We start from the raw sequence: 54,902 nt of genomic DNA on the forward strand, positions 1-54,902 counted from the left end.
CTTACGTCCTAGATTACGTACTTTCATCATGTCTTGTTCAGTTTTGTCGATTAGCTCTTGAACTGAGTTGATACCCGCACGTTTCAAGCAGTTATATGAACGTACTGAAAGATCGAGGTTTTGTGCTTCATCAGTTAAATCAACGAAAATGTTTAAGTGTTCAGTAAGGATTTTCGCACCAAGTGAAACTGCTTCAAGTGGTGTAATTGAACCATCTGTCCACACATCAAGTGTTAATTTATCGAAGTCTGCATTTTGACCTACACGCGTATTTTCTACTGTATAGTTCACACGCTCAACTGGTGTGTAAATAGAATCTACTGGGATTACCCCAATTGGTAAGTCGCTTCTGTTGTTCACGTCAGCTAATGCGTAACCACGTCCGCGTCCTGCTACCATACGTATTTTGAGTGATCCGCCTTTCGCTATAGTAGCGATTTTAAGATCTCTGTTCAAGATTACACCTTCACCATTCACATCAATTTCAAGTGTCTTTTCTTCTTCAGAGTAAATCTTTAAAGCAAGACTCTTAATGTTTGTGATGATTGTCGTTACATCTTCTACTACGTTTTCGATAGTTGAGAATTCATGAAGTACGTTTTCTAATTCTACTGTTTTTACAGCCGCACCAGGTAATGATGATAAAAGAATGCGACGTAAGGAGTTCCCAAGTGTTGTTCCATATCCTCTTTCAAGAGGTTCTACAACAAACTTACCAAACTTAGAATCTTCCGATAGCTCTACTGTTTCAATTCTAGGTTTTTCGATTTCTATCATTGTTAACTTTTTCCTCCCTTTTAACGCCGTTATTTTCTAGTTATGCTGTGATACTAATAAAGTATATTATACGCGACGACGTTTCGGTGGACGACAACCGTTGTGTGGTACTGGAGTTACGTCTTTGATAGCAGTAATCTCAAGTCCAGCAGATTGTAGTGCACGGATCGCAGCTTCACGTCCAGCACCTGGGCCTTTAACTGTTACTTCAACAGTTTTAAGTCCATGTTCCATAGCTGCTTTAGAAGCAGTTTCTGAAGCCATTTGAGCAGCGAATGGAGTTGATTTCTTAGAACCTCTAAATCCTAACGCTCCTGCAGATGACCATGAAAGAGCATTACCGAAGTCATCAGTAATCGTTACAATTGTGTTGTTGAATGTAGAACGGATATGTGCAATACCTGATTCAACATTCTTTTTTACTCTACGCTTAGCACGAGATTGTTGTTTACGAGCCATTATGATCCTCCTTTACTTATTGCTTACTTTTTCTTGTTCGCTATTGTTTTCTTAGGACCTTTACGCGTTCTTGCGTTGTTTTTCGTGTTTTGTCCACGAACTGGTAGTCCACGACGGTGACGCATACCTCTGTATGATGCGATTTCCATTAAACGTTTAATGTTTAAGTTCGTCTCACGACGTAAGTCACCTTCGATTTTGTAAGTGTCTACTACTTCACGAATTTTGTTTAATTCGTCATCTGTTAAATCTTTTACACGAGTGTCTTCGCTTACTCCAGCTTTTTCTAAGATAGTTTTAGCCGTTGTATTTCCGATCCCGTAGATATATGTTAATGAGATTACTACGCGTTTGTCGCGTGGTACGTCTACACCTGCAATACGTGCCATTCATTACACCTCCGAATTATTATTACCCTTGACGTTGTTTGTGTTTAGGGTTTTCACAGATTACCATTACTCTACCTTTACGACGAATAACTTTACATTTTTCGCACATTGGTTTTACTGATGGTCTAACTTTCATTGTGTTACCTCCTCAATAGTTGGAGTCCTATTACTTGAAACGATAAGTGATTCTTCCACGAGTTAAGTCATATGGTGACATTTCAACTGTTACTTTATCGCCAGGAAGGATTCGTATATAGTTCATACGGATTTTACCAGAAACATGAGCTAAAATCTCATGTCCGTTTTCTAGTTCTACTTTGAATTGTGCGTTAGGTAATGTTTCATTTACAATACCTTCTAATTCAATTACGTTTTGTTTACTCACTTCATATTCCTCCTTTACAGTTTAACTTGTGTTTCTTCAGGTGAGAGTTTTCACTCATCATTCGAAAGGACCCATTCCTACGACATTCACCTAAAGAACTGTAAGGTGAATATTATAGTTTCTCTAGTACTTTGTTGATATCATCGAACACTTCGTCAATATCTTGTGAACCGTTCACTCTAGATAAGACACCTTGTGATTCGTAGAAATCAAGAAGTGGCTGTGTTTGCTTAATGTTCACTTCAAGTCTATTTTGAACTGTCTCTGGGTTATCATCTTCACGTTGATAGAGTTTTCCACCATCTAAGTCACATATACCTTCTTGCTTAGGTGGGTTAAACACTAAATGGTACGCTGTACCACAAACTTCACAAATACGACGACCTGTTAAACGGTTCATTAATTCCTCTTCAGGAACATCTACGTAGATTGTGCTTTCGATCTTAGATCCAAGCTCATCCATGATTTCGTTAAGCGCTTCTGCCTGTTGAACAGTTCTTGGGAAGCCATCTAAAAGGAAGCCATCTTTAGCGTCACTTTCAGATAATCTCTCTTTAACAATTCCAACAGTTACCTCATCTGGAACGAGTTCTCCTCTATCCATATAAGACTTCGCTTCATTTCCAAGTGGAGTTTCGTTTTTAATTGCTAAACGGAACATGTCTCCAGTAGAAATATGAGGTATTGGGTATTTTTTGATAATTTCTGCAGCTTGTGTACCTTTACCAGCTCCAGGTAATCCCATGATTACGATATTCATTAAATATCCTCCTACTTATCTTCTACCATGTTTATGTCTTCTAAAACCACGATACTCTTGTTGGCTTGCTTGAGCTTCTAGTTGCTTCATAGTCTCAAGTGCAACCCCGATCACGATGAGTAAACTTGTACCACCGACTTGAATCGATTGTGGCAAGTCCATAAATCTAGTGACTAGAAGTGGTAGGATTGCAATAAACGCTAAGAATAGTGATCCTACAAATAATAATCTGTACAACACAGATGTAATGTAGTTTTGAGTGTTCTTTCCTGGTCTAATACCTGGAATGTAACTTCCTTGATCTTTCAAGTTATCTGCCATTTTTTCCGGGTTAACTTGTACGAATGAATAGAAGTACGCGAACAGAATAATCAATACAAGATAAACAATCATCCCAATGTTTGAAACTGGATTCGCCATTTCAGCGAGTTTCGTTGCCCAAGCTTGATCTTGGAAAAACAGTGAAAGTGATTGTGGCAACATTAAGAATGCCATTGCAAAGATTACTGGAATAACCCCAGCAGGGTTAACTTTAAGTGGTAGGAACGTCGCTTGTGGTGCAAGCATCTGCTGTCTACCAGTACCTCTTGCGTATTGAATCGGAATTTTACGAATTGCTTGCAATACGTAAACCGAGAATGCCGTAAGAAGTAATAATACGATAACTAAGATTGCAGCTTTCAATACTGCCATCGTTGTATCTGTTGCCATACCAAATTGTTGTTGATAGTACTGAATCAATGCGCTTGGCAGTGATGCTAAGATACCTGCGAAGATAATGATTGAAATACCATTACCTACACCTTTTTCTGTGATTTCTTCACCAACCCACAGTAGGAACGCGGTACCTGTTGTAAGTACTAACGCAATTAACAGATATGACGTTACAGAGTTATCTGTAATTAGACTGCCACCAAACATTTTGTTAAATGCGAATGACATTCCAATAGATTGAATGAACGCAAGGATAATTGTAAAGTAACGCGTAAACTGAGCCAGTTTACGACGACCTACTTCACCTTGACGCGCCCATTCAGCGAATTTTGGCACTACATCCATCTGAAGTAGTTGAACTACAATCGATGCTGTGATGTAAGGCATAATACCCATGGCAAATATAGAGAAGTTCTTCAGCGCTCCTCCACCAAAGGTATTCATTAAATCTAATACTCCACCTTGCTCTTGCGCATTAAATACGCCTGGATCTACCCCAGGAACCGGTATATAAGTCCCCAATTTAAATACGATAAGCATTGCTAATGTGAATAAAATCTTAGCTCGAATCTCTTTAATCTTGAAGAAATTTGATACGCTACTGATCAATTAGATCACCTCTACAGTGCCGCCTTGTGCTTCAATCGCTTCTTTCGCAGAGTTAGAGAATTTGTTAGCTTTAACAGTTAACTTAACCTCTAATTCACCGTTACCAAGAATTTTAACCCCAGCAGAACGTCCTTTAACTAGACCTGATTCAATTAATAATTCAGGTGTAACTTCAGTTCCAGCTTCAAAACGGTTTAAATCGCTTAGATTAACGACTGAGTACTCTTTACGGTTGATATTTGTGAAACCACGCTTAGGAATAGAACGGAATAATGGTAATTGACCACCTTCGAATACTAAACCTACGCCACCACCAGAACGAGCGTTTTGTCCTTTGTGACCGCGTCCAGAAGTTTTACCGTAACCAGAAGATGAACCGCGTCCTACACGCTTACGTGATTTACGAGCACCTTCAACTGGTTTAAGTTCGTGTAATTTCATTGTCGCACCTCCTATTTTATAATATCTATTAGATTTCTTCTACTTTTACTAAGTGACTTACTTTATTAACTTGTCCTCTAAGTTGAGGAGTGTCTTCAAGTTCAACGAAAGAGTTGATCTTTCTAAGACCTAAAGAACGCACAGTTTGTCTTTGCGTTTCAGGTTTAGCGATAACACTTTTTACGAGGGTTACTCTAACTTTTGCCATGTTTGTCTCTCCCCCTTAATTTAAGATCTCTTCTACAGTTTTTCCACGAAGTTTTGCAACAGATTCTACATCTTTAAGTTCAGTAAGACCTTCCATTGTTGCACGAACTACGTTAATTGGAGTGTTCGCTCCTAATGATTTACTTAAGATATCTGTAACACCTGCTAGTTCTAGTACGGCACGTACCGGTCCACCTGCGATTACCCCTGTACCAGGAGCAGCTGGTTTCATAAATACGTTACCTGAGCTGAATCTACCGTTAATTTCGTGTGGAATAGTTCCATCAACAATTGGTACTTCAACAAGGTTTTTCTTAGCAGCCTCGATTGCTTTTTTGATTGCTTCAGGTACTTCTTGTGCTTTACCTTGACCAAATCCAACGCGGCCTTTTTTATCTCCAACTACTACTAAAGCTGAGAAGCGGAAACGTCTACCACCTTTAACAACTTTAGCAATACGGTTGATCGTTACTACGCGTTCTTCAAACTCTTTAACTTCTTTTTCTCTACGATTATCTCTACGAGCCATTAGATTGTTAACCTCCTTCGATTAGAATTTTAATCCATTTTCACGTGCTGCTTCTGCTAAAGCTTCAACACGTCCATGGTATAAGTAACCTCCGCGGTCGAATACTACTGATTCTACGCCAGCTTCTTTCGCGCGAGTTGCGATTAATTTACCAACTTCAGCTGCTGCTTCAACGTTTGATCCAACTTTTAGGTCTAGATCTTTATCTTGTGTAGAAGCGCTCGCTAATGTTTTGTTATTTACGTCGTCAATCACTTGTGCATAGATGTTTTTGTTTGAACGATAAACGTTTAAACGTGGTCTTTCAGCAGTTCCTGAAATTGTATTACGCACACGGAAATGTCTTTTACGACGCACTTGATTTTTATCAATCTTTGCGATCATTTAAGCTCCTCCTCACTTATTTATTATTTACCAGTTTTACCTTCTTTACGACGAACATATTCGTCTTTATAGCGAATACCTTTACCTTTATATGGTTCAGGTGGACGTACAGCACGAATGTTTGAAGCAAGAGCTCCTACTTCTTCTTTGTTGATTCCTTCAACTTTAACATTTGTGTTTCCATCAACAGTGATTGTTAAGTCTTTGCTAGATTCGAATTCAACTGGGTGAGAAAGTCCTACACTTAATACTAATTTGTTACCTTGCATTTGTGCACGGTACCCTACCCCAACAAGTTCAAGTTCTTTAACGAAACCTTCGCTGACACCTTGAATCATGTTGTTGATTAGTGAGCGTGTCGTTCCGTGAATTGAACGGTGCTCTTTAGAGTCTGTTGGACGTTCTACAGTTAGTGTATTGTCTTCTAATTTATAATTTAAATCTGAATTGAATGTGTTTGTTAATTCACCCTTAGGGCCTTTTACAGTGAAAGTACTTCCGTTGATGTCTACTGTAACACCAGCTGGGATGTCGATCACACGTTTACCAATACGGCTCATTCATGGCACCTCCTATATTAATTATTACCAAACGTAAGCGAGAACTTCTCCACCAACGTTTTTATTACGAGCTTCTTTATCAGTAAGTACACCTTCAGATGTAGAGATTAAAGCAACCCCTAATCCGTTAAGTACTTTTGGTAATTCGTCTCTTTTCGCGTAAACACGTAATCCAGGTTTAGAGATTCTCTTAAGACCTGTGATAACACGTTCGTTGTTGCTTCCGTATTTAAGGAAAACTCGGATAATACCTTGTTTATCATCCTCTACGTATTCAACATTTTTTACAAAACCTTCATTTTTAAGAATTTCAGCGATCTCTTTTTTAATGTTAGAAGCTGGAATTTCTAATGATTCATGTCTAACAATGTTCGCATTTCTGATGCGTGTTAGCATATCTGCAATTGGATCTGAAACTGTCATTTAAAATTGCCTCCTTTCGAAATATATAACCTACCAGCTAGCTTTTTTAACGCCAGGAATTTGACCTTTATATGCTAGTTCACGGAAACAGATACGGCAAAGTTTGAATTTGCGAAGTACTGAGTGTGGACGACCGCATCTTTCGCAGCGTGTATATTCTCTAACTTTAAACTTTTGTGGTTTTTGCTGTTTAGCAATCATTGATTTTTTAGCCACCCGATTTGCCTCCTTTTATTTTTGGAACGGCATACCGAATTGTGTTAACAGCTCACGAGCTTCTTCATCTGTGTTAGCTGTAGTTACAATAACGATATCCATACCTCTTACTTTAGATACTTTATCATAATCGATTTCTGGGAAAATTAATTGCTCTTTAATCCCAAGAGTGTAGTTACCGCGACCATCGAATGCTTTCTTAGAAACACCTCTGAAGTCTCTTACACGTGGTAATGAAACTGCAATAAGTTTGTCTAGGAAGTCGTACATTCTTTCTCCACGTAATGTAACTTTTGCTCCGATTGGCATACCTTCACGTAAACGGAAAGTTGCAATTGATTTTTTAGCTTTTGTAATTTGTGGTTTTTGACCTGTAATTTGAGTAAGTTCTTCAACAGCATTGTCTAAAACTTTAGCGTTTTGTACAGCGTCACCTACACCCATATTTACTACGATTTTATCGATTTTAGGTGCTTGCATTACTGAACTATAGTTAAACTTTTTAACTAGCTCATCTTTAATTGTTTCGTTGTATTTATCTCTTAAACGAATCACTTATGTTGTCCTCCTTCCGATATAACTATTTAATCTCTTTACCTGATTTAACAGCGATTTTGATTTTCTTACCGTCTTTGATTTCATAACGGATTCTAGTGCGTTCACCTGATTCAGGATCAACGTGCATTACGTTTGAAACGTGAATTGCTGCTTCAGTCTCTAAGATTCCACCATCTGGATTATCTTGAGTAGGTTTTTGGTGCTTCTTAACAATGTTCACACCTTCAACAACAACACGGTCTTTAGAAGGAATAGCTTTTAATACTGTGCCTGTTTTTCCTTTATCTTTTCCGCTGATAACAATAACTTTATCACCTGATTTAACGTGCATCGTTTGGCGCACCTCCTTGTATATTTTAATGAATTATAGTACTTCTGGTGCTAATGAGATGATTCTCATGAAGTTGCCTTCACGTAATTCACGAGCTACTGGTCCGAAAATACGAGTTCCTCTAGGACCTTTGTCATCACGAATGATCACACATGCGTTCTCATCGAATTTAATATATGAACCGTCTTCACGACGCACACCTGTTTTAGTTCTTACGATGACAGCCTTAACGACGTCACCTTTCTTGACAACACCACCAGGTGTTGCTTGTTTTACAGTTGCAACAACAACGTCACCGATATTAGCTGTTTTACGACCTGTACCACCAAGTACTTTGATCGTCAATACTTCACGAGCTCCTGAGTTGTCGGCAACTTTCATACGAGATTCTTGTTGAATCATGCGAGGTTACCTCCCTTTTACTTGGTTTAGATAATTACTGATTCTTCTACGATTTCCACTAGACGGAAACGTTTCGTCGCCGATAACGGACGTGTTTCTTGGATTTTAACAATATCGCCCATTTTAGCTGAGTTATTTGCATCGTGTGCTTTGTATTTCTTAGAATACTTCACACGTTTACCAATAATTGGATGTTTTTTGTATGTTTCTACAAGTACTGTAATTGTCTTATCCATTTTGTCAGACACTACACGGCCTTGGTAAACTTTACGTTCGTTTTTACCTTCCACTATTATAGAACCTCCCCTAAATTATTGATTCGCTTTAGCTTCTTCAATTTCTCTTTCGCGGATTGTAGTTTTCATTCTCGCGATTGTTTTTCTTACCTCTTTGATACGAGCAGTGTTCTCTAGCTGACCTGTAGCTAGTTGAAAGCGTAAGTTGAAGAGTTCTTCTTTGAGTTCTTTAATATTCGATTCGATTTCTGATGTAGTTAAATCACGGATTTCCTTAGCCTTCATTCGTATCACCACCTAATTCTTCACGTTTAACGATCTTTGTTTTTACTGGTAATTTGTGGCTTGCAAGTCTTAATGCTTCTCTTGCTACTTCTTCAGAAACACCTGCAACCTCAAACATTACGCGGCCTGGTTTAACTGATGCGATCCATTGTTCAACTGCACCTTTACCAGAACCCATACGTACTTCTAATGGTTTCTTTGTGAGTGGCGTGTGTGGGAAGATGTTGATCCATACTTTACCGCCACGTTTCATATAACGTGTCATCGCGATACGTGCTGCTTCGATTTGTCTTGAAGTAACCCAAGATGTTGTCGTAGCTTGTAAGCCGTAATCGCCAAAACTTACTTGATTCCCGCCTTTAGACTTACCTTTAACGCTAGGTCTATGTTGACGACGGTACTTAACTCTTTTTGGTAATAACATTTACAAGTGCTCCTCTCTTAGTTATTTTTTTTAGTTGGAAGAACTTCTCCACGGTAAACCCATACTTTAACGCCTAACTTACCATAAGTAGTGTCAGCTTCTTCATGTGCGTAATCAATGTCTGCACGAAGTGTATGAAGTGGTACTGTTCCTTCGTTATAGCCTTCAGCACGAGCGATGTCTGCACCGCCAAGACGTCCTGATACTTGTGTTTTAATACCTTTTGCTCCAGATCTCATAGCTCTCTGGATAGCTTGTTTTTGTGCTCTACGGAAAGATACACGGTTTTCTAATTGACGTGCAATGCTTTCTGCAACGAGTTTAGCGTCGATGTCCACTCTCTTAACTTCGATAACGTTAATGTGGATACGCTTGTTAGTTAATTTAACTAATGCGTTACGTAATTTTTCAATCTCGCTACCACCTTTACCGATAACCATACCCGGTTTACCAGTATGTAGAGCGATATTAATACGGTTTGCAGCACGCTCGATCTCAACTTTAGATACAGCTGCATCTTTTAGGTTCGTTTCAATATATTTACGGATTTCTAAGTCTTCGTGTAATAAAGTTGCAAAGTCTTTATCCGCATACCATTTTGCTTCCCAGTCTTTAATAACGCCTACGCGTAGACCAGTTGGATTAATCTTTTGACCCAAAATAATTCCCTCCTTGTATTATTCAGCGTTTTCTTCTGTAGCTTCTTCTGCTACTTGTTCTTTTTCACTTACTACTACTGTGATGTGGCTCGTACGTTTAAGAATTTGTGTCGCACGACCTTGTGCTCTCGGACGGAAACGTTTAAGTGTTGGTCCTTCGTTAGCATAGATTTCTGATACATATAAGTTGTCAGTATCCATATCATAGTTGTGTTCAGCATTTGCAACAGCTGATAAAACTAATTTTTCAACAACTGATGCTGCTCTTTTGTTAGTAAGTTTAAGAAGTGCTACTGCTTCGCCAACGTCTTTACCTCTTACAAGGTCAAGTACTAAACGTACTTTACGTGGTGCAATACGTACTGTTCTTGCAACTGCTTTCGCTTGCATCTCGGTTCCTCCTTTGTAGGGTGTTTATCTATTATCTTCTAGTTTTCTTGTCATCTGCACCGTGACCTTTGTACGTTCTAGTAGGAGTAAACTCACCAAGTTTGTGTCCAACCATGTCTTCCGTTACGTATACAGGTACGTGCTTGCGTCCGTCATAAACTGCGATTGTGTGTCCGATGAAGTTCGGGAAAATCGTAGAACGACGTGACCATGTTTTAATCACACTCTTTTTGTCTGATTCATTGAGTGCTTCAACTTTTTTCATTAAGTGACCATCAACAAAAGGTCCTTTTTTAACACTACGTGCCATTATGGCGCCTCCCTTCAATTAGCATGTGCGGCAGAAGCCGCACATTCAATTGATCTATTATTTCTTACGTCTTCTGATAATTAACTTGCTAGATTTTTTCTTCTTGTTACGAGTTTTCTTACCAAGAGCTGGTTTACCCCAAGGTGATACTGGAGCTGGACGTCCGATTGGAGTTCTACCTTCACCACCACCGTGTGGGTGATCGTTAGGGTTCATTGCAGAACCACGAACCGTTGGTCTCTTACCTGCCCATCTAGAACGACCTGCTTTACCTACGTTAACAAGCTCATGTTGCTCGTTACCTACAGAACCAACTGTAGCGCGGCAAGTGAGTAAAATCATTCTCATCTCGCCTGAAGCAAGACGTACGATTGCGTATTTTCCTTCTTTACCAAGTAACTGTGCTGAAGCTCCCGCTGAACGCGCGATTTGTCCACCTTTACCGGGTTTTAATTCGATATTGTGAATCGTTGTACCCATTGGTAAATCAGCTAAAGTAAGTGTGTTACCTACTTTGATGTCTGCGTCTTTACCGCTCATGATTTCTTGCCCAACCACTAATCCTTTTGGTGCGATGATATATCTCTTCTCACCATCCGCATATGCTACTAACGCGATGTTAGCAGAACGGTTTGGATCGTATTCGATTGTTTTAACGCGTGCAGGAATTCCATCCTTGTTACGTTTAAAATCGATCACTCTGTATTGACGCTTATGTCCGCCACCTTTGTGACGTACAGTAATTTTACCTTGATGGTTACGTCCCGCTCTTTTCGGTAGCGGCTGTAATAATGAACGCTCTGGAGTAGTTGAAGTAATCTCAGAGTAGTCCAGGCTTGTCATATTACGACGAGCGTTTGTAGTTGGCTTATAATGTTTAATTGCCATCCTCGTTTTACCTCCCTAATGGTATCCTTCTATATAAGTTAGAAGATTTCGATTGAACCTTCGCTTAATTTTACAATTGCTTTTCTTCTTCTGTTTGTATAGCCTTCGTAACGACCCATGCGTTTTTTCTTAGGCTTAACATTCATAATGTTTACTTTTTCAACTTTCACGTCGAAAATTTCTTCAATTGCGCGTTTAACTTGTGTTTTGTTGGCTCTAACATCTACATCAAATGTGTATTTGTTTTCTGACATTAAGTCAGCAGAACGTTCAGTGATTACTGGACGTTTGATAATGTCGCGTGCTTCCATTACCCAAGTACCTCCTCTGCTTTTTTAATTGCTCCCTCCGTGAAAATAACACGGTCTGCAGAAAGGATATCTAGTACGTTAAGGCCAGTTGCAGTGATTACTCTAACTCCTTGAAGGTTGTTAGCTGATTTTTCAACTGCTTCATTTCTATCCTCAAGTACGATTAGTGCTTTTTTATCAGCACCTAACTTTCCTAAGATTGAGACAAGCTCTTTAGTTTTTGGAGCTTCTAATTTGAAGTCATCAACTACAGTTAACACTTCTTCGTTCACTCGTGCAGATAATGCTGAGCGGATCGCTAAGCGTCTCATTTTTCTCGGCATTTTGAATGAATGACTTCTTGGAGTTGGTCCGAATACCACTCCACCGCCAACCATGTGTGGCGCACGGATTGTACCTTGACGTGCGTTACCTGTTCCTTTTTGTCTGAATGGTTTTCTACCACCACCGCGTACTTCTGAACGGTTTTTAACTTTATGGTTACCTTGTCTTAAAGATGCACGTTGAAGAGTTACTGCTTCAAATAATGCATGTTGGTTAGGTTCAATTCCGAAAACTGAATCGTTAAGTTCGATTGAGCTCACTTTTGAACCTTCAATAGATAATACATCTACGTTTGCCATTGTGTTATATCCTCCCTTCCTTATTAGTTAACACCTTTAATTGCTGATTGAATTTTTACGAAACCTTTTTTAGGTCCTGGAACGTTACCTTTAACAAGGATTACGTTGCGTTCTTCGTCAACTCTTACGATTTCTAGGTTTTGAAGAGTTACTTTCTCTCCACCCATACGTCCTGGTAATGCTTTACCTTTTAGTACGTGTCCTGGGTCAACCATACCCATTGAACCTGGTCTTCTGTGGTAACGTGAACCGTGGCTCATAGGTCCGCGGCTTTGACCGTGACGCTTAATGTTACCTTGGAAACCTTTACCTTTAGATGTTCCTGTTACGTCAACGATGTCGCCTGCTACGAATGTATTTACAGAGACTTCTTGACCTACGTCGAATTCATCTACATTTAAATTGCGGAATTCGCGTATGAAGCGCTTAGGAGCAGCACCAGATGCTTTAGCATGTCCAGTTTCTGCTTTATTCGCAAATTTGTTAGTTCTTCTAGATGGTTTGTACTCTTGTTTAGAGTCGAATCCGATTTGGATTGCGTTGTAGCCATCAACTTCTTCTGTTTTCTTTTGAACGACAACGTTTCCTGCCGCTTCAATTACTGTTACAGGGATTAATTCTCCGTTTTCACCGAAAACTTGAGTCATCCCAACTTTTCTACCTAAGATTCCTTTGGTCATCGAAAGTCGCACCTCCTGAAAATTTTATAGTTTAATTTCGATGTCCACACCAGATGGTAAGTTTAAGCCCATTAGAGCATCAACTGTTTTTGGTGTAGGGTTTAAAATGTCGATAAGACGCTTATGCGTACGTTGTTCAAATTGCTCACGTGAATCTTTGTACTTGTGTACCGCACGTAAGATTGTGTAAACAGTTCTTTCAGTTGGAAGTGGGATTGGTCCCGAAACTTCTGCACCAGAACGTTTAGCTGTTTCAACGATTTTTTCCGCTGATTGATCAAGCACTCTGTGCTCGTACGCTTTTAAACGAATACGAATTTTTTGTTTTGCCATTATTTTACCTCCTCGGTCGCCATCATTAATTGATAGACTTTCTCCACGAAAATTTTCTGTCACACATGCCATGGCAATGCGGCCGGGTGTGTCAGTAACCTCTCGTTTCAGCGATAATCATGTGCGAAGCCAGGTCTATCAAGGCTTAGCATCGCATTATGTGAACCAAAAATGGCCACAGTTAAGTCCAACGTTATAAATAATACATGAAAAGAGCGAGAAAATCAAGAGTTAACTTGAATTTTTTCGCTCTTTTTATCATTTAATTTATTTCCGTCGAAAATTGTCTTTTCATTATAATATAAAAATAAAGTAAAGTACAAATAAAATTGCTAGTGACCACATCACAGGATTCACTTGCTTTCTTTTGCCTGCCATCATAAGTGTAATTGGATAGAAGATAAACCCAATCGCAATCCCTGTAGCAATACTGTACGTGAGTGGCATAAGTAATACTGTCAAGAATGCTGGTACCGCAATTTCAAATCTTGACCATTCGATACGTGATAAGTTCGATGCCATTAGCGCACCTACAATAATTAATGCTGGTGCTGTCACTTCAGATGTAAACATCACGATGAGTGGCGAGAAGAAAATTGCAAATAAGAACAGGAACGCTGTCACGACACTTGCGAAACCACTACGTGCTCCAGCTGCAACACCTGCTGTAGATTCTACATATGATGTTGTTGTTGATGTACCAAGAATTGCACCTGAAATTGTTGCAAGCGAATCCGAAACAAGCGCACGTCCTGCTCTTGGCAATTTATTATCTTTAATCAAGTTTGCTTGCGAAGCAACTCCTACTAATGTACCCGCTGTATCAAAGAAGTCTACAAAAAGAAATGTTAATACTACAACTAAGAATTGTAAGTTAAAAATCTCTGCTGGGTTTTTGAATCCTTCAAAAGCTGCTCCGAAAGTTGGTGCGATACTTGGCACTTTACTCACAATCGCTTCAGGCATTGGTAGTAGTCCAAATAAAAGTCCAGATATTGCTGTTACGATCATTCCAATAAAGATCGCTGCTGGTACGCGTTTCGCCATTAAAACAACAGTTAAGACAATACCAAATACAGCAAGTAATACTTTCGCATCATGGAAGTTACCCACATGTACTAACGTATTCGGATCCGCAACTATAATACCTGCACCTTGTAACCCAACGAATGCAATGAAGAATCCAATACCGGCACTAACCGCCATCTTCATTTCCATTGGTATAGAGTTAATCACGTACTCTCTTAAACCAGATGCAGTTAAAATTACGAATAAAACACCCGAGATTAAAACACCCGTTAATGCTGTTTGCCAAGGAATACCCATCCCTAAAACTACAGCAAATGCGAAGAACGCATTTAGACCCATACCTGGTGCTAGGGCAATCGGATACCTTGCATAGACACCCATAACTAGAGTTCCGACAAATGCAGCTAAACATGTAGCTACGAACACTGCGTTAATATCCATACGCATGCTGTCAGGCACACCATCAACACCAGCAAGTGATAACATCGCTGGGTTAACTGCTAAAATATACGCCATTGATAGGAACGTTGTGATACCACCGACAATTTCTTTGCGATAATTGGTACCGAGTTGTTCAAACTCAAAATACTTTTTCATTCTCTTCTCCTTATCTCTTCTATATTATATGAAGGACAAATTTTCTTACTTGTATTACGCTAAGTACGGATATATTCTAGACCTTTTTTCATCACAACGCAATACTTTTTCGCTCATTTCCGAATGTTTTATCAATATTTATATATATCATTCGTGTTCGGTAGAATTTTCAAAATATGTACATCTATAAAATGGTTAATAGTTGTTCTTCTAGGGTAACTTAAAGATTGGAGGGATGATTATGGATAAAAAGATTAAACTAACTTCATTGTTACTCGCATTAACACTTACACTAGCTGCATGTGGGTCAAGTGACTCAAATTCAGATAATACTAGTGAGGATAATTCCTCAAATCAGCAGACGGAGGAAACTTCGAATGATTCATCTACTGAAGATGATGACAATAACGACGATGCAGATGACAACACAGAGAATGATGAAGGTGATGACAACTCAGACGACAACGCATCATCTGAAACTGATTCATCAGAAATTAATTTAGATTCATATGATTCAACAATTGAAGATGCAATTAAAAAAGCTCAGTCAAACTTCGATGGACAACTGACTGACATCGGTTTAGAAAGAGAAAACAATAAATGGGTTTATAAAATAGAACTCGAAAGCGACTCTGAAGAGTACGATGTTTCATACGATGTCAATACTCTAGATATCATTGAAGAAGAGAAAGACTCTGAAAATGATGACGAAGATAACGAATATTTCAAATATGAAGAACTCATCACTTTCGATGAAGCCATAATAAAAGCTAAAAGTGAAGTTGATGGTAAAGCAACAGAAATTAGCACTGACTTTGACGATGGCGTGCTATATTATGAAGTTTCTATTCAAAATCAAAACGGCGAAGACGTTGATGTAATCATCGACGCGAAGTCTGGCGAAACAGTAGAAATAGATGAATAAACTTTATGGAGGCAACTAAACGGTTGTCTCTATTTTGCTTTATAACAACAGTAACTTTTTATGATATGATAATACCAAGTCTATAGGAGTGATACATATGAACTTAGAACAAAAACTCGAAGAGTTAAAATATGATTACATCCGTCTGCAGGGTGATCTTGAAAAAATAGAATCTACAGGTAATAGTCCTGAAAAGATGATCGCAAAGTTACATCAATTAGAAGATGAAATGCGCGATCTTAAAAAGGAAATTCGTGCGCGTCAATCGTTGGAGGATTTAGATGAAAAATAGTTTAATGAAGCATATTGTTTTTATCATGCTTGTACAGTTTTTAATTTATTTTGGTTTCAGTATGATTATTCCAGTGATGCCGCAGCTCATTGTGGACTACAATGTCAGCACGATGCATCTTGGGTTTGTACTTGCGATTTATTCTATTGCGAGCTTTATTTCAGCACCATTCTTTGGAATGTTGAGTGATAAGACAGGAAGACGTCCGCTCTTAATTGTTGGACTGCTTGTTTTCGCACTGAGCTTCTTTATATTTGCTGTATTGTCTCATAGCTTAACAGTTTTATATATTACTCGTTTTGTTGGTGGTATGGCATCAGGTGCATTATATACTGCGACCACGTCTATGGTTGCAGATCTCACTTCTGTACAAGAACGTACGAAGTACATGGGGCTCGTTGGTATGAGTGTGGGATTCGGTTTCGTATTCGGCCCTGGTATTGGAGGAATGCTTGGTTCAGTAGCGATGAGCATGCCGTTCTTTATGACGTCTGCAGTAATCTTAGTCGCTTTAATTGTCGCATTCCTGTTCATTCAAGAAACGTACAAACCATCAACAGTACCTCAAGGTAAGATTACCATGGCTAAAGAATATTTCATACAACCTGTAGGTATTTTACTTGTCGCGACATTCTTCGTTATGTTTATGATGAGCGGAATGGAGAGTACATTCCAATTACTAGGACAAAAGCTAATTAATATCACTCCAGGACAAATGGGTGTATTATTCTTTATTGGTGGTATTTTTAACGTGATTGTTCAAGGTGGTATAATTAGAAAGTTAAAAGATGGACAAGAGTATCCAGCCATGATTATTGGTCAAGTACTCGCACTCATCGCGTTCATTATGTTACCTTTTATGACAGGTCTCGTTTATGCCGGTGTGTGTATCGTGTTACTTATGAGTGGTAACGCACTTGTGAAGACACTGATGACGAGTCAGATCACTAAAGAGGCATTGAGCCATGAAGTTGGGAAGTTAACAGCAACGACTTATTCATTAGACAGTCTTGGACGAATCGCAGGACCGATATTCTTTAACTTATTGTTTGTGATGTATTATGGATTACCATTCTACTTCGGTGCACTCATGGTACTCTTATCTACATTCTTTATCTACCAATATTTCAGAAAAAGGGGTAATTATGCGTGAGTGTTTTAACAACATTACTACTTCTCATGTATTTAACCGTTTCTATGTTTACGATTTTATTCTTAAGATCGAAGCTATTTGATGGACTTCGCATTCTTTCTGGAATTGTATTCTTAGTTATGATTATTGCATTTATTTTACCAGTGATGGGGATCGATAAATACCTGATACTCGCTCTCGGTATCGCCATCATTTCATCAGTAGAAATTACTTCGTATAAGCAGTATAAAGGAGACGACAAGCGACTCTTTCTCATTCATGCATTCACAATTGCAATGAGCCTTGTCTTGATTATTTTATTATTCACAATTTAGGAGGGAAGTAACGTGACACGAGTTATACTCATCTTGCTATTATTCATTCAGCTATTGTTTTTTGTTAACTTTACACTGAATGATGGCATACTATTTTTCAATGTATACATTTGGGTCTCTGTCGCGTTAATTTCTATCGTAGCTGGGGCAAGAGATTTTATGAAAGATCAAATTTCTAACGATTCCACTCAGCTTCATGGTTATTTCTCTCTCACACTCGTGACGTTATCATTATCAAGCCTTGTGTTTGTACTGTATATCGTTGTAACTGAACCCTATTATCTATAGAAAAAGACTTCCTCGTTTGAGGAAGTCTTTATTTTTTTCTTAATCTATTTAATGCGATCTTCGTCTTTTGTGCTGCTGGAATTGCGATATTTAGTAAGTGATACACCGGTCTATTTAAGATAAAATCAAACTCTCCGATTTTATTCGACACCTTCGTCCCCCATTGACTTTTGAATTGCCATAGGCCAAAGTATTCTGAGTCTTTAGCTGGTGAAACAGACACGCCACCAAAGTCATAAGATTCTGCACCGTGTGCGCGTGCGTACTGCATCATATGAAACTGCATGTGGTGATTTGGAAGGAAGTCTCTAAAATCGTTCGATGATGCGCCGTATAAGTAATAGGCTTTTTTACCACTCTGTGCGTATAGCGCACCTGAGAGCACTGCACCTTCTGGATATTTTTCTTCAATATATTTTGTTTCTTCCACTTGTTGGTTAAGTTTCTCTAAACGATTGTTTAAGTTCTCGAGCAAATTCTCACGTTTCGTTTCGTCTTTATTTTTCTCTGCTTTTTTAATGTCTTTTTGTACTTTTTTAATATCATTTTCTAGATTCTCGCGCACTTCTTTACCATGAAGTTCTACCAAGAAAAGTTCCATATGGCCGTTTGGATTTAACGCATCATACATTGATTCAAAGTACGTGATATCACGTGTTAAGAATCCATCACGTTCGCCCGTGATCTTCATGAGTTCGTGAAATGTTTTTAAACCTTCACGGTCACTTTTCTTAACCACTGTTCCAGTTTTCAGTGCACGACGCACTCTTGTACGATTATTTCTTTCAAAACTATTCAAGAGCTCTTTGTCAGAAAGAGAAACATCTGTCACCATCGTTTGTCGTGGCTGAATCGCATCTTTGCTCATTCCATCTACAAATCCGTGGTGGATAAACCCAAGTCCTTTAAGAAGTTTGAACGCTTCTCTATCTGTCTCTTCAATATCTGGGTCAATCTTGATGACGTACGCATGCTCTTTTTTGGCTTCTTCAATAGCCGAAGCAAGGAGTGCTTTCACTGCAAGCGTATCGTTATAATCGACTACAAATCCGCGTGAGATATAGCACAGTGTATATTTCACTTTCGGCAACTTCTTAAATTGTAGAGTCGCAACGCCCTTTACTTCATCACCGTTACCTACTGCGATACGTTTAGAATACCACCCTGTCAATTCTTTTGAAGTTGCCCAATCAGACAGTTGTAATAGGTCTCCATTTGGGTGGTTCTCAATAAACGTGTTATGTTCTTGTTCAGTTAAGATCATGTGTTGCATTTAATTCCGCCCTCTTATACTTCATTTTGATATATAATAACATCTGAAAGGTGAGATTTATGAAAAATCTATTCGTTATTTTCTTTATCATTTTTAACGCTTGGAATGCGTTTGATATATATACAAATTATGCACATGACGAGATTATCTCGCTCCTAAGCATCCGCATTATGGTATTTGTTATATCATTTGTACTCTCAGTCATTTACATTATCGTAAGAAGTCCAAAGAGTACCGTGATTTTATCTATTATAAATATTATTGTAGCACTCATTCATGGTTACATGATTTTAGTCACTTATCTTTAGATTGTTTCTTTGTTGTTTTTCGTCGAAACGTAATAGCTTAATATTAGTCCAGATAGGAATAATAAGACTGATAAAATCCATTGTACTGTATTTGTCGGCATACCATGGTAGATCGGGAAGCTTGAACCGAGTAGTAATCCGATGATGAACGCGTATGTTAGATACGTAAAGTGTGTTAATAGATAGTGAATGAATTTACTTGCGAAAATAACACCAAATACAATACCAAATCCAGTCGCAAATAAGACAGGTAACACTTCAAAATTGAAGCTTGTGAATTCAGAAATTGAATAAATAACGACTGGATATGCTCCGAGAATGAGTAAGATGACTGATCCGGATAGTCCTGGAAGTACAAGTGCTGTTGCACCTAAGAATCCAGATATGAATAAAAACAGGAGTACGCCAGGCGATGTATCGACCTCTGTTACATCTTGTACACCCGTGTTAACAGTGGACAGGAAGTACATACCGACTATCGTTATAACAATTAAAATATAATGCACTGCTTTGAATTCGTATTTGTAGTTACCGAGTTTAAACATCATTGGCACCACACCAAATACGAGTCCTAAGAAGAACCAGTGAACGATAATCGTGTGATTCACAAGGAAATAATTTATAACGGATGACATCGAAAGAATCGCAATTGCCATACCTATGATCAGCGGGAAAACAAATCCTGCTGCTTTTTTAAAATCTTTTGAAAATAGTTTTTGAATTGAGATGAGTAGTTCATCATAAATACCGAGTAATAAAGCGAGGGTTCCACTACTGATTCCAGGAATCAGTTCTACAATTCCCATCAGAAAACCTCTTAAAATATTAAACCATCTAATCATTGATTTACCTCACATTAAAATTTAACAGCATTAATTTTATCATAATTGCTTGAATTATACTCGAATAAGTACGATGATATAATAGAAATTAATGTTAATTTCTTGTAAACTATTATTAAAACATTTGGGGGCCCACTCTATGAGCATCTCTCCACTCGAACTATTTTTTACTTTTATTGGTGGACTAGGGATATTTTTATACGGTATTAAGCAAATGGGTGACGGACTGCAAGCAGCAGCTGGTGACCGTTTGCGCGAAATCTTAAATCGCATGACTCAAACGCCAATCCGCGGTATCTTCGCGGGTATGATTGTGACTATTTTAATTCAGAGCAGTTCTGGTACAACAGTGATTACGATTGGCCTTGTGTCTGCTGGGTTTATCACTCTTAGACAAGCAATCGGAGTGATTATGGGTGCCAATATCGGTACGACAGTAACTGCATTTATTATCGGTTTAAACATCGGTGACTATGGATTACCAGTACTTGCGCTTGGTTCATTCATGCTCTTCTTCTTTAATAAACCAGTCATCAACAACTTAGGACGTGTGTTCTTTGGATTTGGTGCACTATTCTTTGGACTCGATTTAATGGGTAACGGGGTAAAACCGCTTGCCGATTTACCGTGGTTCACTGATTTAATGCTACAGATGAGTGACAGTAGCTTCTTAGGACTTGCGGTTGGGTTAATCTTAACTCTTATTGTGCAAAGTTCAAGTGCGACCATTGCGATTCTACAGAACTTCTACTTGAACGATCTTGTAGACTTAAACGCAGCACTTCCTGTATTACTTGGTGATAATATTGGTACAACTATTACTGCTATTCTTGCAGCACTTGTAGGATCACTCGCAGCAAAACGTGCAGCAGCCGTTCACGTTATCTTTAACGTTATTGGTGCAATTATCTTTATGGTACTCATGCCGTTATTTATTTGGTATGTTGGTACACTTGAATCGGTATTACACTTAAACAAACCGATGACAATCGCATTTGCACACGCATCATACAACATTATCAATACGTTAATACAATTACCGTTCATCGGTGTCTTAGCATGGATTGTAACAAAAATTGTTCCTGGACGTGATCTTTCAGAGGATTACAAGCCAAACTTACTTGATCCGAACTTGATGAAACAATCGCCACAACTTGCGATACAAAGTGCACAGACAGAGATTCAAAACTTAAGCAGTCTCGTTTCAGATACATTCTCTGACTTAAAAGAGTATGTTGAAACTGGCAATTCTAAAACGTATCGACGCGTTATAGAAAAAGTTCAACTGACGGAAAACATTCAAGAAAGCATTCGTAAATATCTCATGCGTATGAATGACTTTGAAAATAGACGTCAAGCAGATTCAGAAAACTTAGCAGCACTATTAGAAATTACACGACTTTTAACAAAAGCATCTCACCTCACAGGTGATTTCGCTGAAAAATATCACAAGAAAAATGAATCAGATCTCCTCTTATCTGAAGATGCGAAACTCGGTATTGAAACTTTAATGCATCACATCGAGCGTATTCTAAGACTGACGTCTGAATCTATCGACATCTACAACCCAAGTGGTCTAGAGGAAGTGATACAGCTTGGAAACCAGTCAAATAGAATTGAAAACAAATTGCGCCAAGACCATGTAGAACGTCTAAACACAGGAGCATGCTCTCCAGACTCTGGTGCAATGTACGCAGAGCTTATCAGTGACTTAGAACGCATTGGTTATAATGCAAGAAACATATCAGAAACAATTCTCTATACTACTAGAGAAACGTTACCTGACGAATTCATCGTATATGATTAAACTTTTAAAAGCGTGACTTATAGTCACGCTCTTTTTTATATAAAAAAGCCATCCATTTGGACGGCTTTTTAAGCTTACAATGTTACGGGAGCGCTTTCTTTTTGTACACGATTCACTCTTTCAGATTCTGTTTTTATCTTTCTAATATCTTGTCTAATAATCATTGAAATTACGAGAGCGACCACAAAGAATCCAACAAATATGTATAGCGTTAAGTTATAGCTATTTGTTGCTTCACGGACTTTAGAAACGATGAAAGGTCCAACGAGTCCTGCCATTGCCCATGCAGTCAGAATGTATCCGTGGATTGCTCCGAGTTGCTTAGTGCCAAATAAGTCAGCAATGTATGCTGGGATTGCTGAGAATCCTCCACCATAGCAACTAATCATAATGAATAACATTAACATGAATAATAATGCGTTTGATGTAAATGGTAATAAGGCAAAGATTACAATTTGTATAATAAAGAATGTTGTGTAAAGGTTCGGCCTTCCAATGTAATCAGAAATTGTCGCCCAGATAAGACGTCCAGCACCGTTAAATACACCCATAATTCCTACCATAACCGCTGCAGTCGCAGTCGATAGTCCAGCGACTTCTTGTCCCATTGGACTTGCAACTGCAAGTATTGCAATTCCACATGTGACGTTAATAAATAACATTAACCATAGGAAATAGAATCTACGTGTTTTAATCGCTTCGTTTGCAACGAGTTGAACGTAGTCTTTTTTGACAGTATTGGCTTCACTTAAATCAAGCCCCTTAGGATGATAGCCCTCGACTGGCTTTTCAAGATAAAGACTCGCACAAATCATGATGACAAAATATACAGCTGCCATGATGTAAAATGTGTTTGAAATTCCTACTGAATTAATCAGACTACTCATCACTGGACTTGCAATCATTGCGGCAAAACCGAATCCCATAATAGCAAGGCCAGTCGCCATACCGCGTCGATCTGGGAACCACTTAACGAGTGTTGAGACCGGTGTGATATACCCGATACCTAGACCAATCCCTCCGAGTACGCCGTATCCGAGATAAAGAAGATATAAATTTTCAATGGAAACTGCGTAACCTGAAAGCGCAAGTCCTGAAGCAAAAAAGATTGTGGAGATGAGTCCAGATTTTCTTGGACCATGTTTTTCAACAAAGTGTCCCATAAATGCTGCTGACACTCCTAAAAAGAAAATAGCGATGCTAAATATGAGCGACACTTCACTGAGTGTCCACCCAATTTGTTCTTGAAGCGGACTGGTGAATACACTCCATGCATACACTGAGCCTATTGAGATATGTAACCCAACGCCTGCAAGTGCAATTAACCAGCGATTCTTTGTCTTAATCATATAACTCCTCCTTCAGCCAAAAACACTGTAAAATGACAGTATAGAGAATTCTCTATACTTGTTTAGTGTGATTATATTATTAATATAGAGAATATTCAATAAATATTTTAGGAGTTTTACTAGTGGACATTATCATTCACAAAAATATCACTCGTTATAATGACGCAGAGTTCGTTGATGAGACGGACATTATCGCTGTGGAATTCCCGCTCACAATATATATTAATGACGTAGAATTTGCGACTTTAGTATGTACACCTGATCATCTTGAAGATCTTGTTATTGGATTTTTAGCATCTGAGGGTGTGATTCGTTCATTTGATGATATCATTTCAATGAATATAGATGAAGGCAGTGGATTTTGTCACATCGAATCTAAGCGTGATATCGATCCAAATTATTTTAACTTCACTAAACGCGTGCTCGGATCATGTTGTGGGAAAAGTAGACAGTTTTATTTCCAAAACGACATGCAGATGTCTAAAATATCCGCTGCTAAAGTGTCACTCACTCCTGAACAAGTCATCACGCTTCAAACTGAACTTCAAGAATCGTCAGACACGTTCAAAGAGACTGGAGCGATACATAACGCGTGCATTTCCACTCCAGACGGTATTATCATCCACCGGGGGGATATTGGGCGTCACAACGCTCTAGACAAGTTGTACGGCTATTGTCTACGTAACCGAATTACTGTACACGATAAAATTATCGTGTTTAGTGGGCGTATTTCCTCGGAAATATTAACGAAGGCTTCGAAGATAGGTGTGGGGATCGTTCTTTCTAAAGCAGCCCCAACAGACCTTGCCATTGACCTAGCGAATGATTTAAACATCACAGCCGTTGGGTTTATTAGAAAAGGGACATTCAATGTATACAGTCATCCATGGCGCATCAAAAAAGAGGCGGAGTAAGTTAAGTTACTCTGCCTCTTCTTTATACATATACTCTTCTTTTTTTGCTGGCTCTAGGGATAATCTTTCATAAAATGCATCCATGTTTCGTGCAATTGAACCTGCCCAGTGGATATCTGTTGCGTATAAATGCGTCCCTGGATTATCAGGATTCCATCTCATCTTGTATACCGTGTTTTGATTATTATCTAAATAATTTTCGCGTATAAACTTAGCGCCACCCTTGATTGCACGCTCAGGGGAATTCCAATTTCCACGCTTAGCGAAACTAGAACCTTCTTCTATAGCTGCATGGTCGAACGCTCCGATACCAAAAAAGTTATAGTATTTTTCACCCTCAACTGTGATTCCTTTTGCGAGCTCTGAATGCCCGTTCCCTGTTTCAATCAAGGCGTGTGCAATTAAATAAACAGCACTCACATCATATTCTTTTTCCGCTTCAACAAAATATTTTCCAGTACTTTCTAGAACTCCTTTGTCTCTTAGAAGTTCATTCGCTTCATCAGCAGTAATGTTTGAATTAATATCGATTCTAATAAATTCAAACATATTTCTTTTGTCTACACGCATCGCGTCTGTGATATCTTCTTGACTTGCTGGAATTAGGTATCCATGTTCATCAAACACAAGATCTTCAGTTCCATTATTCAGTTGTCGGTCAACGGCTTCCTGAAACGTATACATTGGCTCTGCCTCCTTTGTAACGAGCGTCTGCATAGAAATGACGAATGCGAGTATGAATAGTGCGATTACGACTAGTAATAAAATGACTTGTGCGTGTGATAGATTTAATTTTTTCATACTATCCTTCCAAATAAAACAAGACTGACGGCGTCAGTCTTTTTAATTTAATCATCTTTATATAGTGCTTCTTCTAGAGCTAATAACTTATTCTGGGTAGTTTCGTCAAGGTCTGTAATGGCAATCTTTTTGTCGAGTAAGTCTTTAGTTGTCTCAATTGGCAAATCAATAGCTTGACTGATTTGATATGTAGTGAGATGGCCGTCTAGAATCTTTAAATCAGTTTTCATACTATCTCATCCTAAATATACTAATTTAATCAAATTATACAGTGCTTTCGAGAAAAATCAACACTTTTCTAGTTTGTTTTAATTGAATAAAGCCATTTTAAGTAGTAAGCTATGGAAAACTTGACTGGAGGAAATACCTTGCCCATTAAAATCATTGCTGGTCTGCCTATAAAAGAACAACTTGAAAAAGAAAAAATATATGCGATAGATTTGTCTCGTGCGATGAGTCAGGATATTCGTCCGATCCGTGTTTTAATCGTTAATTTAATGCCTAAAAAAGAAGAGACAGAGATGCAGCTACTTAGATTGCTTGGGAACTCTCCGCTTCAAGTCGATATCGATTTTATGCACATGTCTACTCACAAAAGTAAGAATACAGATCAGAGTTACCTTAAAAAGTATTACAATACATTTGATGAAATAAGAGATAAATTTTATGACGGAATGATTGTGACAGGTGCACCAGTTGAGCATCTAGAATATAATGATGTGACATATCATGATGAGCTAAGCGATCTGATTACCTGGGCAGATACTCATGTCTTCTCGAGGCTTTTTATCTGCTACGGTGCCCAGTTTGCACTCTACCATAAGTATAATATTAAAAAAGAAGCACTGCCTGAAAAATTGTTTGGTGTTTATTCTTATTTAAACGAACAAAACACGCATCCATTTATGAGAGGCTTCGATGATAGTTACAATGTCTGCCAATCGAGACACACGACGATTAATATCGAGACTCTTAATGAAAATAATGAACTCAATGTGTTGTCGAGACACCCGCTATACGGTGCTGATGTCGTTGCGTCAAAAGATAATCGCGACCTATATATCTTTGGCCATATGGAATATGATCGTGAAACATTAAATAACGAGTATCAACGTGACGTGAAACGTGGCCAGAGGAATGTTTCTATTCCAGAAAATTATTTTATTGATAATGATCCAAATACGAGACCACAATTCATTTGGAAGAGTAGCGGACACCTTCTCTTTAATAATTGGTTAAACCATACGTATCAAGAGACACCCTATGTATTATCCGAACTTAAGAAAATGTAAAAAAGAAGAACACATACAAGGTTATAAACTCTGTATGTGTTCTTTTTGAATTTTGCGTGAGATTTTCATTAATTCCTTAAAGAATCTCTCTGCATGAATATCGAATTCGTGATCTGTTAATCGACTCACATTATTTTTGACGACTTCTTGTTCTCTTTGTTTGTCAAAAATCTTGATGTTTTTTTTACTCTTATAAGCTGCAATTTCTTTGCAGATATTCATTCGGGCCTCGAATAACTCTACAAGGGATTCGTCAATTTTGTTGATTTCTGTTCTCAATTCCTCATGTTTTGCCATCGGAATCACCACCCTATTTTTGAATAATCGTTTTACCTTCAATTTCAAGTAACATGTTGATTGTCACCATCAGATCTTTAAACTCTGCTGGCGTTAAGCATTGTTGTCCGTCACTCCATGCTTTTTCAGGATTTTGGTGCACTTCAATTTGCATACCATTTGCTCCTGACATCACTGCAGCTTTAGCCATAGAAGGAATGAGGTAACGTACACCTGCTGCGTGTGATGGGTCTACAACGATTGGTAAGTGGGATTCCTTTTGAATCACAGGTACTGCTTGAATATCTAATGTGTTACGCGTTGCTGTTTCAAATGTACGGATACCACGCTCACAGAAGATAACGTTGTTGTTTCCACCTGCCATGATGTATTCCGCACTCATTAACCATTCTTCGTATGTTGCTGACATTCCACGTTTTAATAGAACAGGTTTATTCGTTTGTCCAAGTGCTTTAAGTAAGTCAAAGTTTTGCATATTACGTGCACCAACTTGAATAACGTCTACCATATCTACGAATGTATCAATATGTTCTGTACCCATTAACTCTGACACAATGGGTAATCCCGTCTCTTCTTTTGCTACGTTTAAAATACGCAATCCTTCAATTCCAAGACCTTGGAAGCTGTATGGTGAAGTTCTTGGTTTAAACGCACCACCCCGTAGTGTGTTTGCACCAGCTTCTTTAAGTAACTTAGCTAACTCAACTGTGTCATCTTCGTTTTCAACTGAACACGGACCTGCACACATCATGAAGTTCGAACCACCAATTTTTACACCATCGATATCGATGATGCTATCTTTTTCATGAAATTGTCTGTTTGCTTTCTTGTACGGTGCTGAAATTCTGTACACCCCATCTACTATCTGATATTTTTTCAATGTATTGACATCAATTTGAGATAAATCACCGATTAGACCAATTACTGTACGTGCATCTCCTACAGAAGTGTGTACGCGTAGTCCAAGAGACTTAATTGCTCCTGTCAGTTCCTCAATTTGTGCCTCTGTTGCTTTGTTTGAAATATGAATAATCATTATATTTCCTCCTAAATTATATATATTAAATAAAAAAACTACCACCTATTACAATTAATAATAAGTGGTAGTTTTATATACATTAAATCATATACGTTCACCTAGCCACTTATTTTGCAATAATGGCTAGCATTACAAAAATCTTCAGCCATCATTGATACAAACCTGTTTCGTTTGTACTCAATGATGAATACAAACGGTATCAGTAATAGCCAAAGTAAAATCGTTTTACGTTATTTAGTTGCTTAATATTTAAGTTCAACATAAAAATCGCCTTTTCTGTAATGTGTTGAATCGAATTATAGACTCTTAATTTCAAATTGTCAAACAAATTCGTTAACTATTTTAAAAATATTAAATATTTAGAAATTTGATTTAATTATAAGCAATCTATAAAATAGGTGTATCACTCACTCGGAGGTACGTTATGAATGTAGTTATTGTAGGACTTGGGAATATCGGTGGATCCTTTGCTAAGTCCATTAGACATTCGTTTAAAGATTACAAAATATATGCAATAGATATTAATACAGATACCTTAAAAGAAGCAGAAAATCATGGGTTAATCGATAAAGGTTATACAAACTTTAAGAAAATTATCCCTGAAGCGGATCTCGTTATTTTCTCAGTATATCCCATGACTTTAAAAAACATGATAGAAAACTATGCACCATATTTCAAGCCAAACGCAATTCTTACGGACGTGACTGGTGTGAAAGAAAGCATCATTGCAGAAATAGAACCACTACTTCGTAACGATATTGATTTTGTATTTGGACATCCAATGGCTGGACGAGAAAGTCGCGGGTTAGAATTCTCAAGCCGTGAGATTTTTCAAAATGCAAACTATCTCATTACACCAACCAAGAAGAATAAAGATGAAAACATCGCATTTTTAGAGAACTTTGTGAAGAAACTCGGATTCGGTAACGTTTCTAAAATAACGCCTGAATTTCACGATGAAGTGATTGGATTCACGTCGCAACTCGCACACGTTATCGCAGTATCGCTCATCAATAGTGACGATATCGAACGTAACTCGAAGCGTTATACCGGCGATAGTTATCGTGATCTTACACGCATTACGAACATCAATGAAAAATTATGGCCAGAACTATTCCTTATGAACAAGAACCATCTTTTGCATCATATTTCATTATTTAAAGAACAAGTCGAGCATATGGAAGAAGCTATTAAATCAAACGATATCGCTAATATGGAAAAGATGATGGCAGAATCGAAGAGACGCTACCACGACCTCCATGATTTAGAATATCATCCGGAAGATTAGATTAGACGATTTTTGTGTTGATTCGAACGATAATCTTAGAATTTCGAAATTAAAGGTCGAATGAGTTCTACATTCGAACGATAATCTCGAAATTTCTGAATTAATGGTCGAATGAGACCTACATTCGAACGATAATCTCGGAATTGCTGAATTAATGGTCGAATAAGACCTACATTCGAACGATAATCTTAGGATTGCTGAATTAATGGTCGAATGAGACCTACTTTCGAACGATAATCTCAGAATTGCTGAATTAATGGTCGAATAAGATTAAAAGAGCATGTCTCCTGGTTTTTCAGGTGACATGCTCTTTTTTAGTTTCCAAATAGTCTAGCAAAAAATCCTTTTTTCTTAGGCTGTTCTACTTTTGGTTGTTCAGTAGTTGCTTCTTGCGATTCTTCTTTTTCTTCTGGAACTTCAATTGCTTCCATCGGATCTTCATATTTGCTCATATCAATATTCGAAGATGTTTCTGTAGGTTCTTCTTTTACAGGTTCTTCCGCTTCAATTGTTTCTGTTTTGTCAGATTCAACGGTAGTCTCAAGCTCTTTTTCACTCTGAGCAGTTTCTGCTTTCGTGTCTTTATCTGCAGTATCTGTTATAGTTTCAGAAATTTCTTGTGTCACAGATTCTTCTACAGTCTGGTTTTCTGTTTGTTCTTTAATTTCTTCCATTTGTGTAGAAATTAATTTTTGCTCGTTACCAACTTCTAAGATACGTGCATCATATTCTTCTAGTCGCGATACGAGATGTGTAACATTTTCTCTTAGAATGATGTTTTCTTGACGCATCTCGTCTAGCTTCACTAATACTTTCTCTAACGCTTTTAGAATATCTTCGTTTGTGCTCGAATGATCAACATGGTCGACTTCATTCTCAGAGATGATATTCTCTACATTTTTCATGATTTCATCGGCAGCAAGTTCGAGTGTAAATCCTGGTGTTTTAGAAGTGCGAATCATTTCGTTTAATACGTTCACATCATTCTGTGAAAACAGTCTTCTTTGGTGCTCATCTTTAGCAACTTCGTATCCACGTTCTTCTAGCATACGTACATATTTACGCACGTTCTGATCTGAAAGTTCTACCATATCAGTCACTTGTGCGGTAGTGTAATAAATTTGATTTTTTTGACTCATGTCGGTACTCCTTTTCATAATAACACTATGTAATAACGCTAGGCGTTACATCAACTTTTCTTATTATATCACGTTTTAAACGACTTTACACATAAAAAAATAACACTACATGATGCAAAATTACATCACATAGTGTTACTCATTATTAATGTTTTAATTTAAGTGTTTTACGTACGTCTTTATTGATTTCTTGATAGAGTTTCTTGTTATCAGCTAATTGATATCCGTATGAAGGAATCATTTCTTTTAAGCGTTCTTCCCAAGAAGAGTACTGTTCTGGGAATGAACGTTTTAGAACATTAATCATTGCACTTGTTGCTGTTGAAGCACCAGGTGAAGCACCGAGTAATGCTGCTACAGAACCGTCTTCTGAAACGATAACTTCTGTACCAAACATCAGCGTTCCTTTACCTTTGTCCGTGTCTTTAATCACTTGAACACGTTGACCGGCAACTGAAATTCTCCAGTCTTTGCTGTCTGCGTTAGGAACAAATTCACGTAGAGCGTCCATTCTTTGCTCTTCGTTTAATAGAAGTTCACCAATAAGATATTTCGTTAAGCTCATCTCTTTTGCACCTGCAGCCATCATCGTTAAGATGTTGTTTGGCTTAAGTGATCCGAATAAGTCGAAGTATGAACCTTCTTTTAAGAACTTAGGTGTAAATCCTGCGAATGGTCCAAATAGTAATGATTTTTTACCGTCGATATAACGCGTGTCTAAGTGCGGTACTGACATTGGTGGTGCACCCACTTTTGCTTTACCGTAGACTTTTCCGTCATGTTTGTTCGCAATCTCTTCATCATCACATACGAGGAATAATCCACTCACTGGGAAACCACCGATGTTTTTAGACTCAGGAATTTTTGTTTTTTGTAGTAATGGGAGACTAGCCCCACCTGCTCCGATAAACAAGAAGTCAGCAATGTGGAATTCTACTGAATCCGTAGATAAGTCTAAAATCTTAACTTCCCATTTACCATTTTCCATGCGCTTAATTGATTTCACTTCGTGACCGTATGCAAGATGTGCACCATGTTCTTCTAGATTATCGAACAGTTGAGTCGTTAACGAACCAAAGTTAACATCTGTCCCTTTATCTGAATATGTTGCTGCAAGTTTCTCGTCAGTAGTGCGGCCTTCCATCATGAGTGGGATCCATTTTTTTAATACTTCTGGATCGTCCGTGAACTCCATTCCTTCAAAGAGAGGGTTCTGGCTCATTAATTCTTGTCTTCTTCTTAAGAAATCAACGTTCTCTTCGCCTTCAACATAGCTTAAGTGAGGTACTGATTTAATAAACTCTTCAGGGTCTGATAGTTTATTTTCGTTCACTAAGTGTGACCAATATTGAAGTGATACTTGGAACTGCTCGTTTACATTGATTGCTTTACTCATATCAATGTTCTTATTTTCATCTTCTGAAGTGTAGTTTAATTCACATAATGCTGCGTGACCTGTACCCGCGTTATTCCATGGGTTTGTACTTTCTAATGCTGGCGCATCAAGTTTCTCAAACATTTTGATATTCCAGTTTGGTTCGAGTTCACTAATTAGTGAACCTAGAGTCGCGCTCATGATACCGCCACCGATTAAGACGACTTCTTTTCTGTCATTTGTACTCATTAAAATCGAAACTCCTTAGTATATTTTCATAACTTCAATTATACGCTTCATACGTAAACTATAAAAGCGTTAGCACCATTAAATTCGCCTTACTTGTATCATTACTTTAATTTATCTTTAACGTACCTAACAAACTCATCCGCATCACCGTCTTCAATGTTTACCATTGCGATTTTGCCCATTCCGTCTGGGAAGTCGATGAAAAGGCCTTTTTCATTTACATAAACATCAACAATGTCTGTGTACGCAAATACGCGTCTATAGTCTTCGCCCATCATATCTACATTCATAATGATGCGTTCATTTGTTGTAATATATGCACCTTTAAATTCTGTTTGGTCGCCTACTTTATAGATGAGTGTTCCAAGTATCGAAGGTCCGAAAGACTCCGTAGGATATAACTCATCTGAACTGATTTTATTTAAATTCATAATATCTCCTCTACCTTATTATCTGTTATTAGAAATAATTTCCCAGTTATTTGCTTCTGCAATTTTTGTAAGTGAATGATCTGGATAAACCGCTACGGGTTGTCCAACTAGATTTAGCATACTCAGGTCTGAAAGACTGTCGCTGTATGCTTGACTCTCATTCCAATCTATTTTCTGGTCTTTAAAATGATTTCTGATAAGCTCAATCTTCTTCGTTCCAAACACACGTTTAAACGGTTGTTTTGTATCCACTTTATTGTTTTTATAATTTACAGTAGATCCAATGATATGATCGAACTTATTTGGAAAAAGTGCCTCTAAAAGAGGAGTAAACGCGCCTGAAATTAGTATCGTGTAGTAATTATTCTTTCTTAACTCGTCAATACGTTCTAAGAGCTCATCACGTAACTCTTCCCTCATGTCATCAGCAACCATCTTGAAGAACACTACAAGATCCTCTTTAGACATTCCTTTGAATGCATGTACATATGATTCTAAAGCTTTATACTGCATTTTTAATTTGGGAACGAGTTTTAGCTTATAACCAAAATAACTTGGCGCAAACCGCACGACAAAGTGCTTATAATATTTTTTATATTTTTGATTATCTCTCATGTGCAATCTGAGTGTCTCAAATGTTTCGTGAGGGTAAATTGTACCATCGAAATCAAATAAAGCTATCCTCATATATCTTTTCCCCTTATCATTCTATCCGTCTATCATTTTATCATAAATTAAAAAAAGGTATATACTATAAGGTAGTACTAATTTAGGAGGAATATTTATGGAACTTACAGTATATCTTGCAGGTGAAATTCATACGCCTTGGCGTGAGGAGATAAAAACACTAGTCTCTGAAAAAGAACTCCCTATCTCATTTGTCTCTCCGCAGACGAACCACGATCTTTCTGATGATATCGGCGCACAAATTCTAGGTAAGCAACCAAACAAATATTTCCATGACGATGCCGCTTCAAGCATTAATAACTTACGCACAGAAGTTATGATGAAAAAATCTGATATTGTCATTGCGTTATTTGGAGAAGAATACAAACAATGGAATACAGCAATGGATGCATCACGTGCTGTTGCTGAAGGTAAACCGCTCATTATTATTCGTCCAGAAAAACTCATTCACCCACTAAAAGAGCTTTCAAATAAAGCAAATGTGGTATGTGAATCTGTTGAACAAGCGGTAAGCGTGCTAGAATACATTTATCAGTAACTTTTACTCCCTATTAGTTAGGGAGTCTTTTTATTACGGAGGCATGCGATATGACAACAGAACATAACAATAAACCTTTTATACTAGGCATACTATTTACATTTATTATTGCAGCAGTCAGCTATTTTTTAGCATTGCTTCCAGTAATTAATAGCGTGGGTGCTCTCGCCGTCGCAATCATTATTTCTATCATTTACAGAAATACAATTGGATATCCAATCCAAATTAAAAGTGGCATTCAATTCTCTGCAAAAAAATTACTACGAGTGGCTATCATTTTATATGGATTAAAACTCAATCTCTACATCATTTTTAGTGAAGGCCTGACTCTACTTCTTTTCGGTACATGTGTGATCATATTTAGTATCGGGTTTATGATGCTCTTGAATAAATATTTAAAAGGAAACAAAAACATCGCATTCCTACTTGGTGTCGGAACTGGTATTTGTGGCGCATCCGCAATCGCTGCGGTGAGTTCAATCTTAGATTCAGATGATGAAGACACGGCAATCAGTGTTGGGATCATTGCACTAGTTGGTACAGCGTTTGCCCTTTTGTATTCATTTTTATATCCCGTTATAAATATGGGCGATACCGTATTCGGAATTTGGTCTGGTATTAGTCTTCATGAAATTGCACAAGTTGTACTTGCAGCAGGAGTTGGTGGCGATGAAGCAATGGCATTTGCACTGCTTTCTAAGCTTGGGCGTGTATTCTTGCTTATCCCAGTATCATTCATCATTTTCTACTTTGTTCAAAAAAACTCACAAAAATCTGATGGTAAGCAAAAGATTGATATTCCGTATTTCTTATTTGGATTCTTAGCACTCGCTGTATTAAATACATTCGTTACAATTCCTACAAATGTTTTAGCAGTCATCGACCAGATCGCACGTTTCTTAATGATAATGGCAATGGTTGGTCTTGGGTTAAATGTGTCATTACAAGCGTTATTATCAAAAGCAACTAAACCCCTAATCGCAATCGTTGTAACGTCGTTATTATTATCTGTAATCACATTTCTTATTACCACTGCTATTTATTAAATAGAGTTTGAGCGTTTCATTTTATATATTAATGGGAATTGATATATAATGAGTCATGAATTTATTTCGAAAGGGAGATAATTAATGTTTAGATATTTAACTAACTTATATGTTGCAAAAAACGTATTCGAAAACGGTATGAGCAAAATTGAAGCAAATGGTGAAATGGGCGAAGACTTCGAAAAGCACTTCAATGTTAACCCTAGTCAAATGAAATTTGCAGGGTACTTTGAAGCAGTCGGATCAGTACTTCTTGGGCTATCATTCTTAAGCAAAACATTTGGGCGTCTTGGTTCATTCATGGTGGGATCAGTTACAGGTGTTGCTACAATCAAGCACTTCTTAGCAGGTGACGGATATAAAGGAGCGAAAAGTGCAATGACACTTGCTGGCCTTTCACTTGCTAGCTTCCTAAGCACTTTTTGTAAAAAATAATGAGTAATTGAGCGCGCATTTTATGCGTGCTTTTTTATTTTTATAGAAAACAGAGATCATTTAGCTTAATATAAAATATACTTAAATTTATAAAGGATGATCGTATGTTTAAAGTTTTAGAAAACGCAGAAGTATTTTCTCCTTCTTACAGAGGAAGACACTCCATACTTTTACTTAATGATAAAATCATCAAAATCGGTAAAGTAGATGTGGAAAGTTTAAAAGCGACGGGCTTACCTGTTGAAGTCTACGACGCCAAGCAAAACATCGTTACACCTGGTATTGTTGAACCACACATTCATCTTCTAGGCGGAGGTGGAGAAAGCGGATTTCACACACGTACTCCAGAATCAAAAATTACAGAAATCGTGTCTGGTGGGATTACAACAGTTGTTGGGTTAATCGGTACAGACGGCATTACACGACCGTTATCCGCGTTACTTGCAAAAGCACGTGCACTTGAAACTGAAGGAATCACGGCTTATATGTACACAGGAAACTATCATTTACCTGTGACAACGTTAACGGGTTCTATTAAAACAGATATTACTTATATTGATAAAATTATTGGTACCGCAGAAATTGCAATCAATGACTTTAGATCTTCTATTCCGACGGAAGAAGAACTCGCGAGAATTATTGCAGACACGACTGTTGCAGGCATGCTTGCTCAAAAAGCAGGTGTCACTCACTTCCATGTTGGCGGAGGAAAACATGGACTAAAAATATTGCATGAGATAATCGAAAAATATGATGTAAAAGCACAAGATATATACGTGACACATATCGATCGAACGACGACTCTACTCGAGGATGCAATGGAACTTGCGAAGACTGGTGCCTATGTCGATATAACAGCAAGTAATAAAACAAAAGACAGCGTTAAACTCTATAAAGCATTAGGTGGAAACATGAGACAACTTACACTCTCAACAGATGCTTATGGGAGCTTACCTGAATTTGATAAAAATGGAAATCTTGTTGGATACGGTGTTGCAAAACCAACAACAACATTAGAACAAATTCAAGAATTGCTACAGGAAGGCGGAGATATACAAGAAATTATCTCACTCGTGACAAGTAACGTTGCACGCGTACTTAAAATGAACCATAAAGGAAGACTCAGAGAAGAAGCTGACGCAGACATCATGATTTTAAACAGAGACACATTTGAACTCGAAGGACTCCTTGCAAGAGGTAACTGGATGATCAAAGACAAGCAAATGATTGTAGAAAATACATTTTAAATATACTCATACAAAGACAAAAAAGACAGCTGATTGATCAGCTGTCTTTTCTTGGTATAAACGCGAGTCCGATACATCCATATCCTCCATGCACGCCTAAAACAGGTCCTAGGTAGAACATTTGGTAATTTAAGCTCGGATATTTTTCTTTGAATTTTTCAATTAAATCTGCTGCTGATGGTTCATCATCACCATGAATCACAACCACATCTAACTTTTCTTTAAATTTAGTCGCCATTTCAACTAGTACATCTTGTAGTTTCTTAACGACACGCTTATCTGTACGTACTTTATCGAACAGTTTAACTCCTAATTCATCATCAAACATCATGATTGGACGAATTTTTAATAACGTACCAATCGCTGCTGATGTCGCACCGAGTCTCCCACCTTTTACGAGATTTTTTAAGTCTTTTACTGTGAGATACGTGTCTTGATTGTTCGCAACCCATTCTAAATTATCTACAACTTCTTTGTGTGACACACCCGCTTCAAGCATGTTCATTGCTTGTTCCACCATGCTGCCAATAACATAAGACGTACTCGACGAATTTACGAGATACGTGTTAATTTTATCTTCAAATTCATCAAAGATCATGCTGCATGTCTGGAATGCACCACTCAGTTTTTTACTTAATAAAATTCCAATAACATCTGTGTACCCTTTTTCAATAATCTCTTCTAAAAGTTCATAAAATTGATTGGGTGTTGGTTGTGATGTTGACGGAGGTACTTTTTCAGTTTTTAAACGTGAGTAATATTGTTTTACCTTATTAGTATCTTTTGTATCAACGAATTCATCACCATTTTCAAATATTACACTCAGATTCACCACATAAACATCCGGGTGATCTCTATATTCTTCTCTTAGATCAGCTGTGCTGTCTATAATATACGCCGTCTTCATAATTCTCCTCCAATACTAATGGTCAGACCACTTGTGATTATAGTACAAATGTACAAGACTGTATAGTAAAGTCATTATTATTCTTCTTTAGGCATCCAAAAAGAAGTATCTTCTTTGCGGATTTCTCTTTTATAATCAATAATCTCTCTTAAGAAGTCATACGGAATTTTATCGTTCCATCTTACTTTAATAAACATCTTCGTTGTCTTAAAACCAAGTGCGTGTTTAAATGTCTCTCTGTTTTCTTCGTCAGCAATTTTGTTATAAAACGCATTTAATTTGGCTTCTACTGTCATGATTTCACCTTGCTAGTCGCTATATTTCGTTTATCACGCATGATATACTTAACATTAATTATAAGGAATTTAACACTATTTTAATAGTGAAAAGGTAATTGAGGGGTGTCAATTTTGGAAATATTTTTCAAGAAAACAGAAGACGCATATATCCAATCGTTAAAGAGCACAATGAATGGTTCTAGAAAAACGATTTACCCATTACTGTCAACTACTGAAGGTATTAATTCGTGGTTCCCACAGCTTTCCTTTAGAGATAATGAGTTAGTATTTGATCTAGGAAATAACGAAGAAGAAATTATGAAAGTTTTAGAAACAGAACAAGATAAACACATCTCTTTTACATGGGATATCGGTAAAGTATCGATTACTTTGAATGATTCAAAAGGGAAGACAGATATCATGATCGTATCTGAACTACCATTTGAATTTTCACATATCATACGTGATTTTACAGGATGGCAGTACCAAATTCAGAATTTAAATCATGTCTATGAAACCGGAGAAATATTACCTTTGGATACATTTGATTTTGAAAAAGTGGAATCTGAAATTGATTCTCTACTAAAAGAAATATAGGAGAAGCACATGCTTCTCCTATATTTTTTTAACAAATTCAGATTTGAGCTTCATTTGACCAAATCCTGGAATTTTACAATCAATGTCATGTCCATCCACTGGTTCAACAAGTTTAATATTTTTAATGTTCGTACCCTGTTTTATTGACGATGATGATCCTTTAACTTTTAAGTCTTTAATTACCGTGATTGTATCTCCATCGTTTAGAACCGTACCATGTGCATCTCTAACGAGCATCGATTCTTCTTGTTCTAATTGTGATTCCTTCGTCCATTCGTGTCCACACATTGGACATACGTATGATTGTCCATCTTCGTATGTGTATTCTTGCCCACATTCAGGACATGCAGGTAGTAAATTACTCATTTCCTATTCCTCCATATAATAATGCTCATAGTATATCATAAATGCATATATATTTATAATAACAAAAAGTTTTTGTATGTTTATTAAATTGTGAAAAATTGAGATTAAATCAAAAATATACTGTTAAACTAATGTTCTAAAGCGGTTTTTGAAATTCACAATCGATTATATATGATATAATAGTATAAGCAAAAAATTGGAGGAGATCTTTTGGAAAAATTTAAGCAAGAGTGGTTACAAAACCCTTTTGTTAATATTATTGCAGGGATTCTCGTTGGACTTGCTCTGATACCTGAAGCAATCTCATTCTCGATTATCGCAGGTGTCGATCCAATGGTAGGTCTCTATGCATCTGTGATTATCGCTATAACGATATCCATTACAGGTGGACGCAGCGCGATGATATCGGCTGCAACGGCTGCTGTTGCACTTGTAGTCGTCAATCTCGTACAAGACCATGGTGTTGAATATCTATTACTTGCAACGATACTGATGGGGATCATACAAGTAATTCTAGGTATTCTAAAAATTGGTCGCATATTACGGTTCATACCAAACTCGGTGATGATTGGGTTCATCAACTCACTTGCAATTATGCTATTCATTACTCAAATGCAACATATCTTAGGCATTACAATCCATACTTATATTTATGCATTGGTTACATTAGGTCTAGTCTTTATTATTCCAAAGTTTTTTACAAAAATTCCAGCTCCACTTATTGTATTAATTGGGCTAACGACCATCTATCTCATCTTTGGCGGAGATGTCCGTACCGTTGGGGATCTAGGGAATATTGAAAAAAGCTTCCCAAAGATTCTTTTCCCAGATGTTCCTTTAACATTTGAAACGTTTAAAATTATATTCCCTTACTCTGTTTCTATGGCAATTGTTGGACTAACAGAAAGTCTGATTGTTGCACGCATTGTAGATAACTACACAGAAACGACAAGTAATAAAAATAGAGAGAGTCTAGGTCAAGGAATCGCCAATATATTTGCAGGACTCTTTGGTGGAATGGGCGGCTGTGCGATGGCAGGACAAACAATCATCAATATCACATCTGGTGCACGTACGAGACTATCTACTTTCACAGCTGGCGCATTCTTAATGTTCTTAATCGTAGTACTCGGTGATATAGTTGTTCGTATTCCAATGCCAATTCTAGCAGCGATTATGACGTTTATCGCAATAAATACATTCGATTGGCGCAGTTTCAATTATGTGAGACGTGCACCTAAGACTGATGTCATCGTTATGCTTGTAACTATGGCAGGTGTACTTACAACAAATAACCTTGCCGTTGGTACGATTCTTGGTGTAATTCTAGCTGCACTACTGTTTGCACGTAAAGTTTCTGAAATAGATGTTGATAGATATAGTAAAGATAACAAAATTATCTTTGAAATAACTGGGCAGTTATTCTTCGCTTCCATTGAATCATTTATAGATAAACTCACGGCATATGAAGAAGAGAATACGCATGTTGTACTAGACTTTAAACATTCGACTGTGTGGGATAGTTCCGCTGTTGAAGGTATACAGACAGCTATTTTAAATCTTGAAAAACGAGGATACACAGTAGATGTTACTAATCTAAACACAGATAGCCAGATCCTACTTAGTCGCATGACAAAAATATCCACTGAATAGAGAGTGATTATATTGTATAAATCTATTATTATTGCTGTCGATGATTCTAAAAACGCACGACGCGCAGTCAAAGAAGTTATAAATTTCAATACTACAAATATCCATGTTACATTGGTACATGTAAAAGATGCGAAAGCGACACGAGATTCCTTACTCCATACAAGAGACGAAATTAGTGAAAAACAAGAAGCAATGAACTGGCTACAACTCTCTTTAGACTTTTTGGAAGATAACGATATACGTTACGAAGTTAAACTCATACACGGCTTGGTTAAAGAGGCGTTGCTAGATGAAATTAATAACGGTAATTATGACGTTGTTTTAATTGGTAGAACAGGTAAAAATATTATTAAAGACTTCATTGTCGGTAGTGTAAGTAAAAGTATTATAAAAGCCGCAAATATTCCTGTACTCGTGGTGAATTAAATATAAAAGGTGAGAAAATGAAAAATTTAGTCGGATTATTTATTTTATCTTTTGCACTTATCTTAAGTGCGTGTGGAAACTCAGAACCTAAGCACACAACATCAGCTGAGGAAGTTAAGGATCGTGTCTATCATTACAGTATTAATGATGTTGAAGAAGGTATTAATGCGAGCATTGATTCAAAGGTAATGAGCGTAACCAATAGTAACGGTAAAGTCATTGAGTCATTAAACTTACCAGAAGATGAGTACTTTGTATCTATTGCACCATTTAAAACAATGACACATCCTTGTGAAATCCATAGTTTATCAGGATGCCAAGGAGAACTTATTGAAGAAGAGCTTCATGTAACAGTAGTAGATCAGAAAGGCAACACAATCATTGACGAAAACATGACTACAATGAAGAATGGATTCATTGACCTTTGGTTGCCTAGAAATCAGGAGTTCTTTGTCAAAATGACTGATGGTGACTTAGAAACGGAGGAAGTATTGTCAACATACGAAGACTCTAGAACATGTATTACGACAATGCAATTTAAATAATGACAAATCAATTCAAAGTAACAGGAGACTTGAATTGCAACAATGCACCGAAACGAGCGTTCATCAGAGATTTTCTAATTGCTACCGGCACATTAGAAAAGTCTGAATTAGAGAAACTTGTAGTTGAAAGTTTCACGTGGAACATTCCAAATCATCCTACTCTAGAAGGGCTCGCGAAGTTTCATAAAGAGCTTTCTAATCATAGTAGGGAGATTGAAGTAATGAACATTCACTCCATCCTTACCCATGGTAAAGATGGTGCAGCGCACGGTACGGTAACTTATAAGGATGGTTCTGTGATCCACTTTGCTGATTTCTATGAATTTGAAAGCCATAAAAAAGATGCTAAGATCAAAACATGTACATCATATGTAATTATGTAAAATATAAAACGGTCAGATTAAATCTGACCGTTTTGTTATTATTTTATGATCACTCCAAAATGAGACGTGCTAGACGGACGGATACATCTCATAAAACCATAAGCTTCGAACATGGGACTTCTAAAGTGTGCTTTTAAAACTACCCGCTTTTTTGCAACTCTCTTTGCCTCTTCAATTAATTCATTTGTTAATCCAGTATGATCTGCCATACGCTCTATACTTTGTAAACCAGTTGAAGCATCTATCGTTTCTTCAAACATTGGGTCAAAATATACAACATCTACTGAGTCGTTATATTGTTGTTTTAGGTAATCTAATGAATGCATGTTATATGTCATAATTCTCTTTGCAGCGTCTCTCAACTCTTCTATCTCATAGCGATATTTCTTCATACCTTCTACCATCGTTATATACAGTTCTGATACGGATTCTATAGACGTAACGCTACCCGTTTTTCCTACTGCGAAACTTGCAATTAAACTATCAGATAACATACCCATTGTGCAATCTATAAATGTGCTGCCTTCTGTTAAATTTGTCGCTTCTAGGAAAGCATCATCCTGTCTCTTTAGAATTCTTTTCATTCTAACCTGTGCAAAGTTCGGGTGATACTTTACAACGGATTCTTGTGTATGAAGTTCTATTTTTTCACTTCCAACCATGAGTACATTACTATGATACTTCTCTCTTAGATTATTTATACTTTCTTTATTTCTATCGATATAACGTAAATTATAAAGATCAGATATCCCTTTAGCTATCTGAATAACGCTAGCGTTATTTCTACCAGCAGTAGTGACTATCATGATGATCACTCCATTAACTTTCTCTTCTTTTTAAGTAATTCACTGAATTCTTGTTCTAGTGATTCACTAGGTTCTATCGATAGTTTTCCTAAAACTTCTGCAATCTTATTCTCTATCAGCATGAGATCCTCTTTACTTGCATCACGTAACTTATTTATTTGATGTGCTCTGTATTCTTCTAACGTCCCATCAAACACTGTTACTTCTTTGTTCTTAATTTCGACAATCATATCTGCAACATCTTTAACAAATTTTGTATCGTGTGAAACAAAAATAACAGTTCCTGAGTACTCTTTAAATAGATCTGTCAATGCTTCCATGGTATAGATATCTAGATAGTTCGTCGGTTCATCTAGTATAAGTGTATTGATATTAGATAAAAATACTTTAACGAGCGCTACTTTAACACGCTCTCCACCACTTAAAACAGAAATCTTTTTGTTCACATCATCCCGTTTAATGAGGAGGCGTGCAAGCACTGTTCGAATCGTCGTCTCATCATGAATGCTTGTTTCTTTAACATTGTCTAGTATAGTCATCTCTTCGTTTAATATATCAATGTTTTGACTAAAATAACCAAATATAACACTAGGCGAAACTTCAATATCGCTATTGTTTTCTTGTATCATACGTAACATAGTTGTCTTACCAACACCGTTATCTCCAACGATAGCGATATGTTTACCGCCCTTCATCTGGAAAGGTCTTGTATGCCATAATACACGGTTTCCTACTCTACAGGTAACATCATTAAAGCGAATGATATTTCTATTTAAGAACATCTCTTCATTCGGTATATCGAGATGCACGTGTAGTTCTTTTTCGGGCTGTTCTACTTCCTCAAGTTGCTCAATTCTTTTTTTAAACCCTTTAGCAACTTGGTTTAATTTTTTCCCTATTTTTTGAAAATGAAAATCTTTTGTTTCTTTTCTTTTACCATTAGCTGCAGTGTACATGACCGATTCACGCGCTTGATGCTTTTTATCTGAATATGCTCGCTCTAGCTGTGTTTTCTTCGTAATATATTTTTCATACTCCTTGGCATGATGCATTTTTTCCTGCTTTTTTTGTTCTTGGAAATCACTATATGTCCCTTTAAAAATACAGATTTTATGATCAGCAATTTCCCATATTTGATTCACATTTCTATCTAGAAAATCTCTGTCATGTGAAACAAGTATATAGGCACCGTCATGTTCTTGTAGAACTTTATCTAGCATCTCTATATGCGTGACATCTAGATTTGTTGTGGGTTCATCGAGTAATAAAAGATGCGGAGACCGAGACAATGTGTCTCTTATATATTGTAACGTAACCTCTCCACCACTCTTTACTGTATCAATGTCTTTCAGCTGTGGTATTAACTCAACCGTTGAATAATGTGAGACGTACTGAGATTCAATTTTTAACTGCTCGAGTAACGTCGTCTTACCGGATCCATTAATACCAATGAGCCCTATTCTATCACCAGAGTATATTTCTAAATGCTTACTTTCAAGTAACAGGATGCCATTCACTTCAAGTTCTATATCTCTAACTTCTAATAATTTCAAAATTAAAATCTCCTTTATAGCTGTGTGCGGAGACAAAAAAGTCTCCAACTCAGGAAGAATTGGAGACATAAAGGTAGTGTGAAAGTACGCAATACCTCTAAAGAACTTTACTCTGTCCCCTATTCAAACTGGTAATTGAGCACACTTAAATAAACATTTCGTGTGACTTCAGTTCAATTACAACAATTAGAATAGGAAATTGTCCATTTTTACAGAGTTCAGTCCTTTCGACTTTATTTAATCTAATATTAGCATTTAATCAGTTGTTTTTCTAGAAAGATCTACTGTGTTTAAATCAACCATATGTGTTTTATTGATGAGTTTGTGAACGATAAAAATCAGTGCCATGATGATAAATGGTAAATAATGTCTGAATAATTCTGTCCCATTAAAGTCAATAATATATTGAACTGAACCACCTGTCAGTAAGAACAGTATGATTGCAATGACGATATATTGCCCTACTGGATACCCTTTAGCTTTAAATGGTAGTACATGATTGATATCTTTACCCTGTAATTTAATCGCTTTACGCAAACGCATTTGCGCCCAAACGTTTGAGAGCCATACTAAGATAACGAGCGACCCCACAAATTCAAGTAAAATAAAGATCGCATTTTCTAAGAATTGAGAAAGTACCACAATCATGAAAATTGTTCCGCAAGTCACAAGAATCGATGCAAGCGGCGAGTGTGTTCTATTGTTTATCTTAGATAATACTTTAGGTGCATGTTTTTTGCTTGCAAGTGCAAATAGCATGCGGCTCGCTGAATATAGCATTGAGTTAGATGCACTGAGTAGAGATGTTAAAATTACTGCGTTAATTACAGAAGCTGCAAACGCGATACCGACTCTATCAAATACAATTGTAAACGGACTCTGGTTAACAGAACCTGTTTCATTAAGTAATGTTGGGTCTGTGTATGGCAGAATTGCACTGATCACTGCAATTGCACCGATATAGAAAATTAAAATTCTCCAGAATACTTGGTTGACGGCTTTTGGCATCGATTTCTCTGGTTCATCTGATTCACCTGCTGTGATCGCGACAACTTCGGTGCCCCCTACAGAAAACCCTGCGACTAGAAGTACGCCTAAGAACCCGCTGATTCCACCAACAAACGGTGCTTCACCAATCGTATAGTTCTTAAATCCGTAAGCTTCTCCACCTAATATTCCAAAAATCATTAATGTACCTACAACAATAAATACGATAATTGTCACTACTTTAATAAGAGATAACCAATACTCTGCTTCACCGAATGCCCGTACTTTAACGATATTCAAAATGAAAATAAGAAGGAAAAATATTACACTCCAAGTGAATGGACTTAAGAACTGCATTGGTTGCCAGAATGTAATGACATTCGAAGCAACAATTATATCTACTGAAGCCACCAATATACCAATTAAGAAATATACCCAACCGATAGTAAATCCAACTGATGGATCTACAAATCGTGTACTGAATGCACTGAATGCTCCAGATACAGGATAGAACGTTGCAAGCTCTCCTATTGTGTTCATTAAGAAGTACAACATCACACCTATAATTGCATATGCGAGTAACGCTCCGAACGGCCCTGCTTCAGCAATAACGCCACCCGTTGCAACGAATAACCCTGTACCGATTGCACCACCAATTGCAATCATTGAGACGTGTCTGGATTTCAGACCACGCTCCATTTTATCATTTTCCATTAAATATCCCGCCTTTATGAATAAAGAGACGATGGAACTATCGTTCCTCGTCTCAATTTTTATCCATCTTTTTGTGTTAAATCTACCTTATTTAAATCGACAAGTTTAGACTTAGTCATCCATTTATGAACTAGGAATATGACAACTAATACAATATATGGTAAGAAATGGTTTACTAACCCCATTGGGTTGTAATCGATGATGTTTGCTGCGCCACTACCTATGAATAGAAATAATAGTATCGCAATAACTATATATTGACCGTAAGGATAGCCTTTCGCTTTATACGGCAATATTTCATCGATGTTTTTATCTTGTAGCTTAATTGCTTTTCTTACTCTAAACATTGCCCATATATTTGAAAACCAAATAATAAGTACTAGAGCACCGAGTAAATTTAATATATAAAATACTGCTCCGTCGTTATAGTTCGCAAAAATTACGACTCCTAAAATAACGGCACACGTTACAATAACTGAAATAAGAGGTGCACGTGTTTTTTTATTTATTTTAGCAAGTATTTTTGGTGCTTGTCCACTTTCAGCTAATGAATAAAACAAGCGACTCGTTGTATATAACATTGAGTTTGCTGCACTGAGCAACGAAGTTAAAATAACTGCGTTAATGACAGATGCTGCAAATGAGATACCAATTCTGTTGAATACAATAGTAAATGGACTCTGTAACACTGAACCAGATTCGTTCAATAATAACGGATCAGTGTATGGAATTATCGCCGATATAACGACGATAGAACCGATATAAAACAGTAAAATTCTCCAGAACACTTGATTTACTGCTTTCGGCATAGATTTTGCCGGATCTTCAGATTCCCCTGCAGTTATGGCAACTTGTTCTGTACCACCTACGGAGAATCCAGCGATAAGTAATACTCCTACAAACCCACTAATTCCACCAACAAATGGTGCTTCTTTATAAGTGAAGTTTTCGAATCCGTATGTGTGACCTCCAAGTATTCCAAAAATCATAAGGAAACCTAAGATCACAAAAACAATAATCATAAACACTTTAATAAAGGAAAGCCAGTACTCCGCCTCCCCATATGCGCGTACAGTGAATATGTTAAGTAAAAATATGAGTAAGAAAAATGCAATACTCCATTCGAGTGGCGATAGAAATTGCGACCATTCCCAAAAGCTAATGACGTTAGCTGTTACTACAATATCTACACTTGCAACAAGTATACAAATCGCGATATACAACCAACCGAGTACAAACCCAAATGATGGATGTATAAAGCGTGTAGCAAAAGCACTAAATGCACCGGATAAAGGATATGCAGATGACAATTCACCAACGGCATTCATCAGGAAATAAAGCATGACACCGATAATTGCATATGCGAGTATCGCTCCACCTGGGCCGGCTTGTGAAATAACGCCACCCGTTGCAACGAACAATCCCGTACCAATTGCACCGCCAATTGCGATCATGGAAACATGACGCGTTTTTAAACTGCGTTCCATTTTATAATTGGACACTGGCTTCCTCCTTTTTTAAAATAACTCTAATTGTAAGTGAAATATTTCGAAAACTCAATAGTATATGGCTATTCTTCATCTAAATGTAATGCGTTAAATACGCCATGTATTGTAAATGTTTCAATATAATTGGACATTATGTGAATCGGTACGATACACCCTTCTCGAATCCATTTCAAAAAGATTCCCATATGTGCATGCGTAATATAAGTAATGGTATATTCTTTATCAATTTCTGATTCTAGCTCTATACCAAGTTGCTCACTCTTATCTTTGTAGAATGCAAACATATGATTTGAAAAGTATTCAGCAAATGCAGCACTATCCACACTCTCCAAGACCGCAAGTACTTTATCTTTATTATCTTTCATGAAAGTTAACATGTTTTGAATCGTTTCTTTAACCTCTTTGTCCATAATTTCCTTTAAACTCGAACCTTTAACGTTTGAATAAAGAATTTCACGAATGCCTTTAACGAGTGATTCTTGATACGATTCAATCAATTGAAACTTATCACTATAATGACTGTAAAATGTCGCGCGGTTAATGAGTGCACGATCGCAAATTTCTTTTATAGTTATTTTGTCAAAAGATTTTTCCTGAAGTAATTCTAAAAATGCAGTGTCGATTGCACTTAGTGTCTTCACGATGCGTAAATCTCTTTTCATATTAATCAACCTTTCAATATAAAATGTATAATAAACAACATATTGTACTCAGTTATTGATTGTACTTTTATATGCATATCATTATAATAACCTACTATACAACATGTATAATAAATAACAATATGATAATTAAGAAAGGTGAGGACATGTTTCAAGATTTTAAATTTATATTAAAAAAACCAGTATTACTTGTATCTATTCTCTTCGTATCTACGCTACCCATTATATACGCAGTAACTTTCCTTGGCGCGATGTGGAATCCATACGACCGTACAAGTGAAATGACTTTTTCAATCGTCATTGAAGATAAAGGCGGTGAAGAGATTCAATTAGGAGAAGATTTTGTAGAGAAAATTAAAGAGCACGATGATTTAAAGTGGGAATTCACTGATCTCGACACAGCTGAAAAGCACCTCCAAAGTGGAGAGAGTTACGGGTATATTCGAATTCCTGAAAATGCATCTAAAAATGCGGAGTCTTTCTTAACTGAAAAACCTGAACAAATTAGCCTAGACTTAAAAACAAATCCTGGACATAACTTTATTGGTTCAATCATGAGTCAACAAGCAGGTAATATGATTGTAAATGAAATTAGCAACACGATAACAAAGACATATACAGAAACACTATTTTCTTCTTTAGAGGATGTTAAAGATAATAGTAAAGATGCAACTGATGCACTCGCTAAACTTGAAAAAGGTGCAACTGATTTAAATAATGGCTTGGCACAAGTAAATGAAGGTGCACAAACTCTTGCTGAGGGTGAAGCACAATTTTCTAAACAACTGACAAGTCTTTCACCAATGCTTGGTAATTACGCACAGCAAGTGAGTCAATATCAAGCTCAATTGGAAGAGGGTGCTAATAAAGTCGCTGGTGGTACAAGTCAGTTGACCGAAGGTTCCTCACAACTACAAAACGGACTCGGTGAACTAAACAAAGAGATGGACAAATCTATGAAAAAAGTAGATAAAGTATCGTTTACTGATGATGGTGCTGAATACCTAGCAAATCCAATTGATTTAAACATTGAAAGTACTGTGGATACTCAAAACTATGCACAAAGTTTTGCACCATTAATTATTGGAATAAGCTTATTTATTGGAAGTATTACATTTAACGTTGTATATCCGATGAACAAAATTTTTGAGACGGCAGTTTCTCCTGTGAAACAATGGGTGAGTCGAGTACTCTTAACCATTTCACACGCATTAATTATTTCATCGTTACTCTACGTAGCAATCGTACATGCTATGAATATTGAAGTAGCGAGTCACGGTAAGTTTTTCCTAGTGTTATTCTTATGGGCAACAGCATCTCTTGCTGCAATTGTGGCACTTGTAATGATCTTCGGAAACCTTGGTAAGTTTATAGCACTTATATTATTAATTGTTCAATTATCTTCAAGTGCAGGGACTTTCCCAATTGAGACTTCGAACAGTTTCTATGAAACTATGCATTCAATCTTACCAATGGCATATGTTATTACCGGATTACGTGATGCGATATTTGGACAAACTTTTGATTTACCATTTAGCAAGGTAATGTATATATTGGTTGGATTTATCATCGTATCGTATATCATTATTTTCATTACATTTTTCATCAAGGATAAAATTCCACAATATAAAGAACTCACTCAAAGAATTAGTCGATTTGAAAGTTAGGTTTCAATGAAAATAATGCCTCCTTGATATAGAATGAAGTTAATAGATCTATAATTAGGAAACTAGGTGATATTATTTATAACCATTTATTAGTTGCAGTCGAAGAATCCGAATACAGTCTTAGAGCAGCACAAGAAGTATTAAATTTAGTCGATGACCATACTGAAGTCTCTTTGATTCATGTCATTGATCCAAACCGTATGGAAGAAGATATTCTTCCAAGCGTTATAAACGAAATTAAATACAATCAATTCGAAGAAAAATATAAAGAAATAAAAGAATTCTACCAAACAAATCAAATTCATCATACACTAGAAGTCAAAGAAGGTAATATCGCAGATCTTATTTTAGAAGAAGCGAATAGTGGGAAGTATGATGCGATTGTAATTGGTGCAATGGGAAAAAAGAAATTTTTAAAACTAGAATTTGGACATGTGAGTGACAAAATTTTAAAAGAGTCGAGTATACCTGTAATACTTGTAAAGTAACTAAAAGAGATACAAAAAGGACGCATAGTGCTTCACTATGCGTCCTTTTTTACTTCATCCATATTTTGTTCCTGACGATATAATCATTTATATTTATTATTAAAGTAGGGGTTTTGGCACTCTTCATAAGTATACTTTTTTTGACATCTACTGTAAAATTTGTAAGAAGAAATACTCATCAATTAGAATAGATGAGCCAATTTATTTTTAGGAGGAGTATTACAATATGTATCAGTTTTACAAAGATAAAGTCATTGAAGATCGTAGATATCTTCATGCACACCCTGAATTATCTTTTGAAGAGTACGAAACAACAAAGTACATAAGAGATATTTTAAATTCTCTTGAAAACTGTGAGGTCGTAGAGCTTACGGAGACGAGTACAGTTGGAATATTCAATAGAGGTAAAGGAAAAAAATTAGGTTTACGTGCCGACATTGACGCGTTACCTGTACAAGAAGAGCGTGATTTTGAATTTAAATCAACAATTGATGGTAAGATGCACGCATGTGGACACGATGGACATACAGCAATTCTTTTAGGTGTTGCGAGATATATTAATGATCATCTTGATGAATTCGATAATGAAATCAACTGTATCTTCCAGCACGCAGAAGAAAAGATTCCAGGCGGTGCAAAAGAAATGGTTGCTACTGGATTCTTCAGCGACTTTGATTTCATCTATGGACAACACTTAATGTCGACTGAACAAACGGGAGTCATTGATATTAAAGCAGGTCCTGTGACAGCTAACTCAGATAAATATCATATCAAGATACAAGGAAAGGGTGGACACGCGAGCCAACCGGAACAATCTATTGATCCTATTATCATTGGGTCTCAGTTTTTATCTTCACTACAGACAATTGTCTCACGTCAAGTTTCACCGTTTGACCCTGTAGTTGTTTCTAACACAGTATTCCAAGCGGGTGTCCCTGGGGCAGAAAATATTATTCCGGATAGCGCAATACTTGGTGGTAGTGTCAGAACAACCTCTCTTGAAAATAGAGCACATGTAAAAAAACAAATCGATCAACAGCTTAAAAGCGTATGTGAAGTGTTTGATGCTTCGTACGAACTGAACTATACGGATGGATATGCTGCAGTTATAAATGACGAGGAAAAAGCAGACTATGTAAAGTCAGTTTTAAGAGAAGTTTATCCTGAAAATGTTGTTACAAGACAACCACTCATGGGTGGTGAAGACTTTAGTGCATTCAGTGAAATCGTACCAAGTGTGTATGTAATCATAGGTAGTGGTGGAAAAACACCTGGAGAATATGATTATCCACATCATCATCCAAAATTTGCATTAGATGAAGATAGCTTCGAGTACGGATTCAATTCAATGATTCATGTAATGAAATCTTATAAATAAAACAAAAATAACGCTATACATAACGAGTTAAACCCCTTTATACAAAGGCTTATCACAGTGTTATAATTCATAGCGTTATTTTGTGTCGTCGTTAACTAAAGAATAATTACTTATTCTTTTTGCTAGGGATAGCCATAGCACCGATGAACAATAGCATGTATATAGGCATCGCGACAAACAGTCCGATAATCGCCCAACCCATAGTTGATCCTAAAAGCATTGTACGGTCTCCTTTACTAACTACTACTATTACTATTAATATATTAGGTGTGTTTAGTCAAGAGGATAAGCTTAACTTTGCACTTAAATACATATACATTCACGAAACATCAAAAAAAGTTGAATTTTTTCAATACTTTCAGTATAATGATGTAATTGTTTTAGCTTTATTAAGTTAAAGGAAGGATATAATTATGGCAATCTTAAACTTTAATAGGGTAGAAAAAAAATACCTTCTGAATGAGAATAAATATGACGCACTCATGCTTCGCTTGTCTCCTTACATAGAGCATGATGAATATCCGATCTCAACAACAAGTACGATCTACTATGACACGCCAGATTTTAAGGCAGTTCGATATTCCTACACAAAGACTGATTTTAGAGAAAAGCTTAGAATCCGCACGTATGATTCAATCCCGTCAGAGTATTCTCAATGTTTTATAGAACTAAAAAAGAAATTCCAAGGCATCGTTTATAAACGAAGAATCTATGATTCTTTAAAAAATGCAACAGATTACTTAAAAGGTAACAAGTATATAATTCCACATTCTCAAATTAGAGAAGAAATTGATTATCATATTACAAGAATGAAGAAATTACAACCAGCAGTATTTATGTATTATGACAGAAACTCATTTAAAGATAACGAGACAGGTGCAGTCAGAATCACGTTTGACCGTAACATCGTATATCGTAACTATGATCTTGAGTTCACAAAAGGCAATCATGGTACACGTATCATTAATACTGATGAAGTTTTAATGGAGATTAAAGTACCTGGTCCATATCCATTATGGTTAGTTAATGCTTTGTCAGAATTAGAAATCTATCCACAATCATTTTCAAAATATAAGTCAGCATATGAATCATTAAGAAAAAAAGGAGAAATTATATTTACATGAATAATTTATTTGATAGTTTTTATGCCTCACCAGAAGGTGCGATGACAATTTGGAGTTTTTTAAGTAGTTTCTTTGCAGCAGTAATCCTAGGAGTAGGATCAGCTTACGCTTATAAGTTTAAAAACGTATATAATAAAGATTTCATTTTTACTTTAGCTATTTTGCCTCCTATCGTTTCAGTTGTTATTTCACTCGTAAACGGAAACGTTGGTGCAGGTATCGCAGTACTCGGTGCATTCAGCTTAATTCGTTTTAGATCAGCACCAGGTGGAGCAAGAGAAATCAGCGCAATTTTCATTTCAATGGCTATTGGACTTGCAACAGGTATGGGATATTTACTATTCGCGACAGCGTTTACTGTTTTAATTAGTATAGTCTCAGTTATTTTTGTACAATTTAGATTTGGTCAAATGTCAGGTTCAATGAAGCAGTTAACCATTGTTGTCCCAGAAGATTTAGATTACTACAATACGTTCGATGATATTTTTGAAAAATACACGAGCTCAGTTGAACTATTTAACATCCGTTCAACAGATATGGGTAGTTTATTCAGATTAAAATATATCATCACTGTCAATGATGAAGCAGAAGAAAAACAAATGATTGATGAGATTCGTACCAGAAATGGTAACCTTGATGTAGATTTAAATAGATATGTAAGAAGAGAACAAGAACTTTAATTTACTAAGAGAGTGATGCATATGACTAGAGATATTTGGGAAACTAAAGTTCGATCTATTAAAACAGATGAAGACATCAAACGTGCATTTATTGTCGTTAAGCAGCTTCGTACACATCAAACAGAAGACACTTATATAAACACAGTTAAAGAGATGATGGAAAAGCAGAACTACCATATGTTTGGTTTATATGATCCACTAAATGATTGGAAACTACTTTCTGTTATCGGATTTGCACCAACATTGACACTTTATTATGGAAACGTTGTTTGGGTCCATGACCTTGTTACTGATATAGATGAGCGAGGAAATGGATATGGTGAGCACTTACTCGCATTCGTTGAAGAAGAATGGGCAGAGAAATATGGTTATGACACGGTTGCACTCACTTCAGGTTTTGAAAAGAAACGTGCTCATCATTTTTATACGGATCATATGAACTATGACAAAGTAAGTTACCTATTTAAAAAGAACTTAAGATAATGCATATCGTTACTATAAAAACGCTACGCAACAATATCTGTGTAGCGTTTTATTATTTTTATAACGATATGCGTTACTCTAAAATACATCCACCCAAATTTTTAATGCTGTCGCAATAATTAATACAGCGAGCATCCACTTTAAAATAGTGGCATTTATCTTTTGTCCTATTTTAGCACCAAGTGGTGAAGCAATAATACTTGCCACAACCATAATTGCTGCAGGCGCGTATAACACTTGGTCTGTAACAACTTTTCCTACTGTAGAACCGATTGAGGAAATAAATGTTATTGCAAGACTTGAGGCAATGGTTACTCGAATTGGTATCTTTAAAATCACAAGCATGATTGGCACTAAAATAAATGCGCCAGCAGCTCCAACGATTCCAGATGAGATACCCACGAATAACGCTAAAATAACGGCAAGAGACACATTGAAATCGACACTTTTTAGTGAATTTAATTGTTGTTCTTTTTTAGGTATAAGCATCATTACAGCAGCTATTGTAGCGAGTATCGCATAAACGATATTTATTTGTGCACTGGAGAAGTATACAGAAATGTATGAGCCAAATAAACTGCCAATTAATACTGAACTTCCCATTGAAATAATGAGTTTTTTATTTAATAAACCACTACCTCTATATGCAAATACACCTGCAATTGTTGCAAAGAATACTTGTACCGCACTAATACCAGACACTTCATGAGCAGTAAATGAGCTAACTCCAAGTAAAGCAGGGATATATAAAAGCATTGGGTATTTGATAATGGAACCACCTATACCAACCATTCCTGAGATAAAAGATCCTACAAACCCAATTAAAAAGATAACGAGTATATAGTAAATATCCATTAGTTCATATTACCTTTGATACCTATAAACCCTTTATCTACGTTAATTATATTGGTAAAACCACGTGCTTTTAAAATACTTAAAGCCATTGCTGATCGAACACCTGACTGGCAGTGTACAAATAATTGTTTATCTTTTTCAAAAGGAATATCCGCTGTTCTTAATGTACCGAAATGTATATGTTCAACACTGTCTAGGTGATCTACATTATATTCTTTTGATGTTCTCACATCTAAAATAGAGTCATTCAGGTGTGCCTGCACAAATTTTTCGGGTGATATTGTTTCATATGAATCATCTACTAAACTAAATACTTCATCACTTGGAATAATTAACTCTAAACCATCATATCCGATAGATGCGAGGTCTTTTTGTAACTGTTCACTATTGTTTGGATCTACAACTACTGTCATTGGTTGTTTAAAATCAATATACCATCCAACAAACTGTATAAACTGGTCATTATATGGCACATTTATTGCGCCTTTGCTAAACCCATCTCTGAAATCTTCTTTTACTCTCAAATCAAAGAGTTGACCAATGAATTTATTAGTAACATCTACTTTAATATCTTTAAGACTAAATTCATCTAATCCTACTTTGT

General features: G+C 36.8%; 75 protein-coding genes (2 of these 75 cut by a window edge). 25 read left to right on the top strand and 50 right to left on the bottom strand.

Annotated features, from left to right (window positions below):
- The 29 genes from IEU51_RS05340 to IEU51_RS05480 form a co-directional block, all read right to left on the bottom strand.
- Positions 1-777 carry the 5' portion of a DNA-directed RNA polymerase subunit alpha gene (locus IEU51_RS05340; RefSeq protein ID WP_188349287.1) on the bottom strand. 63 nt of this gene lie to the left of the window's left edge, so only the first 777 of its 840 coding nucleotides appear in the window; the start codon lies at positions 775-777; its stop codon lies off the left edge, out of view.
- A gap of 66 nt (positions 778-843) precedes the next feature.
- A complete protein-coding gene (gene rpsK, locus IEU51_RS05345; RefSeq protein ID WP_186086414.1) occupies positions 844-1,236 on the bottom strand; it encodes a 30S ribosomal protein S11 in 393 nt (130 codons plus the stop codon).
- 23 nt (positions 1,237-1,259) lie between these two features.
- Entirely contained in the window at positions 1,260-1,625 is a 366-nt protein-coding gene (gene rpsM, locus IEU51_RS05350; protein WP_186086399.1) for a 30S ribosomal protein S13, read from the bottom strand.
- Positions 1,626-1,647: 22 nt separating this feature from the next.
- Entirely contained in the window at positions 1,648-1,761 is a 114-nt protein-coding gene (gene rpmJ / locus IEU51_RS05355; protein ID WP_014116882.1) for a 50S ribosomal protein L36, read from the bottom strand.
- A gap of 30 nt (positions 1,762-1,791) precedes the next feature.
- Complete coding sequence (infA, locus tag IEU51_RS05360; RefSeq protein ID WP_186076651.1) at positions 1,792-2,010, bottom strand: translation initiation factor IF-1; 219 nt, start codon at positions 2,008-2,010, stop codon at positions 1,792-1,794.
- A gap of 112 nt (positions 2,011-2,122) precedes the next feature.
- Positions 2,123-2,770, bottom strand: coding sequence for an adenylate kinase (locus tag IEU51_RS05365; RefSeq protein WP_186086396.1), 648 nt, complete (start codon positions 2,768-2,770; stop codon positions 2,123-2,125).
- Positions 2,771-2,785: 15 nt separating this feature from the next.
- Positions 2,786-4,093, bottom strand: a complete 1,308-nt coding sequence (secY, locus tag IEU51_RS05370; protein ID WP_186086395.1) for a preprotein translocase subunit SecY — start codon at positions 4,091-4,093, stop codon at positions 2,786-2,788.
- The gene (gene rplO / locus IEU51_RS05375; RefSeq protein ID WP_186086392.1) at positions 4,094-4,534 is read right to left on the bottom strand and encodes a 50S ribosomal protein L15; all 441 of its coding nucleotides are present in this window, start codon (positions 4,532-4,534) and stop codon (positions 4,094-4,096) included.
- Positions 4,535-4,562: 28 nt separating this feature from the next.
- Entirely contained in the window at positions 4,563-4,742 is a 180-nt protein-coding gene (gene rpmD, locus IEU51_RS05380; RefSeq protein ID WP_186086389.1) for a 50S ribosomal protein L30, read from the bottom strand.
- A gap of 15 nt (positions 4,743-4,757) precedes the next feature.
- A complete protein-coding gene (gene rpsE / locus IEU51_RS05385; protein WP_186086386.1) occupies positions 4,758-5,270 on the bottom strand; it encodes a 30S ribosomal protein S5 in 513 nt (170 codons plus the stop codon).
- Positions 5,271-5,291: 21 nt separating this feature from the next.
- On the bottom strand, positions 5,292-5,654 hold the full coding sequence (rplR, locus tag IEU51_RS05390; RefSeq protein WP_186086383.1) for a 50S ribosomal protein L18: 363 nt from the start codon (positions 5,652-5,654) through the stop codon (positions 5,292-5,294).
- 23 nt (positions 5,655-5,677) lie between these two features.
- Positions 5,678-6,214: a 50S ribosomal protein L6 gene (gene rplF, locus IEU51_RS05395; protein WP_186086380.1), complete on the bottom strand. Its 537-nt coding sequence runs from the start codon at positions 6,212-6,214 to the stop codon at positions 5,678-5,680.
- Between the two features lie 24 nt (positions 6,215-6,238).
- Positions 6,239-6,637, bottom strand: coding sequence for a 30S ribosomal protein S8 (rpsH, locus tag IEU51_RS05400; protein ID WP_186076636.1), 399 nt, complete (start codon positions 6,635-6,637; stop codon positions 6,239-6,241).
- A 30-nt stretch (positions 6,638-6,667) separates the two neighbouring features.
- Entirely contained in the window at positions 6,668-6,853 is a 186-nt protein-coding gene (locus IEU51_RS05405; protein WP_183672995.1) for a type Z 30S ribosomal protein S14, read from the bottom strand.
- Between the two features lie 15 nt (positions 6,854-6,868).
- The gene (gene rplE, locus IEU51_RS05410; RefSeq protein WP_186086377.1) at positions 6,869-7,408 is read right to left on the bottom strand and encodes a 50S ribosomal protein L5; all 540 of its coding nucleotides are present in this window, start codon (positions 7,406-7,408) and stop codon (positions 6,869-6,871) included.
- 25 nt (positions 7,409-7,433) lie between these two features.
- Complete coding sequence (gene rplX / locus IEU51_RS05415) at positions 7,434-7,742, bottom strand: 50S ribosomal protein L24 (protein WP_186086374.1); 309 nt, start codon at positions 7,740-7,742, stop codon at positions 7,434-7,436.
- 33 nt (positions 7,743-7,775) lie between these two features.
- A complete protein-coding gene (gene rplN / locus IEU51_RS05420; protein ID WP_186076631.1) occupies positions 7,776-8,144 on the bottom strand; it encodes a 50S ribosomal protein L14 in 369 nt (122 codons plus the stop codon).
- Between the two features lie 26 nt (positions 8,145-8,170).
- Positions 8,171-8,434, bottom strand: coding sequence for a 30S ribosomal protein S17 (rpsQ, locus tag IEU51_RS05425; protein ID WP_186086371.1), 264 nt, complete (start codon positions 8,432-8,434; stop codon positions 8,171-8,173).
- Positions 8,435-8,455: 21 nt separating this feature from the next.
- Complete coding sequence (gene rpmC, locus IEU51_RS05430) at positions 8,456-8,665, bottom strand: 50S ribosomal protein L29 (RefSeq protein ID WP_186086368.1); 210 nt, start codon at positions 8,663-8,665, stop codon at positions 8,456-8,458.
- Entirely contained in the window at positions 8,655-9,089 is a 435-nt protein-coding gene (gene rplP / locus IEU51_RS05435) for a 50S ribosomal protein L16 (RefSeq protein ID WP_186086365.1), read from the bottom strand. The genes rpmC and rplP overlap by 11 nt, the downstream gene beginning before the upstream one ends.
- A gap of 17 nt (positions 9,090-9,106) precedes the next feature.
- Positions 9,107-9,748: a 30S ribosomal protein S3 gene (rpsC, locus tag IEU51_RS05440; protein ID WP_186086362.1), complete on the bottom strand. Its 642-nt coding sequence runs from the start codon at positions 9,746-9,748 to the stop codon at positions 9,107-9,109.
- An 18-nt stretch (positions 9,749-9,766) separates the two neighbouring features.
- Positions 9,767-10,138: a 50S ribosomal protein L22 gene (rplV, locus tag IEU51_RS05445; RefSeq protein ID WP_186086359.1), complete on the bottom strand. Its 372-nt coding sequence runs from the start codon at positions 10,136-10,138 to the stop codon at positions 9,767-9,769.
- Between the two features lie 31 nt (positions 10,139-10,169).
- A complete protein-coding gene (gene rpsS / locus IEU51_RS05450) occupies positions 10,170-10,448 on the bottom strand; it encodes a 30S ribosomal protein S19 (RefSeq protein WP_186086342.1) in 279 nt (92 codons plus the stop codon).
- A 57-nt stretch (positions 10,449-10,505) separates the two neighbouring features.
- Positions 10,506-11,336 (bottom strand): 50S ribosomal protein L2, encoded by an 831-nt coding sequence (gene rplB / locus IEU51_RS05455; RefSeq protein ID WP_186086339.1) that lies wholly within the window; start codon positions 11,334-11,336, stop codon positions 10,506-10,508.
- A gap of 38 nt (positions 11,337-11,374) precedes the next feature.
- The gene (gene rplW / locus IEU51_RS05460) at positions 11,375-11,647 is read right to left on the bottom strand and encodes a 50S ribosomal protein L23 (RefSeq protein WP_186086336.1); all 273 of its coding nucleotides are present in this window, start codon (positions 11,645-11,647) and stop codon (positions 11,375-11,377) included.
- A complete protein-coding gene (gene rplD, locus IEU51_RS05465) occupies positions 11,647-12,270 on the bottom strand; it encodes a 50S ribosomal protein L4 (RefSeq protein WP_186086333.1) in 624 nt (207 codons plus the stop codon). The genes rplW and rplD overlap by 1 nt, the downstream gene beginning before the upstream one ends.
- 23 nt (positions 12,271-12,293) lie before the next feature.
- Entirely contained in the window at positions 12,294-12,950 is a 657-nt protein-coding gene (gene rplC / locus IEU51_RS05470; protein WP_186086331.1) for a 50S ribosomal protein L3, read from the bottom strand.
- 24 nt (positions 12,951-12,974) lie between these two features.
- Entirely contained in the window at positions 12,975-13,283 is a 309-nt protein-coding gene (gene rpsJ / locus IEU51_RS05475; RefSeq protein WP_186076609.1) for a 30S ribosomal protein S10, read from the bottom strand.
- Positions 13,284-13,577: 294 nt separating this feature from the next.
- A complete protein-coding gene (locus IEU51_RS05480) occupies positions 13,578-14,909 on the bottom strand; it encodes an NCS2 family permease (RefSeq protein ID WP_186086328.1) in 1,332 nt (443 codons plus the stop codon).
- A gap of 241 nt (positions 14,910-15,150) precedes the next feature.
- Here IEU51_RS05480 and IEU51_RS05485 point away from each other — a divergent pair, with 241 nt between their 5' ends.
- The 5 genes from IEU51_RS05485 to IEU51_RS05505 all read left to right on the top strand — a co-directional run bounded on the left by IEU51_RS05485 (position 15,151) and on the right by IEU51_RS05505 (position 17,881).
- Complete coding sequence (locus IEU51_RS05485; RefSeq protein WP_186086325.1) at positions 15,151-15,834, top strand: PepSY domain-containing protein; 684 nt, start codon at positions 15,151-15,153, stop codon at positions 15,832-15,834.
- 97 nt (positions 15,835-15,931) lie between these two features.
- Positions 15,932-16,126, top strand: coding sequence for an SE1832 family protein (locus IEU51_RS05490; RefSeq protein ID WP_186086322.1), 195 nt, complete (start codon positions 15,932-15,934; stop codon positions 16,124-16,126).
- On the top strand, positions 16,116-17,279 hold the full coding sequence (locus tag IEU51_RS05495) for an MFS transporter (protein WP_229713877.1): 1,164 nt from the start codon (positions 16,116-16,118) through the stop codon (positions 17,277-17,279). Before IEU51_RS05490 ends, IEU51_RS05495 begins: the two co-directional genes overlap by 11 nt.
- Positions 17,276-17,593, top strand: a complete 318-nt coding sequence (locus tag IEU51_RS05500; RefSeq protein ID WP_229713879.1) for a hypothetical protein — start codon at positions 17,276-17,278, stop codon at positions 17,591-17,593. Before IEU51_RS05495 ends, IEU51_RS05500 begins: the two co-directional genes overlap by 4 nt.
- A gap of 12 nt (positions 17,594-17,605) precedes the next feature.
- The gene (locus IEU51_RS05505; RefSeq protein ID WP_186086319.1) at positions 17,606-17,881 is read left to right on the top strand and encodes a hypothetical protein; all 276 of its coding nucleotides are present in this window, start codon (positions 17,606-17,608) and stop codon (positions 17,879-17,881) included.
- A 28-nt stretch (positions 17,882-17,909) separates the two neighbouring features.
- On the opposite strand, the gene IEU51_RS05510 is transcribed toward IEU51_RS05505, so the two are convergent.
- The gene (locus IEU51_RS05510) at positions 17,910-19,154 is read right to left on the bottom strand and encodes a lipid II:glycine glycyltransferase FemX (RefSeq protein WP_186086316.1); all 1,245 of its coding nucleotides are present in this window, start codon (positions 19,152-19,154) and stop codon (positions 17,910-17,912) included.
- A gap of 59 nt (positions 19,155-19,213) precedes the next feature.
- On the opposite strand from IEU51_RS05510, the gene IEU51_RS05515 reads away from it, so the two are divergent.
- Positions 19,214-19,462 carry a hypothetical protein gene (locus IEU51_RS05515; RefSeq protein ID WP_186086314.1) on the top strand — a complete coding sequence of 83 codons (249 nt, stop codon included), beginning with the start codon at positions 19,214-19,216 and terminating at the stop codon, positions 19,460-19,462.
- Here the strand turns inward: IEU51_RS05515 and IEU51_RS05520 are convergent.
- Positions 19,459-20,268: a DUF368 domain-containing protein gene (locus tag IEU51_RS05520; protein WP_186086311.1), complete on the bottom strand. Its 810-nt coding sequence runs from the start codon at positions 20,266-20,268 to the stop codon at positions 19,459-19,461. The genes IEU51_RS05515 and IEU51_RS05520 overlap by 4 nt on opposite strands.
- A gap of 175 nt (positions 20,269-20,443) precedes the next feature.
- Here IEU51_RS05520 and IEU51_RS05525 point away from each other — a divergent pair, with 175 nt between their 5' ends.
- Entirely contained in the window at positions 20,444-22,111 is a 1,668-nt protein-coding gene (locus IEU51_RS05525) for a Na/Pi cotransporter family protein (RefSeq protein WP_186086309.1), read from the top strand.
- Between the two features lie 74 nt (positions 22,112-22,185).
- Here IEU51_RS05525 and IEU51_RS05530 read toward each other — a convergent pair whose 3' ends face one another.
- Positions 22,186-23,460 (bottom strand): L-lactate MFS transporter, encoded by a 1,275-nt coding sequence (locus IEU51_RS05530; protein ID WP_186086306.1) that lies wholly within the window; start codon positions 23,458-23,460, stop codon positions 22,186-22,188.
- A 122-nt stretch (positions 23,461-23,582) separates the two neighbouring features.
- On the opposite strand from IEU51_RS05530, the gene fdhD reads away from it, so the two are divergent.
- Positions 23,583-24,374: a formate dehydrogenase accessory sulfurtransferase FdhD gene (gene fdhD / locus IEU51_RS05535; RefSeq protein ID WP_186086303.1), complete on the top strand. Its 792-nt coding sequence runs from the start codon at positions 23,583-23,585 to the stop codon at positions 24,372-24,374.
- Positions 24,375-24,380: 6 nt separating this feature from the next.
- Here the strand turns inward: fdhD and IEU51_RS05540 are convergent, their stop codons facing one another.
- Entirely contained in the window at positions 24,381-25,175 is a 795-nt protein-coding gene (locus tag IEU51_RS05540; protein WP_186086300.1) for an N-acetylglucosaminidase, read from the bottom strand.
- A 47-nt stretch (positions 25,176-25,222) separates the two neighbouring features.
- Positions 25,223-25,405: a hypothetical protein gene (locus IEU51_RS05545; protein WP_186086297.1), complete on the bottom strand. Its 183-nt coding sequence runs from the start codon at positions 25,403-25,405 to the stop codon at positions 25,223-25,225.
- Positions 25,406-25,543: 138 nt separating this feature from the next.
- Here IEU51_RS05545 and IEU51_RS05550 point away from each other — a divergent pair, with 138 nt between their 5' ends.
- Positions 25,544-26,467 carry a homoserine O-succinyltransferase gene (locus tag IEU51_RS05550; protein ID WP_186086294.1) on the top strand — a complete coding sequence of 308 codons (924 nt, stop codon included), beginning with the start codon at positions 25,544-25,546 and terminating at the stop codon, positions 26,465-26,467.
- Positions 26,468-26,488: 21 nt separating this feature from the next.
- Here the strand turns inward: IEU51_RS05550 and IEU51_RS05555 are convergent, their stop codons facing one another.
- Together IEU51_RS05555 and aroF are read right to left on the bottom strand one after the other, a co-directional pair.
- Positions 26,489-26,764, bottom strand: a complete 276-nt coding sequence (locus IEU51_RS05555) for a chorismate mutase (RefSeq protein ID WP_186086291.1) — start codon at positions 26,762-26,764, stop codon at positions 26,489-26,491.
- A gap of 13 nt (positions 26,765-26,777) precedes the next feature.
- A complete protein-coding gene (gene aroF, locus IEU51_RS05560; protein WP_186086288.1) occupies positions 26,778-27,800 on the bottom strand; it encodes a 3-deoxy-7-phosphoheptulonate synthase in 1,023 nt (340 codons plus the stop codon).
- A gap of 427 nt (positions 27,801-28,227) precedes the next feature.
- On the opposite strand from aroF, the gene IEU51_RS05565 reads away from it, so the two are divergent.
- Complete coding sequence (locus tag IEU51_RS05565; protein WP_186086285.1) at positions 28,228-29,091, top strand: prephenate dehydrogenase; 864 nt, start codon at positions 28,228-28,230, stop codon at positions 29,089-29,091.
- Positions 29,092-29,405: 314 nt separating this feature from the next.
- Here the strand turns inward: IEU51_RS05565 and IEU51_RS05570 are convergent, their stop codons facing one another.
- From IEU51_RS05570 to IEU51_RS05585, 4 genes are all read right to left on the bottom strand, one after another.
- A complete protein-coding gene (locus IEU51_RS05570) occupies positions 29,406-30,230 on the bottom strand; it encodes a hypothetical protein (protein ID WP_186086282.1) in 825 nt (274 codons plus the stop codon).
- Between the two features lie 145 nt (positions 30,231-30,375).
- The gene (gene mqo, locus IEU51_RS05575) at positions 30,376-31,854 is read right to left on the bottom strand and encodes a malate dehydrogenase (quinone) (RefSeq protein ID WP_186086279.1); all 1,479 of its coding nucleotides are present in this window, start codon (positions 31,852-31,854) and stop codon (positions 30,376-30,378) included.
- Between the two features lie 101 nt (positions 31,855-31,955).
- Positions 31,956-32,285: a PH domain-containing protein gene (locus IEU51_RS05580; RefSeq protein WP_186086276.1), complete on the bottom strand. Its 330-nt coding sequence runs from the start codon at positions 32,283-32,285 to the stop codon at positions 31,956-31,958.
- 18 nt (positions 32,286-32,303) lie between these two features.
- Entirely contained in the window at positions 32,304-32,972 is a 669-nt protein-coding gene (locus tag IEU51_RS05585; protein ID WP_186086275.1) for an HAD family hydrolase, read from the bottom strand.
- A 97-nt stretch (positions 32,973-33,069) separates the two neighbouring features.
- Here IEU51_RS05585 and IEU51_RS05590 point away from each other — a divergent pair, with 97 nt between their 5' ends.
- The 4 genes from IEU51_RS05590 to iadA all read left to right on the top strand — a co-directional run bounded on the left by IEU51_RS05590 (position 33,070) and on the right by iadA (position 36,238).
- Positions 33,070-33,510, top strand: coding sequence for a YtoQ family protein (locus tag IEU51_RS05590; RefSeq protein WP_186086272.1), 441 nt, complete (start codon positions 33,070-33,072; stop codon positions 33,508-33,510).
- A gap of 50 nt (positions 33,511-33,560) precedes the next feature.
- Complete coding sequence (locus IEU51_RS05595) at positions 33,561-34,556, top strand: YeiH family protein (RefSeq protein WP_186086269.1); 996 nt, start codon at positions 33,561-33,563, stop codon at positions 34,554-34,556.
- Positions 34,557-34,640: 84 nt separating this feature from the next.
- Positions 34,641-34,991 carry a hypothetical protein gene (locus IEU51_RS05600; protein ID WP_186086266.1) on the top strand — a complete coding sequence of 117 codons (351 nt, stop codon included), beginning with the start codon at positions 34,641-34,643 and terminating at the stop codon, positions 34,989-34,991.
- Positions 34,992-35,095: 104 nt separating this feature from the next.
- Positions 35,096-36,238 (top strand): beta-aspartyl-peptidase, encoded by a 1,143-nt coding sequence (gene iadA / locus IEU51_RS05605; protein ID WP_186086263.1) that lies wholly within the window; start codon positions 35,096-35,098, stop codon positions 36,236-36,238.
- A 37-nt stretch (positions 36,239-36,275) separates the two neighbouring features.
- Here iadA and IEU51_RS05610 read toward each other — a convergent pair whose 3' ends face one another.
- Positions 36,276-37,145: a DegV family protein gene (locus tag IEU51_RS05610; protein WP_186086260.1), complete on the bottom strand. Its 870-nt coding sequence runs from the start codon at positions 37,143-37,145 to the stop codon at positions 36,276-36,278.
- A 77-nt stretch (positions 37,146-37,222) separates the two neighbouring features.
- On the bottom strand, positions 37,223-37,441 hold the full coding sequence (locus tag IEU51_RS05615; RefSeq protein WP_186086258.1) for a hypothetical protein: 219 nt from the start codon (positions 37,439-37,441) through the stop codon (positions 37,223-37,225).
- A 114-nt stretch (positions 37,442-37,555) separates the two neighbouring features.
- Between IEU51_RS05615 and IEU51_RS05620 the strand changes: the two genes are divergently transcribed.
- A complete protein-coding gene (locus tag IEU51_RS05620) occupies positions 37,556-38,020 on the top strand; it encodes an SRPBCC family protein (protein WP_186086256.1) in 465 nt (154 codons plus the stop codon).
- An 18-nt stretch (positions 38,021-38,038) separates the two neighbouring features.
- Here the strand turns inward: IEU51_RS05620 and IEU51_RS05625 are convergent, their stop codons facing one another.
- On the bottom strand, positions 38,039-38,386 hold the full coding sequence (locus IEU51_RS05625) for a zinc ribbon domain-containing protein YjdM (protein ID WP_186086253.1): 348 nt from the start codon (positions 38,384-38,386) through the stop codon (positions 38,039-38,041).
- A 210-nt stretch (positions 38,387-38,596) separates the two neighbouring features.
- Here IEU51_RS05625 and IEU51_RS05630 point away from each other — a divergent pair, with 210 nt between their 5' ends.
- The 4 genes from IEU51_RS05630 to IEU51_RS05645 are packed head-to-tail and all read left to right on the top strand — an operon-like array spanning position 38,597 to position 41,393.
- Positions 38,597-40,039, top strand: coding sequence for a SulP family inorganic anion transporter (locus IEU51_RS05630; RefSeq protein WP_229713881.1), 1,443 nt, complete (start codon positions 38,597-38,599; stop codon positions 40,037-40,039).
- A 12-nt stretch (positions 40,040-40,051) separates the two neighbouring features.
- Positions 40,052-40,465, top strand: a complete 414-nt coding sequence (locus IEU51_RS05635; RefSeq protein WP_186086250.1) for a universal stress protein — start codon at positions 40,052-40,054, stop codon at positions 40,463-40,465.
- A gap of 17 nt (positions 40,466-40,482) precedes the next feature.
- A complete protein-coding gene (locus IEU51_RS05640; protein ID WP_186086247.1) occupies positions 40,483-41,010 on the top strand; it encodes a CueP family metal-binding protein in 528 nt (175 codons plus the stop codon).
- Complete coding sequence (locus tag IEU51_RS05645) at positions 41,010-41,393, top strand: hypothetical protein (protein WP_186086244.1); 384 nt, start codon at positions 41,010-41,012, stop codon at positions 41,391-41,393. The genes IEU51_RS05640 and IEU51_RS05645 overlap by 1 nt, the downstream gene beginning before the upstream one ends.
- A gap of 38 nt (positions 41,394-41,431) precedes the next feature.
- Here the strand turns inward: IEU51_RS05645 and IEU51_RS05650 are convergent, their stop codons facing one another.
- The 5 genes from IEU51_RS05650 to IEU51_RS05670 form a co-directional block, all read right to left on the bottom strand.
- A complete protein-coding gene (locus IEU51_RS05650; RefSeq protein ID WP_186086242.1) occupies positions 41,432-42,199 on the bottom strand; it encodes a class I SAM-dependent methyltransferase in 768 nt (255 codons plus the stop codon).
- Positions 42,200-42,204: 5 nt separating this feature from the next.
- On the bottom strand, positions 42,205-43,752 hold the full coding sequence (gene abc-f, locus IEU51_RS05655) for a ribosomal protection-like ABC-F family protein (protein WP_229713883.1): 1,548 nt from the start codon (positions 43,750-43,752) through the stop codon (positions 42,205-42,207).
- A 255-nt stretch (positions 43,753-44,007) separates the two neighbouring features.
- Positions 44,008-45,453, bottom strand: a complete 1,446-nt coding sequence (locus tag IEU51_RS05660; protein ID WP_186086237.1) for an amino acid permease — start codon at positions 45,451-45,453, stop codon at positions 44,008-44,010.
- A 59-nt stretch (positions 45,454-45,512) separates the two neighbouring features.
- Positions 45,513-46,955 carry an amino acid permease gene (locus IEU51_RS05665; protein WP_186086234.1) on the bottom strand — a complete coding sequence of 481 codons (1,443 nt, stop codon included), beginning with the start codon at positions 46,953-46,955 and terminating at the stop codon, positions 45,513-45,515.
- A gap of 68 nt (positions 46,956-47,023) precedes the next feature.
- Positions 47,024-47,623, bottom strand: coding sequence for a TetR/AcrR family transcriptional regulator (locus tag IEU51_RS05670; protein ID WP_186086231.1), 600 nt, complete (start codon positions 47,621-47,623; stop codon positions 47,024-47,026).
- A 146-nt stretch (positions 47,624-47,769) separates the two neighbouring features.
- Between IEU51_RS05670 and IEU51_RS05675 the strand changes: the two genes are divergently transcribed.
- The 6 genes from IEU51_RS05675 to IEU51_RS05700 all read left to right on the top strand — a co-directional run bounded on the left by IEU51_RS05675 (position 47,770) and on the right by IEU51_RS05700 (position 53,443).
- Positions 47,770-49,290 (top strand): YhgE/Pip domain-containing protein, encoded by a 1,521-nt coding sequence (locus tag IEU51_RS05675; protein ID WP_186086228.1) that lies wholly within the window; start codon positions 47,770-47,772, stop codon positions 49,288-49,290.
- Between the two features lie 74 nt (positions 49,291-49,364).
- Positions 49,365-49,778 carry a universal stress protein gene (locus IEU51_RS05680; protein WP_229713892.1) on the top strand — a complete coding sequence of 138 codons (414 nt, stop codon included), beginning with the start codon at positions 49,365-49,367 and terminating at the stop codon, positions 49,776-49,778.
- Between the two features lie 226 nt (positions 49,779-50,004).
- Positions 50,005-51,156: a M20 metallopeptidase family protein gene (locus IEU51_RS05685; protein ID WP_186086226.1), complete on the top strand. Its 1,152-nt coding sequence runs from the start codon at positions 50,005-50,007 to the stop codon at positions 51,154-51,156.
- Positions 51,157-51,569: 413 nt separating this feature from the next.
- A complete protein-coding gene (locus tag IEU51_RS05690; RefSeq protein ID WP_186086223.1) occupies positions 51,570-52,280 on the top strand; it encodes a polyphosphate polymerase domain-containing protein in 711 nt (236 codons plus the stop codon).
- Complete coding sequence (locus IEU51_RS05695) at positions 52,277-52,960, top strand: DUF4956 domain-containing protein (RefSeq protein ID WP_186086220.1); 684 nt, start codon at positions 52,277-52,279, stop codon at positions 52,958-52,960. The genes IEU51_RS05690 and IEU51_RS05695 overlap by 4 nt, the downstream gene beginning before the upstream one ends.
- Before the next feature lie 21 nt (positions 52,961-52,981).
- Positions 52,982-53,443, top strand: coding sequence for a GNAT family N-acetyltransferase (locus IEU51_RS05700; protein ID WP_186086217.1), 462 nt, complete (start codon positions 52,982-52,984; stop codon positions 53,441-53,443).
- Positions 53,444-53,521: 78 nt separating this feature from the next.
- Here IEU51_RS05700 and IEU51_RS05705 read toward each other — a convergent pair whose 3' ends face one another.
- Both IEU51_RS05705 and IEU51_RS05710 read right to left on the bottom strand, forming a co-directional pair.
- Entirely contained in the window at positions 53,522-54,298 is a 777-nt protein-coding gene (locus IEU51_RS05705) for a sulfite exporter TauE/SafE family protein (protein WP_186086214.1), read from the bottom strand.
- On the bottom strand, positions 54,298-54,902 hold the final stretch of the coding sequence (locus IEU51_RS05710; protein WP_186086211.1) for an MBL fold metallo-hydrolase. 763 nt of this gene lie beyond the right edge of the window; the window shows 605 of its 1,368 coding nt (coding positions 764-1,368); the start codon falls outside the window, past its right edge; it ends in the stop codon at positions 54,298-54,300. Before IEU51_RS05710 ends, IEU51_RS05705 begins: the two co-directional genes overlap by 1 nt.

It is taken from the genome of Phocicoccus schoeneichii, assembly GCF_014635565.1.
Lineage (GTDB): Bacteria > Bacillota > Bacilli > Staphylococcales > Salinicoccaceae > Phocicoccus > Phocicoccus schoeneichii.

Excerpts from the sequence above, each read along its gene's own strand:
- rpsM (WP_186086399.1), bottom strand. The coding sequence starts at position 1,625 with ATGGCACGTATTGCAGGTGTAGACGTACCACGCGACAAACGCGTAGTA.
- IEU51_RS05520 (WP_186086311.1), bottom strand. The coding sequence starts at position 20,268 with ATGGGAATTGTAGAACTGATTCCTGGAATCAGTAGTGGAACCCTCGCT.
- IEU51_RS05515 (WP_186086314.1), top strand. The coding sequence starts at position 19,214 with ATGAAAAATCTATTCGTTATTTTCTTTATCATTTTTAACGCTTGGAAT.
- IEU51_RS05640 (WP_186086247.1), top strand. The coding sequence starts at position 40,483 with ATGAAAAATTTAGTCGGATTATTTATTTTATCTTTTGCACTTATCTTA.
- rpsE (WP_186086386.1), bottom strand. The coding sequence starts at position 5,270 with ATGGCTCGTAGAGATAATCGTAGAGAAAAAGAAGTTAAAGAGTTTGAA.
- rplR (WP_186086383.1), bottom strand. The coding sequence starts at position 5,654 with ATGATCGCAAAGATTGATAAAAATCAAGTGCGTCGTAAAAGACATTTC.
- IEU51_RS05595 (WP_186086269.1), top strand. The coding sequence starts at position 33,561 with ATGACAACAGAACATAACAATAAACCTTTTATACTAGGCATACTATTT.
- IEU51_RS05510 (WP_186086316.1), bottom strand. The coding sequence starts at position 19,154 with ATGCAACACATGATCTTAACTGAACAAGAACATAACACGTTTATTGAG.
- IEU51_RS05675 (WP_186086228.1), top strand. The coding sequence starts at position 47,770 with ATGTTTCAAGATTTTAAATTTATATTAAAAAAACCAGTATTACTTGTA.
- IEU51_RS05700 (WP_186086217.1), top strand. The coding sequence starts at position 52,982 with ATGACTAGAGATATTTGGGAAACTAAAGTTCGATCTATTAAAACAGAT.
- IEU51_RS05610 (WP_186086260.1), bottom strand. The coding sequence starts at position 37,145 with ATGAAGACGGCGTATATTATAGACAGCACAGCTGATCTAAGAGAAGAA.
- rplN (WP_186076631.1), bottom strand. The coding sequence starts at position 8,144 with ATGATTCAACAAGAATCTCGTATGAAAGTTGCCGACAACTCAGGAGCT.
- IEU51_RS05485 (WP_186086325.1), top strand. The coding sequence starts at position 15,151 with ATGGATAAAAAGATTAAACTAACTTCATTGTTACTCGCATTAACACTT.
- rplB (WP_186086339.1), bottom strand. The coding sequence starts at position 11,336 with ATGGCAATTAAACATTATAAGCCAACTACAAACGCTCGTCGTAATATG.
- IEU51_RS05645 (WP_186086244.1), top strand. The coding sequence starts at position 41,010 with ATGACAAATCAATTCAAAGTAACAGGAGACTTGAATTGCAACAATGCA.
- IEU51_RS05490 (WP_186086322.1), top strand. The coding sequence starts at position 15,932 with ATGAACTTAGAACAAAAACTCGAAGAGTTAAAATATGATTACATCCGT.
- IEU51_RS05600 (WP_186086266.1), top strand. The coding sequence starts at position 34,641 with ATGTTTAGATATTTAACTAACTTATATGTTGCAAAAAACGTATTCGAA.
- IEU51_RS05565 (WP_186086285.1), top strand. The coding sequence starts at position 28,228 with ATGAATGTAGTTATTGTAGGACTTGGGAATATCGGTGGATCCTTTGCT.
- IEU51_RS05590 (WP_186086272.1), top strand. The coding sequence starts at position 33,070 with ATGGAACTTACAGTATATCTTGCAGGTGAAATTCATACGCCTTGGCGT.
- IEU51_RS05650 (WP_186086242.1), bottom strand. The coding sequence starts at position 42,199 with ATGATAGTCACTACTGCTGGTAGAAATAACGCTAGCGTTATTCAGATA.
- rplW (WP_186086336.1), bottom strand. The coding sequence starts at position 11,647 with ATGGAAGCACGCGACATTATCAAACGTCCAGTAATCACTGAACGTTCT.
- IEU51_RS05615 (WP_186086258.1), bottom strand. The coding sequence starts at position 37,441 with ATGACAGTAGAAGCCAAATTAAATGCGTTTTATAACAAAATTGCTGAC.
- IEU51_RS05540 (WP_186086300.1), bottom strand. The coding sequence starts at position 25,175 with ATGAAAAAATTAAATCTATCACACGCACAAGTCATTTTATTACTAGTC.
- rpsS (WP_186086342.1), bottom strand. The coding sequence starts at position 10,448 with ATGGCACGTAGTGTTAAAAAAGGACCTTTTGTTGATGGTCACTTAATG.
- mqo (WP_186086279.1), bottom strand. The coding sequence starts at position 31,854 with ATGAGTACAAATGACAGAAAAGAAGTCGTCTTAATCGGTGGCGGTATC.
- rplV (WP_186086359.1), bottom strand. The coding sequence starts at position 10,138 with ATGCAAGCGAAAGCAGTTGCAAGAACAGTACGTATTGCACCACGTAAA.
- aroF (WP_186086288.1), bottom strand. The coding sequence starts at position 27,800 with ATGATTATTCATATTTCAAACAAAGCAACAGAGGCACAAATTGAGGAA.
- IEU51_RS05670 (WP_186086231.1), bottom strand. The coding sequence starts at position 47,623 with ATGAAAAGAGATTTACGCATCGTGAAGACACTAAGTGCAATCGACACT.
- IEU51_RS05570 (WP_186086282.1), bottom strand. The coding sequence starts at position 30,230 with ATGAGTCAAAAAAATCAAATTTATTACACTACCGCACAAGTGACTGAT.
- rplC (WP_186086331.1), bottom strand. The coding sequence starts at position 12,950 with ATGACCAAAGGAATCTTAGGTAGAAAAGTTGGGATGACTCAAGTTTTC.
- IEU51_RS05480 (WP_186086328.1), bottom strand. The coding sequence starts at position 14,909 with ATGAAAAAGTATTTTGAGTTTGAACAACTCGGTACCAATTATCGCAAA.
- rplO (WP_186086392.1), bottom strand. The coding sequence starts at position 4,534 with ATGAAATTACACGAACTTAAACCAGTTGAAGGTGCTCGTAAATCACGT.
- rpmD (WP_186086389.1), bottom strand. The coding sequence starts at position 4,742 with ATGGCAAAAGTTAGAGTAACCCTCGTAAAAAGTGTTATCGCTAAACCT.
- rpsJ (WP_186076609.1), bottom strand. The coding sequence starts at position 13,283 with ATGGCAAAACAAAAAATTCGTATTCGTTTAAAAGCGTACGAGCACAGA.
- iadA (WP_186086263.1), top strand. The coding sequence starts at position 35,096 with ATGTTTAAAGTTTTAGAAAACGCAGAAGTATTTTCTCCTTCTTACAGA.
- rplF (WP_186086380.1), bottom strand. The coding sequence starts at position 6,214 with ATGAGCCGTATTGGTAAACGTGTGATCGACATCCCAGCTGGTGTTACA.
- IEU51_RS05695 (WP_186086220.1), top strand. The coding sequence starts at position 52,277 with ATGAATAATTTATTTGATAGTTTTTATGCCTCACCAGAAGGTGCGATG.
- IEU51_RS05580 (WP_186086276.1), bottom strand. The coding sequence starts at position 32,285 with ATGAATTTAAATAAAATCAGTTCAGATGAGTTATATCCTACGGAGTCT.
- rplD (WP_186086333.1), bottom strand. The coding sequence starts at position 12,270 with ATGGCAAACGTAGATGTATTATCTATTGAAGGTTCAAAAGTGAGCTCA.
- IEU51_RS05495 (WP_229713877.1), top strand. The coding sequence starts at position 16,116 with ATGAAAAATAGTTTAATGAAGCATATTGTTTTTATCATGCTTGTACAG.
- rpsK (WP_186086414.1), bottom strand. The coding sequence starts at position 1,236 with ATGGCTCGTAAACAACAATCTCGTGCTAAGCGTAGAGTAAAAAAGAAT.
- IEU51_RS05690 (WP_186086223.1), top strand. The coding sequence starts at position 51,570 with ATGGCAATCTTAAACTTTAATAGGGTAGAAAAAAAATACCTTCTGAAT.
- rplP (WP_186086365.1), bottom strand. The coding sequence starts at position 9,089 with ATGTTATTACCAAAAAGAGTTAAGTACCGTCGTCAACATAGACCTAGC.
- IEU51_RS05545 (WP_186086297.1), bottom strand. The coding sequence starts at position 25,405 with ATGAAAACTGATTTAAAGATTCTAGACGGCCATCTCACTACATATCAA.
- IEU51_RS05530 (WP_186086306.1), bottom strand. The coding sequence starts at position 23,460 with ATGATTAAGACAAAGAATCGCTGGTTAATTGCACTTGCAGGCGTTGGG.
- IEU51_RS05525 (WP_186086309.1), top strand. The coding sequence starts at position 20,444 with ATGAGCATCTCTCCACTCGAACTATTTTTTACTTTTATTGGTGGACTA.
- IEU51_RS05365 (WP_186086396.1), bottom strand. The coding sequence starts at position 2,770 with ATGAATATCGTAATCATGGGATTACCTGGAGCTGGTAAAGGTACACAA.
- IEU51_RS05705 (WP_186086214.1), bottom strand. The coding sequence starts at position 54,298 with ATGGATATTTACTATATACTCGTTATCTTTTTAATTGGGTTTGTAGGA.
- IEU51_RS05555 (WP_186086291.1), bottom strand. The coding sequence starts at position 26,764 with ATGGCAAAACATGAGGAATTGAGAACAGAAATCAACAAAATTGACGAA.
- rpmC (WP_186086368.1), bottom strand. The coding sequence starts at position 8,665 with ATGAAGGCTAAGGAAATCCGTGATTTAACTACATCAGAAATCGAATCG.
- rplX (WP_186086374.1), bottom strand. The coding sequence starts at position 7,742 with ATGCACGTTAAATCAGGTGATAAAGTTATTGTTATCAGCGGAAAAGAT.
- rpsH (WP_186076636.1), bottom strand. The coding sequence starts at position 6,637 with ATGACAGTTTCAGATCCAATTGCAGATATGCTAACACGCATCAGAAAT.
- rpmJ (WP_014116882.1), bottom strand. The coding sequence starts at position 1,761 with ATGAAAGTTAGACCATCAGTAAAACCAATGTGCGAAAAATGTAAAGTT.
- IEU51_RS05625 (WP_186086253.1), bottom strand. The coding sequence starts at position 38,386 with ATGAGTAATTTACTACCTGCATGTCCTGAATGTGGGCAAGAATACACA.
- IEU51_RS05660 (WP_186086237.1), bottom strand. The coding sequence starts at position 45,453 with ATGGAAAATGATAAAATGGAGCGTGGTCTGAAATCCAGACACGTCTCA.
- IEU51_RS05585 (WP_186086275.1), bottom strand. The coding sequence starts at position 32,972 with ATGAGGATAGCTTTATTTGATTTCGATGGTACAATTTACCCTCACGAA.
- IEU51_RS05685 (WP_186086226.1), top strand. The coding sequence starts at position 50,005 with ATGTATCAGTTTTACAAAGATAAAGTCATTGAAGATCGTAGATATCTT.